56 protein-coding genes and 2 pseudogenes (1 of these 58 cut by a window edge) are annotated in these 53,958 nt (G+C 73.8%); 22 read left to right on the top strand and 36 right to left on the bottom strand.

Annotated elements, in window-relative coordinates:
- Positions 1-173: 173 nt before the first annotated feature.
- Together ABD979_RS20125 and ABD979_RS19065 are read left to right on the top strand one after the other, a co-directional pair.
- Positions 174-434, top strand: a pseudogene (locus ABD979_RS20125) (HNH endonuclease); the annotation flags it as partial.
- A gap of 183 nt (positions 435-617) precedes the next feature.
- Complete coding sequence (locus ABD979_RS19065; protein WP_345509104.1) at positions 618-797, top strand: hypothetical protein; 180 nt, start codon at positions 618-620, stop codon at positions 795-797.
- A 67-nt stretch (positions 798-864) separates the two neighbouring features.
- Here ABD979_RS19065 and ABD979_RS19060 read toward each other — a convergent pair whose 3' ends face one another.
- The 3 genes from ABD979_RS19060 to ABD979_RS19050 all read right to left on the bottom strand — a co-directional run bounded on the left by ABD979_RS19060 (position 865) and on the right by ABD979_RS19050 (position 5,265).
- A complete protein-coding gene (locus tag ABD979_RS19060) occupies positions 865-2,244 on the bottom strand; it encodes a hypothetical protein (RefSeq protein ID WP_345509103.1) in 1,380 nt (459 codons plus the stop codon).
- Between the two features lie 66 nt (positions 2,245-2,310).
- Entirely contained in the window at positions 2,311-3,948 is a 1,638-nt protein-coding gene (locus ABD979_RS19055) for an ABC-F family ATP-binding cassette domain-containing protein (protein ID WP_345509102.1), read from the bottom strand.
- Positions 3,949-4,035: 87 nt separating this feature from the next.
- Positions 4,036-5,265: a molybdopterin molybdotransferase MoeA gene (locus ABD979_RS19050; protein ID WP_345509101.1), complete on the bottom strand. Its 1,230-nt coding sequence runs from the start codon at positions 5,263-5,265 to the stop codon at positions 4,036-4,038.
- Between the two features lie 122 nt (positions 5,266-5,387).
- On the opposite strand from ABD979_RS19050, the gene ABD979_RS19045 reads away from it, so the two are divergent.
- Positions 5,388-5,804, top strand: coding sequence for a hypothetical protein (locus tag ABD979_RS19045; protein ID WP_345509100.1), 417 nt, complete (start codon positions 5,388-5,390; stop codon positions 5,802-5,804).
- On the opposite strand, the gene ABD979_RS19040 is transcribed toward ABD979_RS19045, so the two are convergent.
- The gene (locus ABD979_RS19040) at positions 5,791-7,164 is read right to left on the bottom strand and encodes an L-serine ammonia-lyase (RefSeq protein ID WP_345509099.1); all 1,374 of its coding nucleotides are present in this window, start codon (positions 7,162-7,164) and stop codon (positions 5,791-5,793) included. The genes ABD979_RS19045 and ABD979_RS19040 overlap by 14 nt on opposite strands.
- 153 nt (positions 7,165-7,317) lie before the next feature.
- Here ABD979_RS19040 and ABD979_RS19035 point away from each other — a divergent pair, with 153 nt between their 5' ends.
- Positions 7,318-8,274: an ornithine cyclodeaminase family protein gene (locus tag ABD979_RS19035; protein WP_345509098.1), complete on the top strand. Its 957-nt coding sequence runs from the start codon at positions 7,318-7,320 to the stop codon at positions 8,272-8,274.
- On the opposite strand, the gene ABD979_RS19030 is transcribed toward ABD979_RS19035, so the two are convergent.
- The 5 genes from ABD979_RS19030 to ABD979_RS19010 all read right to left on the bottom strand — a co-directional run bounded on the left by ABD979_RS19030 (position 8,264) and on the right by ABD979_RS19010 (position 13,662).
- Entirely contained in the window at positions 8,264-8,914 is a 651-nt protein-coding gene (locus ABD979_RS19030; RefSeq protein ID WP_345509097.1) for an NAD(P)H-binding protein, read from the bottom strand. The genes ABD979_RS19035 and ABD979_RS19030 overlap by 11 nt on opposite strands.
- 129 nt (positions 8,915-9,043) lie before the next feature.
- A complete protein-coding gene (locus tag ABD979_RS19025) occupies positions 9,044-9,829 on the bottom strand; it encodes an SRPBCC family protein (protein ID WP_345509096.1) in 786 nt (261 codons plus the stop codon).
- Between the two features lie 7 nt (positions 9,830-9,836).
- On the bottom strand, positions 9,837-10,694 hold the full coding sequence (locus ABD979_RS19020; protein WP_345509095.1) for an FAD binding domain-containing protein: 858 nt from the start codon (positions 10,692-10,694) through the stop codon (positions 9,837-9,839).
- Positions 10,691-13,174: a xanthine dehydrogenase family protein molybdopterin-binding subunit gene (locus ABD979_RS19015; RefSeq protein WP_345509094.1), complete on the bottom strand. Its 2,484-nt coding sequence runs from the start codon at positions 13,172-13,174 to the stop codon at positions 10,691-10,693. The genes ABD979_RS19020 and ABD979_RS19015 overlap by 4 nt, the downstream gene beginning before the upstream one ends.
- Positions 13,171-13,662, bottom strand: coding sequence for a (2Fe-2S)-binding protein (locus ABD979_RS19010; RefSeq protein WP_345509093.1), 492 nt, complete (start codon positions 13,660-13,662; stop codon positions 13,171-13,173). Before ABD979_RS19010 ends, ABD979_RS19015 begins: the two co-directional genes overlap by 4 nt.
- 166 nt (positions 13,663-13,828) lie before the next feature.
- Here ABD979_RS19010 and mgrA point away from each other — a divergent pair, with 166 nt between their 5' ends.
- The gene (gene mgrA / locus ABD979_RS19005) at positions 13,829-14,872 is read left to right on the top strand and encodes an L-glyceraldehyde 3-phosphate reductase (protein WP_345509092.1); all 1,044 of its coding nucleotides are present in this window, start codon (positions 13,829-13,831) and stop codon (positions 14,870-14,872) included.
- Between the two features lie 14 nt (positions 14,873-14,886).
- Here mgrA and ABD979_RS19000 read toward each other — a convergent pair whose 3' ends face one another.
- Positions 14,887-15,456, bottom strand: a complete 570-nt coding sequence (locus tag ABD979_RS19000) for an NADPH-dependent FMN reductase (protein ID WP_345509091.1) — start codon at positions 15,454-15,456, stop codon at positions 14,887-14,889.
- Between the two features lie 63 nt (positions 15,457-15,519).
- Here ABD979_RS19000 and ABD979_RS18995 point away from each other — a divergent pair, with 63 nt between their 5' ends.
- From ABD979_RS18995 to ABD979_RS18985, 3 genes are all read left to right on the top strand, one after another.
- Entirely contained in the window at positions 15,520-16,017 is a 498-nt protein-coding gene (locus ABD979_RS18995; RefSeq protein WP_345509090.1) for a PaaI family thioesterase, read from the top strand.
- A gap of 147 nt (positions 16,018-16,164) precedes the next feature.
- Positions 16,165-16,710, top strand: a complete 546-nt coding sequence (locus tag ABD979_RS18990) for an RNA polymerase sigma factor (RefSeq protein ID WP_345509089.1) — start codon at positions 16,165-16,167, stop codon at positions 16,708-16,710.
- Positions 16,711-16,766: 56 nt separating this feature from the next.
- A complete protein-coding gene (locus ABD979_RS18985; RefSeq protein ID WP_345509088.1) occupies positions 16,767-17,657 on the top strand; it encodes a hypothetical protein in 891 nt (296 codons plus the stop codon).
- A gap of 26 nt (positions 17,658-17,683) precedes the next feature.
- Here the strand turns inward: ABD979_RS18985 and ABD979_RS18980 are convergent, their stop codons facing one another.
- From ABD979_RS18980 to ABD979_RS18965, 4 genes are read right to left on the bottom strand one after another with little or no spacing between them, the layout of a single operon-like run.
- Positions 17,684-18,853, bottom strand: coding sequence for an XdhC family protein (locus tag ABD979_RS18980; RefSeq protein WP_345509087.1), 1,170 nt, complete (start codon positions 18,851-18,853; stop codon positions 17,684-17,686).
- Positions 18,846-19,955 (bottom strand): vWA domain-containing protein, encoded by a 1,110-nt coding sequence (locus ABD979_RS18975; RefSeq protein WP_345509086.1) that lies wholly within the window; start codon positions 19,953-19,955, stop codon positions 18,846-18,848. The genes ABD979_RS18980 and ABD979_RS18975 overlap by 8 nt, the downstream gene beginning before the upstream one ends.
- The gene (locus tag ABD979_RS18970; protein ID WP_345509085.1) at positions 19,952-20,854 is read right to left on the bottom strand and encodes an AAA family ATPase; all 903 of its coding nucleotides are present in this window, start codon (positions 20,852-20,854) and stop codon (positions 19,952-19,954) included. Before ABD979_RS18970 ends, ABD979_RS18975 begins: the two co-directional genes overlap by 4 nt.
- Positions 20,855-20,901: 47 nt before the next feature.
- A complete protein-coding gene (locus ABD979_RS18965; RefSeq protein ID WP_345509084.1) occupies positions 20,902-21,564 on the bottom strand; it encodes a nucleotidyltransferase family protein in 663 nt (220 codons plus the stop codon).
- A gap of 47 nt (positions 21,565-21,611) precedes the next feature.
- On the opposite strand from ABD979_RS18965, the gene ABD979_RS18960 reads away from it, so the two are divergent.
- Both ABD979_RS18960 and ABD979_RS18955 read left to right on the top strand, forming a co-directional pair.
- On the top strand, positions 21,612-22,886 hold the full coding sequence (locus ABD979_RS18960) for a threonine/serine exporter family protein (protein WP_345509083.1): 1,275 nt from the start codon (positions 21,612-21,614) through the stop codon (positions 22,884-22,886).
- Between the two features lie 143 nt (positions 22,887-23,029).
- Complete coding sequence (locus ABD979_RS18955; RefSeq protein WP_345509082.1) at positions 23,030-23,836, top strand: P-loop NTPase family protein; 807 nt, start codon at positions 23,030-23,032, stop codon at positions 23,834-23,836.
- A 48-nt stretch (positions 23,837-23,884) separates the two neighbouring features.
- Here the strand turns inward: ABD979_RS18955 and ABD979_RS18950 are convergent, their stop codons facing one another.
- The gene (locus ABD979_RS18950; protein ID WP_345509081.1) at positions 23,885-25,582 is read right to left on the bottom strand and encodes a ribonuclease J; all 1,698 of its coding nucleotides are present in this window, start codon (positions 25,580-25,582) and stop codon (positions 23,885-23,887) included.
- Between ABD979_RS18950 and ABD979_RS20120 the strand changes: the two are divergent.
- Positions 25,473-26,165, top strand: a pseudogene (locus ABD979_RS20120) (putative immunity protein); the annotation flags it as partial. The gene ABD979_RS18950 and the pseudogene ABD979_RS20120 overlap by 110 nt on opposite strands.
- Positions 26,166-26,279: 114 nt before the next feature.
- The gene (gene arr, locus ABD979_RS20115; RefSeq protein WP_425584011.1) at positions 26,280-26,732 is read left to right on the top strand and encodes an NAD(+)--rifampin ADP-ribosyltransferase; all 453 of its coding nucleotides are present in this window, start codon (positions 26,280-26,282) and stop codon (positions 26,730-26,732) included.
- A gap of 131 nt (positions 26,733-26,863) precedes the next feature.
- Here the strand turns inward: arr and ABD979_RS18940 are convergent, their stop codons facing one another.
- The 3 genes from ABD979_RS18940 to ABD979_RS18930 form a co-directional block, all read right to left on the bottom strand.
- Positions 26,864-28,078, bottom strand: coding sequence for an MbnB/TglH/ChrH family RiPP precursor modification enzyme (locus ABD979_RS18940; protein WP_345509079.1), 1,215 nt, complete (start codon positions 28,076-28,078; stop codon positions 26,864-26,866).
- Positions 28,079-28,089: 11 nt separating this feature from the next.
- Complete coding sequence (locus tag ABD979_RS18935) at positions 28,090-28,335, bottom strand: hypothetical protein (RefSeq protein WP_345509078.1); 246 nt, start codon at positions 28,333-28,335, stop codon at positions 28,090-28,092.
- Between the two features lie 108 nt (positions 28,336-28,443).
- The gene (locus ABD979_RS18930) at positions 28,444-28,788 is read right to left on the bottom strand and encodes a DUF2200 domain-containing protein (RefSeq protein ID WP_345509077.1); all 345 of its coding nucleotides are present in this window, start codon (positions 28,786-28,788) and stop codon (positions 28,444-28,446) included.
- Between the two features lie 75 nt (positions 28,789-28,863).
- On the opposite strand from ABD979_RS18930, the gene ABD979_RS18925 reads away from it, so the two are divergent.
- Together ABD979_RS18925 and ABD979_RS18920 are read left to right on the top strand one after the other, a co-directional pair.
- Positions 28,864-29,223 carry a VOC family protein gene (locus ABD979_RS18925; protein WP_345509076.1) on the top strand — a complete coding sequence of 120 codons (360 nt, stop codon included), beginning with the start codon at positions 28,864-28,866 and terminating at the stop codon, positions 29,221-29,223.
- Positions 29,224-29,250: 27 nt separating this feature from the next.
- Complete coding sequence (locus ABD979_RS18920) at positions 29,251-29,814, top strand: GNAT family N-acetyltransferase (RefSeq protein ID WP_345509075.1); 564 nt, start codon at positions 29,251-29,253, stop codon at positions 29,812-29,814.
- Between the two features lie 81 nt (positions 29,815-29,895).
- Here the strand turns inward: ABD979_RS18920 and ABD979_RS18915 are convergent, their stop codons facing one another.
- From ABD979_RS18915 to ABD979_RS18870, 10 genes are all read right to left on the bottom strand, one after another.
- The gene (locus ABD979_RS18915) at positions 29,896-30,324 is read right to left on the bottom strand and encodes a DUF1801 domain-containing protein (RefSeq protein WP_345509074.1); all 429 of its coding nucleotides are present in this window, start codon (positions 30,322-30,324) and stop codon (positions 29,896-29,898) included.
- Between the two features lie 12 nt (positions 30,325-30,336).
- Positions 30,337-30,510, bottom strand: a complete 174-nt coding sequence (locus tag ABD979_RS18910; RefSeq protein ID WP_345509073.1) for a hypothetical protein — start codon at positions 30,508-30,510, stop codon at positions 30,337-30,339.
- A 68-nt stretch (positions 30,511-30,578) separates the two neighbouring features.
- Positions 30,579-31,229 (bottom strand): hypothetical protein, encoded by a 651-nt coding sequence (locus ABD979_RS18905; protein WP_345509072.1) that lies wholly within the window; start codon positions 31,227-31,229, stop codon positions 30,579-30,581.
- 160 nt (positions 31,230-31,389) lie between these two features.
- Positions 31,390-32,622 (bottom strand): DUF2254 domain-containing protein, encoded by a 1,233-nt coding sequence (locus tag ABD979_RS18900; RefSeq protein ID WP_345509071.1) that lies wholly within the window; start codon positions 32,620-32,622, stop codon positions 31,390-31,392.
- Positions 32,623-32,651: 29 nt separating this feature from the next.
- Positions 32,652-34,490, bottom strand: coding sequence for an ABC transporter substrate-binding protein (locus ABD979_RS18895; RefSeq protein WP_345509070.1), 1,839 nt, complete (start codon positions 34,488-34,490; stop codon positions 32,652-32,654).
- Between the two features lie 59 nt (positions 34,491-34,549).
- A complete protein-coding gene (locus ABD979_RS18890) occupies positions 34,550-34,981 on the bottom strand; it encodes a hypothetical protein (RefSeq protein WP_345509069.1) in 432 nt (143 codons plus the stop codon).
- 84 nt (positions 34,982-35,065) lie between these two features.
- Positions 35,066-35,791, bottom strand: coding sequence for an esterase family protein (locus ABD979_RS18885; RefSeq protein WP_345509068.1), 726 nt, complete (start codon positions 35,789-35,791; stop codon positions 35,066-35,068).
- Between the two features lie 23 nt (positions 35,792-35,814).
- Entirely contained in the window at positions 35,815-36,966 is a 1,152-nt protein-coding gene (locus ABD979_RS18880) for an alpha/beta hydrolase (RefSeq protein WP_345509067.1), read from the bottom strand.
- Positions 36,963-37,922 carry a Type 1 glutamine amidotransferase-like domain-containing protein gene (locus ABD979_RS18875; RefSeq protein WP_345509066.1) on the bottom strand — a complete coding sequence of 320 codons (960 nt, stop codon included), beginning with the start codon at positions 37,920-37,922 and terminating at the stop codon, positions 36,963-36,965. The genes ABD979_RS18880 and ABD979_RS18875 overlap by 4 nt, the downstream gene beginning before the upstream one ends.
- A 10-nt stretch (positions 37,923-37,932) precedes the next feature.
- A complete protein-coding gene (locus ABD979_RS18870; RefSeq protein WP_345509065.1) occupies positions 37,933-39,162 on the bottom strand; it encodes an ATP-grasp domain-containing protein in 1,230 nt (409 codons plus the stop codon).
- A 134-nt stretch (positions 39,163-39,296) separates the two neighbouring features.
- Between ABD979_RS18870 and ABD979_RS18865 the strand changes: the two genes are divergently transcribed.
- The gene (locus ABD979_RS18865) at positions 39,297-39,884 is read left to right on the top strand and encodes an HdeD family acid-resistance protein (RefSeq protein WP_345509064.1); all 588 of its coding nucleotides are present in this window, start codon (positions 39,297-39,299) and stop codon (positions 39,882-39,884) included.
- Positions 39,885-39,973: 89 nt separating this feature from the next.
- On the opposite strand, the gene ABD979_RS18860 is transcribed toward ABD979_RS18865, so the two are convergent.
- The 4 genes from ABD979_RS18860 to ABD979_RS18845 are packed head-to-tail and all read right to left on the bottom strand — an operon-like array spanning position 39,974 to position 43,501.
- Positions 39,974-40,588, bottom strand: a complete 615-nt coding sequence (locus ABD979_RS18860) for a response regulator (RefSeq protein ID WP_345509063.1) — start codon at positions 40,586-40,588, stop codon at positions 39,974-39,976.
- On the bottom strand, positions 40,585-41,712 hold the full coding sequence (locus ABD979_RS18855; RefSeq protein WP_345509062.1) for a sensor histidine kinase: 1,128 nt from the start codon (positions 41,710-41,712) through the stop codon (positions 40,585-40,587). The genes ABD979_RS18860 and ABD979_RS18855 overlap by 4 nt, the downstream gene beginning before the upstream one ends.
- Positions 41,709-42,455: an ABC transporter permease gene (locus tag ABD979_RS18850; RefSeq protein WP_345509061.1), complete on the bottom strand. Its 747-nt coding sequence runs from the start codon at positions 42,453-42,455 to the stop codon at positions 41,709-41,711. Before ABD979_RS18850 ends, ABD979_RS18855 begins: the two co-directional genes overlap by 4 nt.
- Positions 42,452-43,501 carry an ABC transporter ATP-binding protein gene (locus tag ABD979_RS18845; protein ID WP_345509060.1) on the bottom strand — a complete coding sequence of 350 codons (1,050 nt, stop codon included), beginning with the start codon at positions 43,499-43,501 and terminating at the stop codon, positions 42,452-42,454. The genes ABD979_RS18850 and ABD979_RS18845 overlap by 4 nt, the downstream gene beginning before the upstream one ends.
- A 101-nt stretch (positions 43,502-43,602) precedes the next feature.
- On the opposite strand from ABD979_RS18845, the gene ABD979_RS18840 reads away from it, so the two are divergent.
- From ABD979_RS18840 to ABD979_RS18820, 5 genes are read left to right on the top strand one after another with little or no spacing between them, the layout of a single operon-like run.
- Positions 43,603-44,049 (top strand): hypothetical protein, encoded by a 447-nt coding sequence (locus ABD979_RS18840; RefSeq protein ID WP_345509059.1) that lies wholly within the window; start codon positions 43,603-43,605, stop codon positions 44,047-44,049.
- A gap of 45 nt (positions 44,050-44,094) precedes the next feature.
- The gene (locus ABD979_RS18835) at positions 44,095-44,487 is read left to right on the top strand and encodes a lycopene cyclase domain-containing protein (RefSeq protein ID WP_345509058.1); all 393 of its coding nucleotides are present in this window, start codon (positions 44,095-44,097) and stop codon (positions 44,485-44,487) included.
- Positions 44,480-44,845: a lycopene cyclase domain-containing protein gene (locus tag ABD979_RS18830; protein ID WP_345509057.1), complete on the top strand. Its 366-nt coding sequence runs from the start codon at positions 44,480-44,482 to the stop codon at positions 44,843-44,845. Before ABD979_RS18835 ends, ABD979_RS18830 begins: the two co-directional genes overlap by 8 nt.
- Positions 44,842-45,660, top strand: coding sequence for a class I SAM-dependent methyltransferase (locus tag ABD979_RS18825; protein WP_345509056.1), 819 nt, complete (start codon positions 44,842-44,844; stop codon positions 45,658-45,660). Before ABD979_RS18830 ends, ABD979_RS18825 begins: the two co-directional genes overlap by 4 nt.
- Complete coding sequence (locus ABD979_RS18820) at positions 45,657-47,267, top strand: FAD-dependent oxidoreductase (protein WP_345509055.1); 1,611 nt, start codon at positions 45,657-45,659, stop codon at positions 47,265-47,267. The genes ABD979_RS18825 and ABD979_RS18820 overlap by 4 nt, the downstream gene beginning before the upstream one ends.
- On the opposite strand, the gene ABD979_RS18815 is transcribed toward ABD979_RS18820, so the two are convergent.
- Genes ABD979_RS18815 through ABD979_RS18800 form a run of 4 tightly spaced genes read right to left on the bottom strand, consistent with a single transcriptional unit; the run spans position 47,261 to position 51,892 of the window.
- Positions 47,261-48,274 (bottom strand): Rieske (2Fe-2S) protein, encoded by a 1,014-nt coding sequence (locus ABD979_RS18815; RefSeq protein WP_345509054.1) that lies wholly within the window; start codon positions 48,272-48,274, stop codon positions 47,261-47,263. The genes ABD979_RS18820 and ABD979_RS18815 overlap by 7 nt on opposite strands.
- Positions 48,271-49,173, bottom strand: a complete 903-nt coding sequence (locus tag ABD979_RS18810) for a phytoene/squalene synthase family protein (protein ID WP_345509053.1) — start codon at positions 49,171-49,173, stop codon at positions 48,271-48,273. The genes ABD979_RS18815 and ABD979_RS18810 overlap by 4 nt, the downstream gene beginning before the upstream one ends.
- Positions 49,170-50,687 (bottom strand): phytoene desaturase family protein, encoded by a 1,518-nt coding sequence (crtI, locus tag ABD979_RS18805; protein WP_345509052.1) that lies wholly within the window; start codon positions 50,685-50,687, stop codon positions 49,170-49,172. The genes ABD979_RS18810 and crtI overlap by 4 nt, the downstream gene beginning before the upstream one ends.
- Positions 50,684-51,892 (bottom strand): polyprenyl synthetase family protein, encoded by a 1,209-nt coding sequence (locus ABD979_RS18800; protein WP_345509051.1) that lies wholly within the window; start codon positions 51,890-51,892, stop codon positions 50,684-50,686. Before ABD979_RS18800 ends, crtI begins: the two co-directional genes overlap by 4 nt.
- Before the next feature lie 144 nt (positions 51,893-52,036).
- On the opposite strand from ABD979_RS18800, the gene ABD979_RS18795 reads away from it, so the two are divergent.
- Together ABD979_RS18795 and ABD979_RS18790 are read left to right on the top strand one after the other, a co-directional pair.
- On the top strand, positions 52,037-53,578 hold the full coding sequence (locus ABD979_RS18795) for a molybdopterin-dependent oxidoreductase (protein ID WP_345509050.1): 1,542 nt from the start codon (positions 52,037-52,039) through the stop codon (positions 53,576-53,578).
- Positions 53,579-53,691: 113 nt separating this feature from the next.
- Positions 53,692-53,958 carry the 5' end (the start) of a fasciclin domain-containing protein gene (locus ABD979_RS18790; protein WP_345509049.1) on the top strand. It continues 411 nt past the right edge of the window, so only the first 267 of its 678 coding nucleotides appear in the window; the start codon lies at positions 53,692-53,694; its stop codon lies beyond the right edge, outside the window.

Raw genomic sequence — 53,958 nt, 5'->3', positions numbered from 1 at the left:
ATCGCCCGCGTCACGGGTCAGGAGACCGCCGACGGCGTGCCGGTCGAGGTGCAGCTCGTCATGACCGACAGCGCGCTCTTCCACCGTGCCGCCGCCGAGCAGGCTGCTGCGGCGGGCTCCGCGCCGTCGGCGAGACGCCGGCCCAGCTCGTCGGCTACGGCACGGTGCCCGCCATGTGGGCCCGAGCACTCCTCGACCCGGACCACGATCCGCCCGACGCCACGGCCGCGGCCCGGGTGTGGTTGCGGCGCCTCTACCTCGAACCCGACACCGGGTCGCTCGTCGCCATGGACTCACGCCGCCGCGTCTTCGACGGAGGGTTGCGCCGGTTCGTGCTCGCCCGGGACGCCGGCACGTGCCGCACCCCGTGGTGCGACGCACCGGCCCGGCACGTCGACCACGTGCACGACCACGCCGACGGCGGCCCGACGAGCGCCGCGAACGGACAGGGCCTGTGCGTGCGGTGCAACCACACCAAGCAGCTGCCCGGCTGGGCCGCGCGCACGCTCACCCCACCCGGCGACAGGGGCAGCGACAGGGACAGGGACAGCGGCAGGGACAGCGGTGGCGGTGCCGACGGGGACGGCGACCCACAGGTCCTGACGCGGGCCTCCGCGGTGCACGCCGTCGAGACGACGACGCCCACCGGGCACCGCTACGTCTCTCTGGCTCCGCCACTGCTGCCCGGCCTCACGATCGGCGCCGATGGGGTCGATGACGTCGACGGAGCCGATGCAGCCGGCGAGACGATGGCAATCGAGGAGCGCCTGCAGCACGCCCTCGCGCAGGCCGCCTGATGCACGCGCCACCCCACCGGAGGCACTGGTCCGGGTGGCTCGGGAGGGACCGCCCAGAAGGGACCGGTCAGAAAGGAGCCGGCAGCTGGTACTCGCGCTGTCGCCGACGCTCTGCGTGCCGGACGAAGAGGTACGCGACCTGCTGGGCTCCGCTGTCGCTGCCGGCCTCCGTCGTGGCTCGTCGGCCGAGGTGGCGGCGGACGAGTCGTCGCAGGTGGGCGACGTCCCGGGCGCCCACCTGAGCTGCCACCTCACCGGCCGCCGGCGCCCCAGCCGCCTCGAGCCGCTCCCGGGACAGCTGCCACGCGCCGGAGTCCGGATCGCGCCGGGCCACCCCGAGGGCCTCGAGGTCGGCGAGCGCGAGCTCGACGACGTTCGCGAACGGGTCGGTGCCGGCCACCGCGTCGAGCGCCGGGCCCAGCACGGTCGGTGTGCGGCCGAGCACCTCGCCCACCCGGTGGCGGCCGAGCACCAGGGCGGCGAGCCCGGCCGGCTGGCGGTCCGGCGGGAGGTGGGGCCGCAACCGGCACCGGGAGCGCTCGACCTCGATGTCGACCAGCCCGGCGGCCACGGCGTCGAGCAGCACCTGCACGACGAGCTCGGTGGCGAGGTCCTCGACGCCCGTCGCCGGGGACCCGTCCACCCACCAGGCCGACCGCTCCCGCGTCCGGCGACGCGACGGGCTCGGCGGCGCCGCGAGGACCCGGACCGCCGTCGACAGGCGCAGCTCGGGCAGTACCGGCCACTCCTGCTCGGCACGGGCCCGCCTCAGGTCGCGCTCGCGCTGCTCGGCCGTCGAGACGGTCGCCCTCGTGACGTCGAGCCCCGACGGCACGATCTGCAACAGCCAGAAGCCACCACGTCGTGCGGTCAGCCCGAAGAACCACGCCGCGCCCAGAGACAGCACGAGCACGAGCGGGAAGTAGGCCCAGTCCTCCGGCTGCGTGAGGAACCACCAGAGCGGCAGTGCGATCCCGGCCGCCGTGACGAGCCAGGGGTAGACCCGAGCGGCCGCCCGCGCCCACGAGGCCCAGGGTCCCGGCCACACCGCCCGCCCGCGCACGGTGGCGAGCATGTGGGCGCGGCCCGGTGGCAGGCCCCGCGCGGCCCAGTGCGTGCTGACGAGCAGCACCCCGACCCCCGCGACGAGCACGACGAGCCGGGCCAGCGGCCACGGCAGGGTGAGCTGGCTCTCCGCCGCGGCGTCCACGTCGTCACCGACCTCGCCCGTCGTCCACCACGCCAGGAACGGCACCTTGGCCACGAGCCACACGAGGATGCCGAGCAGGTCGACGACGAAGCTGGCCGTCGCGACCGCGACCACGGCGGCCAGCGTGCGCAGGCCGAGGTAGGCGGCCGGGCGCCGGGCGCAGATCACGGCGTAGCGGTCACCGACCGGGCCGTCGTCCTGGCCCGACCCCACCGCCGCGCCGGACGGAGCCGTCATGGCGTCATGATCCCGCGTGCGCCACCGCGGCGCAGTCACTTCACGAGAGTCCGCCCGCGCGACCCGTCAGCTGCGCGTGACCTGCCCGGCCTCGACGTGCCACCGCTCGTCGAGGCGCACGTTCTCGAGCAGCCGGCGGTCGTGCGAGACGAGCAGCAGCGCCCCGTCGTAGGCGTCGAGCGCCTGCTCGAGCTGCTCGATCGCCGGCAGGTCGAGGTGGTTCGTCGGTTCGTCGAGCACGAGCAGGTTGACGCCCCGCGCCTGCAGCAGCGCCATGGCCGCCCGGGTGCGCTCGCCCGGCGAGAGCCGCCCCACCGCACTGCCCACCTGGTCGGCCTTGAGGCCGAACTTCGCGAGCAGCGTGCGCCGCTCGGCCGGGTTGAGGTCGGGCACGGCCTCGCCGAACGCCTCACCGAGTGCCAGGTCGTCACGCAGCCCGGTGCGGGACTGGTCGATCTCGCCGACGGCCACGCTCGCCCCGAGCGAGGCCCGACCCTCGTCGGGCGCGACCCTCCCGAGCAGCAGCGACAGCAGGGTCGTCTTGCCGGCGCCGTTGGGCCCGGTGATGCCGATGCGCCGGCGGGCCTCCACCTGCGCCGTCGCCGGGCCGAACGTCCAGTCACCGCGTCGCACGACCGCACCGTCGAGCGTCGCGACCACCGAGCTCGACCGCGGGGCCGCCGCGATCGAGAACTGCAGCACCCACTCCTTGCGCGGCTCCGCGACCTCGTCGAGCCGGGCGATCCGCGACTCCATCTGGCGCACCTTGCGCGCCTGCTTCTCGGCCGAGTCCTGCTGCGCGGAGCGGCGGATCTTGTCGTTGTCCGGGCTCTTCTTCATGGCGTTGCGCACGCCCTTGGACGACCACTCCCGCTGCGTGCGGGCGCGCGCCTCGAGGTCGGACTTCGTGCCGGCATACGCCTCGTAGGCCTCGCGCGCGTGGCGCCGCGCGACCTCGCGCTCCTCGAGGAACGACTCGTAGCTGCCGTCGTGCACCGACACGGCGTTCTGCGCGAGGTCGAGCTCGACGATCCGCGTCACGCAGCGCGCGAGGAACTCGCGATCGTGCGACACGAGGACGACGCCCCCTCGCAGGCCGGTCACGAACGCCTCGAGCCGCTCGAGGCCCGCGAGGTCGAGGTCGTTCGTCGGCTCGTCGAGCAGCACGACGTCGAACCGGCTGAGCAGCAGCGCGGCGAGCGCCGCCCGCGCCGCCTGCCCACCCGAGAGCGAGGTCATCAGCGCGTCGGGCCCCACGTCGAGGCCGAGCTCTGCGAGCACGGCCGGGATGCGCTCGTCGAGGTCCGGGGCGCCGCTCGCCAGCCAGTGGTCGAGCGCGAGGGCGTATGCCTCGTCGGCCTTCGGGTCGTCGCCCCCGAGGGCTCCTGCCGCCGCCTCCATCGCCTCCGTCGCGGCCGTGGCGCCCGTGCGCCGCCCGATGTGGTCGGCCACCGTCTCGCCCGGCACGCGCTCGTGCTCCTGGGGCAGCCAGCCGACGAAGGCGTCGGACGGCGCGGTCGTGACGGTGCCGTCGAGCGGCTCGTCGACCCCCGCGAGCAGGCGCAGCAGCGTCGACTTGCCGGCCCCGTTGGCCCCCACGACGCCGACGACGTCACCCGGCGCGACCGTGAGGTCGAGGTGCTCGAAGAGGGTCCGGTGGGCGTGGCCCCCGGCGAGGTCCTTGGCCACCAGGGTCGCGCTCACGGCCCCCAGCCTAGGTGCGCGGCGCCGGGCCCCCGCACCAGCACGTTCCGGTGCGGCTCGGTGCGGCCCGGTGCGGCCCGGTGCGGCTCAGACCGGGTGCACGACCACGACATCGCCCGCCACGACCTCGTCGACGGCCTCGGGCACCTCGATGAGGCAGGTCGCGGCCGCGAGCGCGGTGAGGTGGCGCGCGTCGGGCGCCGTGACCGTGCCGTCGGCATGCAGCACGCTCGTGAGGAACTGCACGCGCCCCGCCCGCGTGTGACGGGTCCTACCGGCGTAGGCCGCCCGAACGGGCCCCGCTGCCGGCACCCCGTGACGCCGGTCGAGGGCCGGCCGCACGAGCACGTGGAAGGCCACGAAGGCCCCGACCGGGGTGCCCGGCAGGCACACGACGGGCGTCGAACCGTAACGCCCGAGCCCCTGCGGGCCGCCCGGCTGCATGGCGAGGTGCACGAAGGCGAACGTCGGCAGCGGCGAGCAGACCTGCCGCACGACCTCGTACGCCCCCGCGCTCACTCCTCCGGTCGTCACGACGACGTCGACCTGCGGGTCGGCGTCGAGCTCGTCGAGCAGCGCACGCAGCTGCGCCGGGTCGTCGGAGCACACCTCGACGCGGGTCACGACGCAGCCCGCGGCCTCGGCCAGGGCGGCCACCATGTCGGAGTTGGACTCGTGGATGCCGCCCGCACCGGGGTCGGTGGCGGCGGGCACGAGCTCGGCCCCGGTGGCGACGACGGCGAGCCGGGTGCGGCGCCGGACCTCGACGGTCGTGCACCCGGCCGACCGGCCCAGGGCGATGAGCGCGGGCGTCACCTCCGCCCCCGGGACGGCGACGACGGCGCCGGCCCGCACGTCCTCACCCCGCTCCCGCACGTGCCGGCGCGGTGGCACGCCAGCGGGCGCACCGGTCGACCCGGCCGTCCACCCGGCCGTGGTCACGGTCACCTCGACGGGTGCCGGCCCGGTGGGGCTCGCGTCGGTCAGCTCGACGGGCACGACGAAGGCGGTCCCGACGGGCAGGCGGGCGCCCGTCATGACGCGGGCGGCCTCACCGGGCGCGAGCGCGAAGTCGGGTGCCGCGCCCGCCGGCACGTCGCCGACCACGGGGTAGCGGCACTGCCCCGACGGGTCGGGGTGCACGGCGTAGCCGTCCATCGCGGAGGAGTCGAAGCGCGGCAGGTCGTCGGCCGCGACGAGGTCGGCCGCGAGACGACGACCGGCCGCACGGCGGTCGAGCGCCACCGTCTCGGTCGACCCGTCGGCGAGCAGCCGCTCGACGGCGGCCCGGTGCTCGGCGACCGACACGTGACCCATGCGCGCCAGTCTGTCGCATGCGGTCCCGTGCGTTGCGCCCGCCGTCACCCCAGATCGGGTCCCCCGGCCGAGCCACCGGAGTAGCGTCGAGAGGCCGGGACGTCTCCCCGAGGAGCGCTCTCATGCGACTCGAGCACCTGTGCGACGCGAGCTGGACCTACGACCTGATCCACGAGGTGGAGCCGTCACCCGGCCGCGACGGCCGGATCTACGGCCAGGGCACCGGCACCCTCACCGGCCGCCTGTCGGGCACGGCGACGTGGTCGAACTTCCCGCGCATCCGCGAGGGCTGGGCCTCACCGGACGCCCACGGCGTCATCGAGGTCGACGACGGCATCGTGCTCTTCACCCTGAAGGGGCTGTCGTCGCTGACCGACGGCCGCGGCGTCCACGTGCTCACCTTCCAGAGCGAGGCGCCGTCGCACCGGTGGCTCGACGACGTCATCGCCGTCGGCGAGGGCACCATCGACGTCGAGCACGCCAGACTGCAGATGCGCTACTACGAGTGCGAGGTCGAACTGCCGCTCAGCACTCGATGACGTTGACGGCGAGGCCGCCGCGCGCGGTCTCCTTGTACTTCACCTTCATGTCGCGACCGGTCTCGCGCATCGTCTTGATCACCTTGTCGAGGCTGACGACGTGCGAGCCGTCCCCCCGCAGCGCCGTGCGGGCGGCCGTGATGGCCTTGACCGAGGCGATGGCGTTGCGCTCGATGCACGGGATCTGCACGAGCCCGCCGACGGGGTCGCAGGTGAGCCCGAGGTTGTGCTCCATGCCGATCTCGGCGGCGTTCTCCACCTGCTCCGGCGTGCCACCCATGACGGCGGCCATCGCGCCAGCGGCCATCGAGCACGCCGAGCCGACCTCGCCCTGGCAGCCGACCTCGGCGCCCGAGATCGACGCGGTCTCCTTGTAGATGACGCCGATCGCGCCTGCCGTGAGCAGGAACCGGACGATGCCGTCGCGGTCGGCGCCGTTCACGAAGTTCGCGTAGTAGTGCAGCACCGCCGGGATGATGCCTGCCGCGCCGTTGGTCGGCGCCGTCACCACGCGACCGCCAGAGGCGTTCTCCTCGTTGACGGCGAGGGCGTAGAGCGTGATCCAGTCCATGCCGCGCAGCGGGTCGTCGCTCGTGCCCTCGAGCTGCAGCCGGCGCGCGAGCTCGGGCGCACGGCGCCGCACGCGCAGGCCGCCGGGCAGCACGCCCTCGGTCGCGATGCCGTTGCGCACGCACTCCTTCATGACGCGCCAGATCTCGAGCAGGCCGTCGCGCACCTCCTGCTCGGTGCGCCACGACAGCTCGTTCTCGAGCATGATCCGCGCGATCGACTTGCCGGTTTCCCGGCAGTGCGCGAGCAGCTCGTCGCCGGTGCGGAACGGGTGCGCGACGGGTGTCGAGTCCTCGACGATCCTCGTCGAGCCGTCGGCGTCCTCGCCGACGACGAAGCCGCCGCCGACGGAGTAGTAGGTGTGCTCGGCGACGACGCTTCCGTCGGCCGCGAGCGCCGTGAAGGTCATGCCGTTCGGGTGCACCGGCAGCGTCTTGCGCCGGTGCAGCACGAGGTCCTCGAGCTCGACGAAGTCGATCGGGTGCTCACCGAGCAGCACGACCCGCTTCGACGCGCGGATCTCGGCGAGCCGGCCCTCGACCTTGCGCGGGTCGCACAGCTCGGGCCGCTCCCCGGTCAGCCCGAGCAGCACGGCCTTGTCGCTGCCGTGCCCGTGCCCGGTCGCGCCCAGCGAGCCGAAGAGCTGCGAGCGCACCCGCGCCACCTGCGTCAGCGTGCCCTCGTCGCGCAGCCGCTCGGCGAAGAGCGCCGCGGCCCGCATGGGGCCGACGGTGTGCGAGCTCGACGGGCCGATGCCGATCGAGAAGAGATCGAAAACGCTGAGCGCCATGGTGTCCTGACTTCGTGTCGTCGTTGACGGCCGTCGTCCGGGGGTGGTGGGCGACCGACCGAGCCTACGTCCCGCCGGCGTCCGCACGCACCTGACGGGGTGTGCCGGCACACCCGCCGAGCGGCCGCGTGCCCTCTCGCCTAGGGTCGGGGCGTGCAGCAGCCGCGATGGGTCGACGCCGCCGGGGTGCGCCACGCCGTGTCGCCCGACCGCGCCCGCCGGCTCATCCGCCGCGAGCTCGCCGACGGTTTCGACCCCGCCACCGACCCGCCCCGCCTCGCAGCCACCATCGGCGAGGGGGACGGCTCCGGCCAGCTGCTCGTCATGCCGTCGGCGACCCGCACGGGCGCCGGGGTGAAGGTGCTCTCGGTCGCGCCGGGCAACCCCGAGCGCGGGCTCGACCGCATCCAGGCCGTCTACGTCCTGCTCGACCCCGACACGCTCGCGCCGTCGGTGCTCGTCGACGGCACGGCCATCACGTCGCTGCGCACCCCCGCCGTCTCGGCCGTGGCCATGGACGCCCTCGCTCCCGACGAGGTCGGGTCGGTGGTCGTCGTCGGCAGCGGGCCCCAGGCACTCGGGCACGCGGAGGCGCTGCTCGCCATCCGGCAGCCGACCTCGGTGACGGTCGTCGGTCGGCGGGCCGACGCGGCCCGGGCCACGGCGCAACGGATCTCGGGGCTCGCGTCGAGCCACCGGATGGCCACGCGCGGCCTCACCGTCGACGACCCGGCGTTCGAGACGGCCGTGCGCGACGCGCAGGTCGTCGTCACCGCCACCTCCGCCGCCACCCCGGTCATCGACGACGACTGGGTGGCCGACGGCGCCTGCGTCGTCGCCATCGGCTCGCACGAGCCGCACCGGCGCGAGCTCGGCTCAGGCCTGCTCGGCCGCTCGCTCGTCGTCGTCGAGGACCTGCAGACCGCCCACCGCGAGGCGGGAGACGTCATCCTCGCCGCGGCCCAGGGGCCGCTGGCCTGGGACGACGTGCACACCCTCGCCGAGGTCGTGCTCGGGAGCGTGACGAGGGCCACCGACCGGCCGAACGTCTTCAAGAGCGTCGGCATGGCCTGGCAGGACCTCGTCATCGCCGAGCACGTCAGGAGCTGACGACCTCGTCGATGGCCTGCAGGCCGTCGTTGAAGGCGAGGATCCGGCGGGCCGTCGTGTCGGGGTGCGCGACGACCGAGCGGATGACGTGGGCGACGTTGTCGCGCGAGACCTGGCCGGCCTCGACGCCCTCACCGGTCTCGATGTGGCCGGTCGCCGCCTCGAGGGTGAGGCCGCTCGGGCGCAGGATCGTCCACGCGAGGTCGGTCGTCTTCAGGTGCTCGTCGGCGGCCGCCTTGGCCTCGGCATACGCGTAGAAGCCGTTGTCCTCGGGCACCCCGTGGTCGGGCCCGGCGCCGAAGTAGCTGACCATGACGTAGCGCCCGACTCCGGCCTGCGCGGCCGCGTCCATCGAGCGGATCGCGGCGTCGCGGTCGACGGCGTACGTCCGCTCGGGGCTGCCACCGCCTGCTCCGGCCGACCACACGACGACGTCGCTGCCGCGCACGAGGTCGGCGATCGCGTCGGTGCCGGCGCTCTCGACGTCGAGCACGCTCGCACTCGCGCCGGTGGCCTCGACCTCGGCCACGTGGTCGGGGTTGCGCACGACGGAGACGACCTCGTGGCCGTCGGCGACGAGCAGCGGGGCGGCGAGCAGCGCGACCTTGCCGTGGCCGCCGATGAGGATGACGCGGGACATGACTCTCCTAGGGTTTTCGGGGGCGGGTCCTCCCGGTGCAACAGCCGGGAGCGAGCAGGTATGCCGCAGGCCCGGTCGCGTGCGCGTCCGGGCCTGCGGGGTGGTCGGGTGGCTGCAGCCGGTCGGGGCTCAGGCGTCGCGGTCGTGACCGATGAGCCAGCCGACGACGATGCCGACGAGCGCCGCGAGGCCGTAGCCGGCATACCGCTTGATGAGCACCGGCATGACGGCGGAGCCGAGGTCGAGCGCGGCGTCCTCCTCGACGTCCGAACCGACGCGCCGCGGGGGCGGCGGCCGGTGCGCCGGCTGGGCCGGCTGCGACGACGCGGTCGACGCCGGCGCCGCCGACGTGGGAGCACCGGCCGACGAGGCTGCCGTGTCGGCCGCGAGGGCGTCGGAGGCCGAGTCGACGAAGCCACCGGCGGGCGCGGCCGGTGCGGCCTCCGTCACGCCCCCCTCCGGCGCGGCCTCGGGACCCGTCAGCTGCTTCTCGATGCAGGCGACGAACGCCTGGAGCAGCTTGTCGGAGACGTCCTGCATGACGCCCCGGCCGAACTGCGCCGGCTTGCCCGTGACCGCGAGGTCGGTGACGACGTCGGCGCGGGTGCCGCTGCCGTCCGGGGTCAGCGTCAACGTCACCGTCGCGCCGGCCGTGCCGTTGCCGCGCTTGTCCTTGCCCTTGGCCGAGATGACGGCGTGCCTGGCCGCGTCGTCGCGCTCCTCGAACGAGCCGGAGCCGGAGTAGACGAGCGCGATGGGGCCGAGCTTGACCTTGACCGTGCCGCTGAAGCCGTCGTCGGTCACCTCCGTCACCGTCGCGCCCGGGAAGCAGCTCCCGACACGCTCGAGGTCCATGAACAGGGCCCACGCGTCGTCGACCGAGGTCGGCACCGTGAACGAGTGGGTCAGCTCCATCCGGGCTTCACGCTCCCGCCGCGGCGAGCACCGCGCGCCGCGTCAGCACCGTGGCGAGGTGCCGGCGGTAGTCGGAGTCGCCGTTGAGGTCGGCAGGCGGGTTCGTGCCGTCGTTGACCGTGGCGACGGCCGCGCGCACGGCCTCGTCGGTCGCGGGCTGCCCGACGAGGGCCTCCTCGACCGATCGCGCCCGCAGGGGCGTCGAGCCCATGTTCGTCAGGCCGACCCGCGCCTCGGCGATGGTGCCACCCTCGCTGCGCACCGTCGCGGCGATGCCGACGATCGACCACTGGTGGCTGACCCGCACGAACTTCTCGTAGTGCGAGCCCCACCCGGTGTGCTTGGGCACTCGGATCTGGGTCAGCAGCTCGCCCTCGCCGACGGCCGTCGTGAAGAGGTCCTCGAAGAACTCGTCGGCCGCGACGGTGCGCGTCGACCCGCCCGCCCCGGCGATGACGAGCTCGGCGCCGAGCGCGAGCGCCGGGGCCCCGACGTCACCGGCCGGGTCGGCGTGCACGAGCGCGCCGCCGATCGTGCCCCGGTGGCGGATCTGCGGGTCGGCCACCGTGGCGATGGCCTTGGACAGCAGGCCCGCGTGCGTCGACACCGCCTCGGAGGCCAGCACGTCGGCATACGTCGTCATGGCCCCGATGACGAGGTGGTCGCCGTCCTCGGTGACGCCCTGCAGCTCGGCGATGCGGCCGAGGTCGATGACGACGCCCGGCGCGTTGAGGCGCATCCGGAGGATCGGCAGGAGCGACTGGCCGCCGGCGAGCACCTTGGCCTCGTCACCGTGCTCGGCGAGCGCCGCCACGGCGTCGGCCACCGAGGTCGGGGCGAGGTAGTCGAACTGGGCGGGGATCATGGCTGGCTCCCATCGTTCGCAGCGCCGGGATCCTGGTTGGGCGCGCCCTCGTCGAAGTGCGGCTGCGCGTCGCGCTCGCCCTCGCCGGGCACCGAGCGGCCCTTCTGGATCGCCTTCCACACCCGTTCGGGCGTGCACGGCATGAGGATGTCGTTGACGCCCATCGGGCGCACGGCGTCGACGATCGCGTTGACGACCGCCGGCGTGGAGGCGATGCAGCCCGCCTCGCCGACTCCCTTGGTGCCCAAGGTGTTGTAGGTCGAGGGCGACACCGTGTGGTCGGTGACGAAGCTGATCGTGTCGGCCGACGTCGGCAGCGTGTAGTCGACGAACGAGCCGGTCACGAGGGTGCCCTGCTCGTCGTACTCCGCGCCCTCCCAGAGGGCCTGCGCGATGCCCTGGACGAGACCGCCGTGCACCTGGCCCTCGACGATGAGCGGGTTGATGATCGTGCCGATGTCGTCGACGCAGACGTACTTGCGCATCGTCGTCGCCCCGGTCTCGGTGTCGACCTCCATGGCGCACAGGTGCGTGCCGTGGGGGAAGGAGAAGTTCTCGGGGTCGAACGTCGCGTCGGCGTCGATCGAGGGCTCCATGCCGTCGGGCAGGTTGTGGCCCGTCCACGCGGCGATGGCGACCTCGGGCATCGAGATGCCCTTGTCCGTGCCCTTGACGCCGAACTTCCCGGCCGAGAACTCGATGTCGTCGACGCTCGCCTCGAGCAGGTGGGCCGCGACGACCTTGGCCTTCTCGATGACCTTGTCGGCGGCCCGGACGACGGCCTCGGCGCCCACGACGAGCGAGCGCGAGCCGTAGGTGTCCATGCCCTTGGGCGAGATCTGCGTGTCGCCGTGCAGCACCTCGACGTTCTCGAAGGGGACGCCGAGCTTGTCGGCGACGATCTGGCTCCACGCCGTCTCGTGGCCCTGGCCGTGCGGCGAGACGCCGGTGACGACCTCGACCGTGCCGGTGGCGAGCATGCGGATGCTGGCGCTCTCCCAGCCGCCGGCGCCGTAGTTGAGCGCGCCGAGGATGCGCGACGGGGCGAGGCCACACATCTCGGTGAACGTCGAGATGCCGATGCCGAGCTGGACCGGGTCGTTGCTCTCGCGGCGGCGCTGCTGCTCGGCGCGCAGCTCGTCGTAGCCGAAGAGGCCCTTCGCCTTCTCGGTGGCGGCCTCGTAGTTGCCGGAGTCGTAGGTCATGCCGGCGACCGTCGTGAACGGGAACTCGTCGTGCGTGATCCAGTTCTTCTCGCGGATCTCCATCGGGTCGACCCCGACCTCGGCCGCGAGCTCGTCCATGAGCCGCTCGATGGCGTAGGTCGCCTCGGGCCGGCCGGCACCGCGGTAGGCGTCGACCCACGTCTTGTTCGTGTAGTAGTTCGTGAGGTTGAACTGGTAGGCGTCGAACTTGTAGATGGAGTTGAACATCCACGCGCCGAGCACGGGCACGCCGCCGCCGACGAGCGCGGCATACGCCCCGAGGTCGGCCATCAGGTCGACCTTGAGCGCGGTGACGCGGCCGTCCTTCTCGGCGGCGAGCGTCAGCTTCTGCCACTGGTCGCGGCCGTGGTGGCCGCTCACCATCGTCTCGGAGCGGGTCTCGGTGTACTTGACCGGCTTGCCGAGCTTGCGGGCCACGGCGAGGGTCGCGAACTCCTCGGGGGTCGTCTGCAGCTTGCCGCCGAAGCCGCCGCCCACGTCGGGGGCGATGACGCGGATCTTCGACTCCGGCAGGCCGGTCGTCGCGGCGATGCAGAAGCGCAGCACGTGCGGCACCTGCGTGGCCGACCACATCGTCACCTGCTCGCCGGTCGGGTCGACGACGGTCGAGCGCGGCTCCATGAAGGCCGGGATGAGGCGCTGCTGGCGGTACTCGCGCTCGATGACGATGCCGCTCTCGCGGGCCTTGGCGATCGCCTCCTCGACGTCGCCGCCGCTGCCCTGACCGGCCGAGTCGAGCTGCCACGTGGCGCTCGTGTTCGTGCCGAGGCTCGGGTGCGCGAGCACCTCGTCCTTGGCGGCCTCCTTGAGGTCGAGCACCGCGGGCAGCTCGTCGTAGTCGACGTCGACGAGCTCGGCGGCGTCACGGGCCGCCGCGGACGACCGGGCCGCGACGACGGCGACGATCTCACCGGCGTGCGCCACGTGCGAGACGGCGACGGGGAGGTGGTCGGGCGTCTTCTGCTCGGCCGAGACCGGCCACGCGGTGATGTTGACGCCCTGGATGTCCTTGAGGTCCTCGCCGGTGAAGACGCCGATGACGCCGGGGGCCGACTTCGCCTCGGAGACGTCGATGGCGCTGATGGTCGCGTGCGCGAACGGGCTGCGCACCATGGCGAGGTGCAGCATGCCGGGCAGCTGGATGTTGTCGGTCCAGCGCGTGCGGCCGGTGATGAGGCGCTGGTCCTCCTTGCGGCGGCGCGCCTTGCCGATCTCGGGCGTGGCCTCGGCGGGCCGGTCGTCGGTGACGGTCATGACGACACCGCCTGCGAGCTCGCGCCGCTCATCGTGCCCGCCGCCTGCTGCACGGCCTTGACGATGTTGTGGTAGCCGGTGCAGCGGCAGAGGTTGCCCTCGAGGCCCTCGCGGATCTCCTGCTCGCTCGGGTCCGGGTTGTTCTTCAGCACGTCGCAGGCCTGCATGATCATGCCCGGCGTGCAGTAGCCGCACTGGAGGGCATGGCACTCGTGGAACGCCTGCTGGACCGGGTGGAGCTCGCCGTTCTCGGCGAGCCCCTCGATCGTCGTCACCTCGTGGCCGTCCGCCTGGACGGCGAGGACGTTGCACGACTTGACGCTCGTGCCGTCGAGATGGACGGTGCAGGCGCCGCAGTTGCTCGTGTCGCACCCGATCACCGTCCCCGTCTTGCCGAGGTTCTCGCGAAGGTACTGGACCAGAAGGGTCCTGGGCTCGACCTCGTCGGAGTAGCTCACTCCGTCGACGGTCACGGAAATGCGGGTCATGCGCTCGTCCTCCCTGCCACGCTGCAGTTGACTTGCCGGTTGACTTCTCAGGCGACTTCCCCGAGGCGAGTCTTACTCGGGTTCAACTACTTCACAAGGGGAACGCCGGAACCGCGGGCGAGACCCGCCTTTCGCGGTGCACGCAATGCAGACGAGACTGGGGCACATGACTCTTCACGCCGACGACTACCAGGCCGACCGCAGCCGCTACGACTCGATGACCTACCGCCGCACGGGCCGCTCCGGGCTCGACCTGCCCGCCGTGTCGCTCGGGCTGTGGCACAACTTCGGCGACGACGTGCCCCTCGAGCGCCAGCGCGCCACGCTGCGCCGCGCCTTCGACCTCGGCGTCACGCACTTCGACCTCGCCAACAACTACGGCCCGCCCTACGGCAGCGCCGAGCGCAACTTCGGCGCCATCTACGCCCAGGACTTCAAGCGCTACCGCGACGAGCTGATCCTCTCGACGAAGGCCGGCTACGACATGTGGCCGGGCCCGTACGGCCAGGGCGGCGGCAGCCGGAAGTACGTGCTCGCCTCTCTCGACCAGTCGCTCGCGCGGATGGGCGTCGACTACGTCGACATCTTCTACTCCCACCGCTTCGACGAGACGACGCCGCTCGAGGAGACGATGGGTGCGCTCGACACCGCGGTCCGCTCGGGCAAGGCCCTGTATGCCGGCATCTCGAGCTACTCGGGCCCGCGCACGGCCGAGGCGGTGGCGATCCTGCGCGACCTCGGCACGCCGCTGCTCATCCACCAGCCGAGCTACTCGATGCTGAACCGCTGGGTCGAGGAGGACCTGCTCGACGTGCTCGGCGAGGAGGGCGTCGGCTGCATCGCGTTCAGCCCGCTCGCGCAGGGCATGCTGACCGACAAGTACCTGGACGGCGTGCCGGAGGGCTCGCGCGCCTCGCAGGACAAGTCGCTCTCGACCGACCTGCTGACCGAGCAGAACCTCACGCACATCCGCGCGCTCAACGAGATGGCGAAGCAGCGCGGGCAGTCGCTCGCGCAGATGGCGCTGGCCTGGATCCTGCGCGACGAGCGGGTGACGTCGGTGCTCATCGGCGCGTCGTCGGTGGGGCAGCTCGAGAACAGCCTCGGCTCGCTCGACAACCTCGAGTTCAGCCAGGACGAGCTCGACACCATCGACCAGCACGCCGTCGAGGGCGGCATCAACCTCTGGAGGACCTCCAGCGCCCACTGACGCCGGCAGCCCCGTCAGTCACGGGGGAGGACCGTGAGCACGCGCTCGACGTGGTCGCGGAACTCCTGCATGAAGTCGGTGAGGAACTCGCGCATCGACTCGTCGGTGACGCTGCCGTCGTCGGCGATGGCGCCGGGCTCGAGTCGGATGTAGGCCTCGGGCGAGGTCATCTGGCGCGCGTTGCAGAAGCTGAGCACGGCGCGGAGGCTCTGCTGCGCGAGGGCAGTGCCGATCTGGCCGGGCGAGGCGCCGATGACGGCGGCCGGCACGTGGTTGAAGGAGTTCTCGCCCCACGGGCGCGAGGCCCAGTCGATGGCGTTCTTCAGGGCGCCGGGGATCGAGCGGTTGTACTCCGGCGTCACGAAGAGCACCGCCGACGAGGCCGCGATGGCCTCCTTGAGGGCGCGCGCCTCGGCGGGGTAGTCGCTGTCGAAGTCGGGGCTGTAGAGCGGCAGGTTGCCGATCGGGATCTCGGTGAACTCGAGGTCGTCGGGCGCGAGCGCGATGAGCGCCTGCGCGAGCGTCCGGTTGAGCGAGGTCGATGACAGGCTGCCGACGAAGTAGCCGACCTGGTACGTGCTCATGAGCGTCCTCCTCGGTGCGGGAGCCGTGTCGGGTGCCCTACCCGTCCCGCGTAGGTTGAGCGTATGCCGGATGCACCCGTCGACGTCGACCGTGACCTCCCGCTCAGCATCCAGGAGCGGCTCTACCCGAACCTGCCGTGCTTCGGCTGCGGGCCGGGCAACGCCAAGGGCCTGCAGCTGCGGAGCCACCCGCTGGGCTCGGGCGGAGCCGACGGCGTGGTCGCGTCGTTCACGCCGTGGCCCGAGCACGACAACGGCCTCGGCTTCCTCAACGGCGGCATCATCGGCACGGTGCTCGACTGCCACAGCGCGGCCGCGGTCATGCTCGAGGCCGAGCGGCAGGGCTGGCCGCCGCTGCCCGGGGCCGACCTGTCCTACGTGACGGCCGGGCTCGACGTGCGCTACCTGCGGCCGGCCCCGCTGCACGACACGGTCGAGCTGCACGCCGTCGTCACCGAGGCGGACGAGCCGCAGATGACGGTGCGGGTCGAGCTCCGCTTCGACGGCAAGGTGCGCGCCGAGGCGACGGCCCTCTGGAAGCGCTGGCGCCCCCGCGCCTGACGCGGCGGCTGCGGTCACCCCCAGGCGCTCGCGTCCTGCTCCGGAAGACGGAGCAGCTTCCGACCTGTCGACGGGTCAGCAGGATGTGTCAACCTTTGGGGAGCGCGAGCGACTTCACCTCTGACACACGGTTGCTCGGAGGTGGGCATGGCCACGGAACAGGTCCGCGCGGGCCAGAGGACGCCAGGAGCCAGGGAGCAGGCCCTGACCGGCCTCTTCCGGTCCCACTGCGTCGAGCTCGTGCGGCTGGCCTACGTCCTCCTCGGCGATCGTGGCCGCGCCGAGGAGGCGGTCCAGGAGGTCTACCTCTCGCTGTTCCGCGCGTGGCCGCCGCGCAACGAGGGCTCGGCTCTCGCCTACCTGCGCGCCGGTGTCATCAACCAGTGCCGGTCCGACCAGCGACGTGCCGTCCGTGCACGGCGCGGTGACCCGCTCCTGCGCGCCAGTCTCACGTGGGGGCAGCCGACGTCCGACGCCGCCGCCGAGGCGGTGGCGCACGACGAGGCCGGACGACTCGCGGAGCAGGTGCGTCAGCTGCCCCGACGTCAGCGGGAGGTCATCACCTGCCGCTACTACCTCCAGCTGAGCGAGAAGGAGACCGCGGCCCTGCTCGAGATCGGCGTCGGCTCGGTGAAACGGCATGCGCACCGTGGTCTGGCCACGCTGCAGGCACGACTGGAGGGATCCCGATGAGCACGACCGAGCGCCGTGTCAGCGAGCTGCTGCACGCGTATGGGGAGGAACTCCAGATGACCGACCACGACATCGAGCGGCTCGAGCAGGACATCGAGCGGCAGCACGCCCACGACCGAACCGTGCGCACGCGCACCGCGCGCACCACTCCCATCGTGCAGGCAGCCGTCGCCGCCTGCGCGGTGGCCGGCGTCGTGCTCGGCATCCTCGCCCTGCGCGACCGTCCGGCGCCGGCGCCGTCAGGTCCACCACCGGTGCCGACGAGCCAGCTGGCCGGCATCTGGCGCCTCGACGACGGCTCGGGCTGGCTGTGGAGGTTCACCCCCGACGGCAAGCTCCTCCAGTCGCGCTCGCCCGACCTGCTCACGGCCACCGTGCCGTCCGACGCGTCGGCGGTGCGGCCGGCACCGGGCGGCTTCGTCGTGCAGGACCCCGCTGACGACCCTGCGTGCGTCGGCAGCTGGACCGCGACCATCTCGACCGAGGGCCGCCTCGTGGCGCGGGAACCGGACGAGACGGGGGCGTGCCCGGGCGACAACGGGGTCGTCGACCCTCCGGCCGCCCCGTGGCTGCTGACCCGGGTGTCGCCGGTGTCGGCCGCGGGAGCGGCCATCGTGCCGGGCAAGACCGTGTGGCAGCCACGGGCGGTGCGGGACCCGGCCTTCCTCACGGGGACGTGGCTCCTCCGTGGCACCGGCACCCTGCTGACGGTGGACGCCTCCGCCGCATACGCGGTGCAGGACCTCGGCACCGGCGGCGGCGCCGTGACGGGGACCGTCGCCGTCGGCACCGACGGCACCGTGACGTTCACGCCGAAGGGCTCCACCTCGTGCCCAGCCACCTACGCATCAGCGACCTACAGCGAGACCCAGCTCGACATCGCCCTCGCCACGGGCAGCTGCGGGCGCCTGGGCGGCTCGACCGACAGCTGGGTCCGCCTCAACTGACGGGCAGGGGGCCGGCGGCCGACTCCTCAGTGCCCGAGCGGGTTGTCGTGCGCGGGGTGGTGGTGGTGGATCGGGCCGTCGGTCGCGGCGAGCCGGTCTCCGGCGCCGCCCCAGCGCAGCGCGATGATCTCGGCGGCGATCGAGACGGCGGTCTCCTCGGGGGTGCGGGCGCCGAGGTCGAGGCCGATGGGCGAGCTCATCCGGGCCAGCTCGTCGTCGGTGAGGCCCGCCTCGCGGAGGCGCTCAAGCCGGTCCTCGTGGGTGCGGCGCGAGCCCATGGCGCCGATGTAGGCGACGTCGGGCAGGCGCAGCGCCACCTCGAGGAGCGGCACGTCGAACTTCGGGTCGTGGGTGAGCACCGCGATGACGGTGCGGCCGTCGACGCGGCCCTCGTCGACCTCGGTCTGGAGGTAGTCGTGCGGCCACTTGACGACGACCTCGTCGGCGCCGGGGAAGCGCGTCTTCGTCGCGAAGACCGGGCGGGCGTCGCAGACGGTGACGTGGTAGCCGAGGAAGCTGCCGACCCGGGCGACGGCGGCCGCGAAGTCGATGGCGCCGAAGACGAGCATCCGCGGCTTCGGGGCGTGCGCCGCGACGAAGACGCGCATGCCCTCACCGCGCCGCTCGCCGTCGGGACCGTACGTCAAGATCGCCGAACGCCCTTGTGCGAGAAGGCCCCTCGCGTCATCGCGCACGGCGTCGTCAGCACGGCCACTGCCGAGCGAGCCGAGGATCGACTCGTCCTCGTCGCCCTCGGCCTCGGGGTGCACGACGACCCGCCGGCCCACCCACGTCGGCTCCGGGTGCTCGATGACGGTGACGACGGCGACGGGGCGGCCGGCCGCGACGTCGGCGGCGACCTCGCCGAGCTCGGGGAAGGTTTCCCGTGAAACCTTCTCGACGAAGACGTCGAGGATGCCGCCGCAGGTGAGCCCGACGGCATACGCGTCGTCGTCGCTGACGCCGTAGCGCTGGAGCACGGGGTCGCCCGACGCGACGACCTCCTGGGCCAGCTCGTAGACGGCGCCCTCGACGCAGCCTCCGGAGACGGAGCCGACGGCCTCGCCGCCGGGGCCGACGAGCATCGAGGCGCCGGCCTGGCGCGGCGCCGAGCGCCACGTGCCGACGACGGTGCCGACGCCGACGGTCTCGCCGGCCGACCACCACTGCATCAGCTCGTCCATCACCTCACGCACGGGCCACCACCTCGATCAGCTCCTCGAACGCCGCGAGCGAGTGCCCCGCGACGAAGTCGTCGATGTGCGGCAGGGCCGCGACGATCCCCTGCTGCACCGGCTCGTAGCCGAGCTTGCCGCGGTGCGGGTTGGCCCACACGACGCGGTGCGAGAGCGCGGCGAGCCGGCGCATCTGCTCGCCGAGCGCCTCGGGGCCCTCGCGCTCCCAGCCGTCGGAGAAGACGACGACGACCGACCCGCGTGCCATGCCGCGCCGACCCCAGCGGTCGAGGAACGCACCGATGGCCTCGCCGAGGCGGGTGCCGCCCGACCAGTCGGGCACGACGCGGCCGGCGGCGGCGAGCGCCCGGTCGGGGTCGCGCTCGGTGAGGGCCCGGGTCACGTGGGTCAGGCGGGTACCCATGGTGAAGACCTCGACGTGCGGCACCGTGCGCACGAAGACGTGCGCGAGACGCAGGAGGCTGTCGGCATACGGGCTCATCGACCCGGAGACGTCGACGAGCAGCACGATGCGGCGCGGGCGGGTGCCGCGGCGACGGTGGTGGATGCGGCCGGGCTCGCCCATGCGGCGCAGCTGCTCGCGCAGGGTGGCGGGGCCGTCGACGGTGCCGCTGCTCGCACGGACGTGCCGGCGGGCGCGGCGCATCGGCGAGCGCGGGTCGAGGCCGGCGAAGAGGCGTGCGGCGGCAGCGCGGTCGGCCGCGCTCAGGGTCGCGACGTCGCGGTGGCGCAGCACCTCCTGCGCGCTCGACTGCGCCTCGAGGGTGTCGTCCTCGGCGTCGCCGCCATCGCCCTCGCCGTCGTCGAGGGGCGCCTGGCGCACGGGCGGGCGCTGCACGTCGACGGGGCGGCCCTTGGGGATGTCCTCGCCGCCGAACCAGCGCTCGAAGAGCTCGTCGTAGGCCGGGAAGTCCGCGGGCGTGCTCGTCAGGGTCGAGCGCCCGGCCCAGTAGACGCCGGCGCGCTCACCCATGCCGACGGTCGCGGCGGCGACGAGGAAGGTGCGCTCGCGGTCGGCCGTGACGTGCACGCCTGCCGCGCGCAGGGCCCGGGCGAAGCCGAGGAGCAGCTCGTCGGGCTGGGGGTCGGCAGCACGGATCATGCGGTGAGGAGCTTGTCGAGCGAGGCCCGGATGCGTTCGGAGTCCTCGCGGTACTTGAGGGCCGCACCGAGGGTCGCGGCGGCGACCTCGGGGTCGAGGCGCGTGGCGCCGACGGTCTCGAGCGCACGCGCCCAGTCGAGCGTCTCGGCGACGCCTGGGGGCTTGATGAGCTCGCCGCTCGTGCGCAGGCGCTGGACGAGGGTGACGACCTGCTTGGCGAGCGTCGCGCTCACCTCGGGCAGGCGCGTGCGCACGATCTCGAGCTCGCGGGCGAGGCCGGGGTGGTCGATCCAGTGGTAGAGGCAGCGCCGCTTGAGCGCGTCGTGCAGCTCGCGGGTGCGGTTGGAGGTCAGCACGACGATCGGCGGGGTCGTGGCGGCGACGGTGCCGAGCTCGGGGATCGTCACCTGCCAGGTGGAGAGCACCTCGAGGAGGAAGGCCTCGAACTCGTCGTCGGCGCGGTCGATCTCGTCGATGAGCAGCACGCAGGGGGCTTCGCGCAGGGCCTGGAGCACCGGGCGGGCGAGCAGGAAGCGCTCGTCGAAGAGCTCTGCCTCGAGCGCGGCCGTGTCGGTGGGGCCCGCGTCGTGCTGCGCGTCACGGCTCAGGGCCTCGACGGTGCGCAGGTGCAGGATCTGGCGCGGGAAGTCCCAGTCGTAGAGGGCCTGCGTCGCGTCGATGCCCTCGTAGCACTGGAGGCGGATGAGCCTGAGGTCGAGGGCCTGGGCGAGCCCCTCGGCGAGGGCCGTCTTGCCGGTGCCGGGCTCGCCCTCGAGCAGGATCGGCCGGTTCAGCCGGGTCGCGAGGAAGGTGATCGTCGCGAGCGCCTCGTCGGCGAGATAGCCCGTGCCGCCCAGGGCGGTCGTGACGTCGTCGGCACTGGCGAACAGGTGATCCATGACCGCAGCATTGCTGATGAACCCGCCATGCGGAAGCGCGGGGCGTCCTAACGGGACGCGTCGAGCTCGTCGGGGGTGTCGACGTCGCGCCCCGTGGCGAGGTCGCCGCACTCGACCAGCTCGTGCGGCGTGGCCCGGAAGTGGTGCCGGGCGCCGTGGTCACCCGTGGCCGAGGCGACGACGGCCTCCCAGTGGTCGCGGCCGATGAGGGCCGGGTGGCCGGGCACGCCGCCGTATGCCGCCCGGCGCAGGGCCGCTCGCAGCCCGCCGTCCGCGGGACGGGCGTCGAGCACGCGGGCGACGACCTCGGGCGTCAGGTCGGGGAGGTCGACGAGGGTGACGAGCACGGCGTCGACGCAGCCTTCGCCCTCGTGGGTCGAACGGGTGAGGGCGGTGAGGCCGGCGCGGAGGGAGGCGCCCATGCCCTGGTCCCAGTCGTGGCAGGCGACGACGTCGATGTCCCGACCGAGCGCGGTGACGATGGCGGTGACCTCCTCGGCGGCCGCTCCGACGACGACGGTCGTGCCGGAGCAGCCGCCCGCGTGCAGGAGCGAGACGGCGCGCTCGACGAGGGTGGGCTCGTCCGGGTGTCGCCGGACGAGCGCCTTGGGCCCACCCATCCGCCGCCCGGCACCCGCGGCGAGCACCAGGCCGCGCACGTGGGGAGCACGCCCGTGCACGGCGGCAGGGTTCCCGTTGGACTCGGTCACGGTGGGAACCTACCGGTCGGATCGCCGGCGCCGGGCATGATGACGCCATGCAGCCCCACGCGGAACTCGATCCGTACACCGAGGCGCGCGCGCTGCTCTCCGAGCTCGGGACGGCGATGATCGCGACCGGCCAGCCGGTGCAGGAGATCGAGGAGGAGCTCGCCGAGGTGGGCGCCCGGCTCGGCTACCCGGACGTGCAGACCGCCGTCGGGCCCACCGGGCTCATGGTCACGCTCACGCCCGGCGGCGCGAGCACCTATCGAGCCGCCGTGGCCGGCCTGCGCCTCCACCAGGCGGCGAGCGTCCGCCTCATCCGCCACCAGCTGCTCCACCGCGAGCTGACGGTCCAGCAGGCGCGTGACGAGCTCGCCGCCACCGCGAAGCGCCCCGTCCAGCAGCCGACGTGGCTCGTCGCCCTCGCCTGGCCGGTCCTCGCCGTCGGCATCGCGCTCATCCTCCAGCCCGGCTGGGCCAACGTCGCCGCCGCCGCGGCCTGCGCCCTCATCGTGCTCGTCCTCGTCCAGCTGGCCGAGCGCTACGAGGTGGTCAAGGCCCTGCTGCCGACCCTGGCGGCGTTCGCCGTGTCGCTGGCCGTCTTCGGTGCCGCCGACGCGGGCCTGCTCGAGGGCCCGCTCCGCACCGTGCTCCCACCGCTCGCCGTCCTCCTGCCCGGCGCGCTCGTCGTCAACGGGATGTCCGAGCTCGCGGCCGGTCACATGCAGGCCGGCTCGGCCCGCCTCGCCTACGGCCTGAGCCAGCTCGGCCTCTTCGCCCTCGGCCTGCTGATGGCCACGACCCTGCTCCGGGTCCCGACGACGACCCTCGCCAACGTGCGCGTCGACGAGATCGGCTGGGCCGGCGCCCCGGTCGGGCTGGTCCTCATCGGCGCGAGCATCTGCCTCATGGAGGGCGTGCCGCTGCGCCTGCAGGGCTGGGTGCTGCTCGTGCTCGGCCTCGCCTTCGCGGCGCAGGTGGCGGGCCAGGAGCTCGGCTCCATCGCCCTCGGCGGCTTCGTCGGCGCCATCGCGGCCAGCCTCGGCGCGAGCGTCGTCGAGCTGCGCCGCCCCCTGCTGCCGCGCCTCGTGCTCTTCCTCCCCGCCTTCTGGCTGCTCGTGCCGGGCAGCCTCGGCCTCGTCGGGGTCACCGAGCTCGCCGCGGGGCGCGAGTCGGTCACCGACGTCGCGCTCGGCCTGCTCGGGGTCGCCATCGCCATCTCGCTCGGCCTGCTCGTCGGGTCGTCGGTCGGCCGCGCCCTGCGCGGCCGGCTCGCGGCTCCCGTCCCGGACGAGGCCACCTCGCCACCCGTGGCCACGGCGGACTAGAGTCGCACCTGCAACACCCTGTCCTCTCGCCAGGACGGGGTGTTGTTCGTTGCCCCCGGGTGCGGGCACCGCCGTCATGGGTACGGACCGTAGGCTCTAGGGGCCACCTGGCACCTGTGACCAGCCACGCCGAGGAGCCACCCGTGTCTCAGACCTCATCCCGGATCAGGACGATCCTGCCGACGTCGAGTCGCACCGCCCTCGGCGCCACCGTCGCCACCGGCCTGCTGACGGCCCTCGCGCAGGCCCCCGAGCGCCTGGGACGGCTGCTCCGCGACCGCTACCCGATGGTCGCCGTCACCGGCATGACCGGCGTCGGCAAGAGCCAGCTCGTCGACCGCCTGACCCGCCGCTCGACCGACGACGCCGTCGCCGAGGTGGGCTCGGCCGTCATGGAGCGGCGCACCCGCAAGGGCGCCCGGCTGCACGGCTTCCGCTTCCTCGTCGTGCCCGGCGACAACGCCGCCACCCGCCTGGGCGCCCTCGACGAGGTCTTCCACGACGAGCCCGTCGACGGCGTCATCCACGTCGTCGCCAACGGTCACGCCACCCCGCGCCGCGCGGGCGGCACCACGGGCACCGCGAGCGCCACCCGCGAGGAGCAGCTCGCCGCCGAGCTCGAGGACTGGTCGATCACCGCGCACCGCATCGCCTCGATGGCCGTGCGCCGCTCCAAGCCGATCTTCCTCATCATCGCGGTGACGAAGACCGACCTCTACCCGCACGACATCGACGAGGTCGTGCGCTACTACTCCCCGGGCAGCGGTTCGCCCTTCGGCGACCGGATCGACGCCCTGCGCGCGCTCGCCGGCGGCGCGAAGCTCTCGGTCGACGTGCTCCCGGTGTCGAGCCAGGGCGGCGACAAGAAGGCCCCGCTGCCCGACAAGCAGGCCGGCGCCATGGTCGACAAGCTCGCCGACCGGCTCGGTCAGCTCAGCGGCCACGCCTGACCGAGCCCTCCGGAGAGGGCCCGGCCGGGCGGCGGCTCAGGCGTCGGCTCAGGCGTCGACGATGACCGGGATGATGAGCGGGCTGCGACGGTGCTGGCGCTGCGCCCAGCTCGCCGCGGCCCGGCGCACCAGCTCCTCGACCTGCTCGAGGTCCTCGATGCCGTCCTGGCTCGCCTTCGTCAGCGCCTTCTGGATCGCCGGCGTGGCGGCCGAAAAGTCCATGACGTCCGGCGTGAAACCGTGCGCGAGGTAGTCCGGCTTCTCCGTGAGCTTGCCCGTGTCGGGGTCGACGATGCAGACGATCGTGACGACGCCCTCCTCGGCGAGCGTGCGCCGCACGTGCAGCGTCTCCTCGGTCGTGCCGCCGACGTTCATCGAGTCGACGTAGACGAGCCCGGCCGGCACGGTGCCCACGACGCGGGCCCGGCCGCCGACGAGGTCGATGACGCTGCCGTCCTGGGCGATGAGCGCCCGCTCCGGGTCGAGGCCGGTGCGGATCGCGATCTCGGCGTTCGCCTTGAGGTGGCGCCACTCGCCGTGGACCGGCAGGGCGTTCGTCGGCCGGATGATGTTGTAGCAGTAGGCGAGCTCGCCGGCGCTGGCGTGGCCCGAGACGTGCACCTTGGCGTTGCCCTTGTGCACGACGTTGGCCCCGAGCCGGGTCAGCTCGTTGATGACGCGGTAGATCGCGTTCTCGTTGCCCGGGATGAGCGAGCTCGCCATGAGCACGGTGTCGCCCTCGACGATGCTCACCGGGTGGTCGCGGTTCGCCATCCGGGCGAGAGCGGCCATCGGCTCGCCCTGCGAGCCCGTCGCGATGATCGTCATCTGGTCGGCGCGCAGCCGGTCGAGCGCCTTGAGGTCCTTGACGACGAGGCCGTCGGGGATGGTGAGGTAGCCGAGCTCGCGGGCGATGCCCATGTTGCGCACCATCGACCGGCCGACGAAGGCCACCTTGCGGCCGTGGCGCTGGGCGGCGTCCAGCACCTGCTGGATGCGGTGCACGTGACTCGCGAAGCTCGACACGATGACGCGGCCCGTCGTCGTGCGGAAGACGGCGTCGATGGCCGGGGAGAGCTCGCCCTCGGAGACGGTGAAGCCAGGCACCTCGGCGTTCGTCGAGTCGGCGAGGAAGAGGTCGACGCCCTCCTCGCCGAGGCGGGCGAAGGCACGCAGGTCGGTGACCCGGCGGTCGAGCGGGAACTGGTCCATCTTGAAGTCGCCCGTGCACAGCACGAGGCCCGCCGCCGTGCGGATCGCCACGGCGAGCCCGTCCGGGATGGAGTGGTTGACGGCCACGAACTCGCAGTCGAAGGTGCCGAACGTGCGCCGGTCGCCCTCCTTGACCTCCACCGTCACCGGCGTGATGCGGTGCTCGACGAGCTTGGCCTCGATGAGCGCGAGGGTGAGGCGTGAGCCGACGAGCGGGATGTCGGGCCGCTCGCGCAGCAGGTAGGGCACGCCGCCGATGTGGTCCTCGTGGCCGTGCGTCAGCACGATCGCGTCGATCTTGTCGAGGCGGTCCCGGATCCACGTGAAGTCGGGGATGATGACGTCGACGCCCGGCTGGGACTCGTCGGGGAAGAGCACCCCGCAGTCGACGACGAGCAGCCGGCCGGCGTGCTCGAACACCGTCATGTTGCGGCCGATCTCGCCCAGACCGCCCAGCGGGACGACCCGCAGCCCGTCCTTCGGCAGGGCCGGCAGCGCGTCACCGCTCCGGCGACGCGGCCCCCGCCGGCTCATCGCCGGACCTCGGTCGCGGACCCCGCGTTCGGCAGGGGACTGGGGTGGTGCGACGGGATGTTCACGGGGTTCTCCGAGCTTGGGTCTGGCGACGGGCGCGTCGGCCCCGGTGGGACCCACGCCCTCATCGTGGCAGGAATGGCGCGCGCGAGCACAAACGCCCCTCCGGACGAGGCTGGTTGGCATACTCGGTGGGATGCCGAACGCCACCGGTGAGCTCGAGCTGACCACCGACGAGCTGCGGGCCGTCGTCGCGTATGCCGTCGCCTGCGCCGAGCCCACCCTCGTCCTCTTCGAGCGGGCCGAGCCTGACGACCCGCGCCCCGCGGCCGCGCTCGACGCGGCCCGCGCCTTCGCCCGCGGAGGCAGGCGCACGCGCCTGCAGCGCACCGCCGCCACCGACGCGCACCGGGCCGGGAGGGAGGCGCCGACCGACCCGGCCCGGCACGCGGCGACTGCTGCGGGCGACGCGTGCGCGGCGGCATACCTGCACCCACTGGCACGAGCGACGCAGGTGCGCCACATCCTGGGTGCGGCGGCCCACGCCGCCCGCGCGGCCGAGCTCGCGCGCGGCGACGACCCCGTGGTGGCGGAGTACATGCTCGACGCTGCGGCGAAGCGGGCCACGCCGGAGCTGCTCGACGTGCTCGACCGCTACCCGCGGGCACCGCACGGGCGCACCCGGGTGGCCGAGCTCATGACCCGGCTCGACTGCCTGCTCCGCGACCCGCGCCCGACGCCGCGCGTCGTCGAGGACCCCGGACCCTTCTTCCACGGGACGCGCGCCGACGTCGCCGTGGGCGACCTGCTGACCCCGGGCTGGCTCACCAACTACGGCTCGGGCCGGGTCTCGAAACACGTCTACATCACCGCCAGCGAGAACGGCGCCCCGCTCGCGGCCGAGCTGGCGCGGGGCGACGGACCGCCGCGCGTCTACCGCGTCGAGCCGCTGGGCACGATCGAGGACGACCCGAACGTCACCGACAAGCGCTTCCCCGGCAACCCGACCCGCTCCTATCGCACGACCGAGCCGCTGCGCGTCGTCGAGGAGGTGCTCGGCTGGGAGCCCCCGTCGCCGGAGGTCGTCGAGCGCATCCGGGCCCACACGGGCGAGCTGGCCGAGCTCGGCATCGAGGCCATGGACGACTGAGCCGCTCCCTCGTCGTCCGCGGGAGGGCCGGTCGGGGACGGATGACGCACCTTCGGGGGTGGACGGCCCACCTGGAGCACAGGCCCAGCGGTCACCGCACCGGAAGGTGCGTCACTCGTCCCCGGGAGCCGTCAGACGGGGCGCCGGGCGAGCCAGTCGGAGAAGGCGTCGCCCTGGGTCTCGGTCCACAGGCTCGCGGGTGACTCGGCGAGGAAGTCCTGCAGCAGCGCCTCGGTGCGCTCGCGCCCGAGGGTCGTCAGCAGCCCGCCCAGCGTCTCGGGGTGGGTGCGCACGAGCAGCGAGAGCCGCGCCTCGTCGGTCAGGGCCCGCATCAGCGTCGCGCCGGGGTCGGGCGAGGTGAGCCGGTCGGAGGCCCGCGTCGTGTAGGCGACGAGCTCGGCCTCCCGCTCCGCCGTCGTGCCGGACGGCGCCGGGGCGTCGCCCGGGGCCCACGTGGCCACCTGCCCGGTCCGCGGCGGCGCACCCGACGCGGCCTGTGGCATACGGACGAGGTCGTGCATGCCGGCGAGCACGTCGCGCAGCCCGGCGACGCCCTGCGCGGCGAGGGACGCGGGCACGGCCTCGTAGATGACGGCACGCACGCGCGGCAGCATCGGCACGACACGGGCCGCGAGCGCCAGCAGCTCGGGGTCGATGGGGCCGACGTGCGCGTCGAGGTAGTAGCCGTCGGTCTCGAATCCCCCGGCGAGGTGCACCTCCCACACGCGGTCGAGTGGGATGAGCGAGAGGAACTCGGCCACGCCCTGGCGGCCGTTGCGCTCGTTGGTCCAGATGTTGTGCAGGTCGAGCAGGATGCCGCAGTCGGCGCCCTCGGCGATCGCCGCGACGTACTCGCCGTCGCTCAGGTCGCCGGGCACGGGCCGGAGGTAGTTCGTCGGGGTCTCGACGAGGAAGGGGCGGTCGTATGCCGCCTGGTAGTCCGCGATGTGGCGCACCGCAGCCTCGACGGCCTCGGGCGTCTGCACCGGCGGCAGGAGGAAGCCGGCGTGCGCGTCACCGGCGACGTTGAAGGCGAGGTGCTCGCTCCAGTGCACGGCGTCGAGGTCCCGTGCGGAGGCCGCGGAGGCCAGCACACCCGCGTGGCTGGGGGCCGTCATGCCGCCCACCGGGTAGCCGACCCCGTGCGCGAGCAGCGGCCGTCCGCACCCGCGCAGCCAGGCGAGCGGCTCGGGTGAGATGACCATGCCGCCGGCGGTGCGGGTCTCCCAGAGGGTCTGCGGTTCGACCTCGACGACGTCGACGAGGTCCTCGACGCCGCCCCACAGCTGGTCGAGCGCACCGAGGGCGATGACTCCGACGCCGAGGTCGAACCGCGTCCAGCTCACGACAGCTCGCCTCAGCCCACGCGCAGCTGCGGCGCGGTGAAGACCGGCTGCAGCTCGAGGTCGGGGCTGACGACGAACTCCTCGAACCGGCGCCAGTCGATCTGGATGCCGGAGTTGCAGTTGCCGCACCCGAAGCGGTCGAAGATGCTGGCCTGCACCTTCTGGAACGTCTCAAGGTTGCCGAGGATGTCGCCGGGCACGTGCACGGTCACCGCCACCTCGCGCGGCGGCAGCGGCTGCGGGTTGAGCTCGCCCATGGTCGTGGTCCTTTCACTCTGGAACGGCGACGGCTCGCTGCCACCGCCTGCCATCCAGAGCCCCCAGCCTCGCCCGCTGATACCGCAGCCGGATGCCGTCAGGTCCCGTCAGCTGCGCAGCACCTTCTCCATCGCCTTGCCCTTCGCGAGCTCGTCGACGAGCTTGTCGAGGTAGCGGATCTTCTGCATGAGCGGGTCCTCGACCTCCTCGACGCGCACCCCGCACACCGTGCCGGTGATCGCCGAGACCTTCGGGTTGAGGTGGGCCGCGGCGAAGAAGTCCTCGAACGTCGTGCCGCCCGCGAGGTGGCGGCCGAGCGCCTCCTCGTCGTAGCCGGTCAGCCACGCGATGACCTCGTCGAGCTCGGCCTGCGTGCGGCCCTTGCGCTCGACCTTGTTGACGTAGGCCGGGTAGACCGACGCGAACGGTGTCGTGAAGATGCGGTGCGCCATCCTCCGAGGGTAGCGACGGCTGACCCTGCCGCACACGGACGCGGAACGTCCGCAACCGGTCCTAGCGTGCTGCGCATGGCCATCGCCCGATACCCCAGCTTCGTCCTCGACTGCCCCGACGCGGAGGCACTCGCCACCTTCTACGGCTCGCTGCTCGGCTGGAGCGTCAAGAGCTCCGACGGGTGGGGCGAGATCCGCGACGAGGGTGGCAGGCAGTGCATCTGCTTCCAGCAGGTGGAGCACTTCACCGCCCCGCAGTGGCCGGGGCAGGACGTGCCCCAGCAGGTGCACCTCGACGTCATGGTCGAGGACCTCGACGCCGCCGAGCCCGAGGTGATCGCCCTCGGCGCGACGAAGCACGAGCACCAGCCCGGCACGTCGTTCCGCGTCTTCCTCGACCCGGCCGGGCACCCTTTCTGCCTCTGCGTCGACTGACGGCTGCGGCAGCGCGAGGATGGGTCGATGACGGACTACGAGGTCGGGGCGCTGACGCCGCGGACCTGGGCGGCCTACGCGGCGATGATCGAGCGGCACCGCGGCGTCTTCGGTGGCTGCTGGTGCACGTGGTTCCACACGCTGAGCGCCGACAAGGAGCGCACCTACGAGGGCAACCGCGCGCTCAAGCAGCGGCTCGTCGAGGAGGGCCGCGCGCACGCCGCGCTCGTGCTGCACGGTGACGACGTCGTCGCGTGGGCCCAGTTCGGCTCTCCCGCAGAGCTGCCCAACATCCACCACCGCAAGCAGTACGACGCCGAGGCCGACCTCGCGCCCGACTGGCGCATCACGTGCATCTTCGTCGACAAGGCGCACCGCAGGAACCACCTCTCGGCCCTCGCGCTGGGAGGTGCGCTCGACCTCGTCGCCGAGGCGGGCGGCGGTGTCGTCGAGGGCTACCCGCACGACAAGGGCGGCAAGCGCGAGGCCGTGCTCTACAACGGCACGCGCGCTCTCTACGAGGCGGCCGGCTTCGACTACGTGCGCCCCAAGGGGCAGTTCAACTGCGTCATGCGCCGGAGCGTGCCGTGAGCGGCCGTATGCCGTCCGCCGGGTCGGCGCCCGACGCTCGCGCAGGGTCGGCAGCAGGGAGCGGGCGCCCGCTGGGCGGGCTCAGGCGTCGGGTTCGGGGTCGTCGGGACGGGCCCAGGCGATGGCGATGAGCCGGCGCAGCACGTCGAGGTCCACGTCGTCGAGCCGCTTGACGTAGACGCAGCCGGCGCCCTCCGTGTGACCACCCAGCGAGGGCAGCAGGGCGGCGCCCTCGGGGAGGTCCTTGAGGCCGTAGACGACGAGCTGGGCCTTGCGCGGTGAGAAGCCGACCCGGGGCCAGGAGCCGCGGTTGCGCGAGTTGGTCGGCGAGACGTAGCGGTAGCTGCCGTAGCCGACGATCGAGGGGCCCCAGAGCACCGGCTCCGCCCCCGTCACCTCGGCGAAGATCTCCGCGAGGCGCAGTCCGTCGTCGCGGCGGCGGGCAGGCGTGACCGCCTCGAGGAACGCGGTCACGTCGGCATCGGTCGGGACCGTCTTCGGCTCAGCCATGCGGCCAGTCTGTCAGCCGCGGGCGACACCCGGGCCGGCATCGGGCCCGCCGTCCGTGGCGCCGGGGTCGCCCGCCGGAGCCGCCCCCTCGTCGGGCTGCCCGGGAGCTCGAGGGGCGTCCGGGGCCGGTGCGTCGTCGTCCGCGGGCACGGGCGGGACACTGCCGGGGATGCGGTCGTCGGTCATGGCGCGATCCTCTCGTGATCGGTCTCGTGTCGTACCCAGTCCGCGGCGGGCGCGCACCCTGCTGGTCGTCAGACCGCCGCGGCCGTCGCCCGGTCGATCTTGCGGTGGTAGTGCATGCCCGCGCGGCCACCGACGAGGGCGCCGAGCAGGCTCGCCACGGCCACCACGAGCAGGGCGACGATGCCGCCGGTCGTGAGCGTGCCGCCGTCCATGGGGATGCGCGGGAAGCTGTTGACCCGGCTCAGCACGTCGTACTTGCTGCCCGCCACGGCCGCGACGATCGCCACGACGACGGAGATGGCGACGGCCCAGACCCACACCGCGAAGCCCTGCTTCGTGCCGTCGAAGCGCGCCATCCGGCCGGCGACGTAGCCGCCGCAGTAGTAGGCGACGAAGAGCACGACGAAGAGGGCGACGACCCCGATCGTGCCGACGCTCTGCGGGTCGACGGCAGCACTGTCGGCGGCCTCGCTCGCTGCCCGGGCGACGTCGGTGCCGGTCGCGACCCCCACGGCCGTGCCGGCCGCGGCCACGAGGGCGGTGAGCAGCACCGCCATTCCGGTCGCCGTGAGCCAGCCGAAGAAGGCCGAGCCGACCTTGACGCCGCCGAAGCGCTCCTTGACCGTGGGCCGCTCGTCGGTGAGGGCGGTCGGCCGCCCGCCGCCGTCGGTGCGCTCGATACGATCCGTGCGCTCAGAAGATCCTGGTGCGGTGCTCATGGGGCGCCTCCTCGAACGGTGGGTGCAGTCGGCCTGCGGGAGAGACATACCCGGCCGGCACGGTCCCCGCTGCACCGGACGCCGGCCGTGGCTGGATCGTGGTGGGCGCAGCCGGCATCCGGCCGCGACGATCCGCGCCACGGCGGCGGTCTCGCGGGCGCTACCGACCTGCGTCGGCGGACGGCGTCGCCACCGCGTCCCGCAGCCGTTCGAGCGCTGCGCGGTGGTCGGGCAGCGACACCGACAGCAGGTCGTCGGCCATCGCGGCGAGCCGGCGGGGCACCTGGAGCGACTCGCGGCCGTAGTGCACGATCTCCTCGGTCGCGAGGTCGACGAGGTCGCCGACCACCTGGGGCCGCACGACGAGGCGCACCCGGCCGTCGGCGTCGCGCACGTAGCGGGTGTGGGTGCGGCGCGTGACGAGCAGGCGCAGGATGCGGTGCAGCTCGTCGACCGCCTGCACGGCCGTCGTCGGGTCGTTGATGCCGGGCGAGAGCGCGCGCTCGGCGATGTCGACGAGCTGGCGGATGCCGAAGGCGAGGTCCTGGCGCATCGTGCGCTCGGTCTCGAGGAGGAACCCGTCGCGCACACGCCCCACGGCGGCGTCGTCGAGGACGTCCGCGCCCCAAGCCGTGGCGAGCGGCATGTGCTCGGTGAGGAAGTCGCCGACCCCGACCTCGGCCACGACCACGACACCGAGCTCGCGCGCCAGGTCGGCAAGGTGCTCGACGTCGATCTCGGTGACGACGCCGTGGTGGCCGCCCGAGCTCACCGGCACGCTCGGGGTGCCGACCTCCGGCGACCACGTGCCACCCGGCTCGGGAGCGCCGGCGGGGTAGAGGTCGTCGGCGAGCGCCACCGCGCGGTCACCGATGCCCGAGATGACGTTCGAGACCTGGATCGAGACCGTGATGTGGTGGATGAACGCGATGAAGCAGCCCATCGAGGCGATGACGAGCAGGAAGGCCGTCGTCACCGACAGCTGCGGCACGAAGCTGTCGATGTCACCACCGCCGCGCACCGACCGCAGCACGGTCAGGGAGAAGACGAACGAGGCGATGAAGACGCCGAGCGTCACCTGCGTCGTGCGCTGGGCGAGGAAGTCGCCGAGGATGCGCGGCGTGAACTGGCTGCTCGCCAGCTGCAGCACGACCATGGTGATCGAGAAGACGAGACCCGTCACCGAGATCATCGCCGTCGCGATGGTGCTCAGCAGCCCTCGCGCGCTGTCGCTTCCCCCCTGGAACAGGTAGGGGACGTGCTCGGAGAGGCCTCGGTCGAGGAGCGGGAGCACGATCCCGGCGGCGATGGCCAGACCCCCGATCGCGAGCGGGACCGACCAGAACGGCCGCCAGACCCGCTGCCAGGCCGTCAGGTGGTGGGAGGAGGCCATGCCCCATCCTCACACCCGGGGCGACCGTGTCAGCGGATGCGGGCGAGGTCGAGGGTCCAGACCGGGTTGCCCGGCACCTGCGCGACCCGCGGGCCGGACGCGAAGCGCGTCGACGGCTGGATGAGCGGGACGAAGGGGCTGCGCGCGTTCATCGCGACCTGCCAGGCCGCGTAGGCCGCCGCCCGGTCGTCGCCGACGGAGTCGCGCGCCCCCTCGGTGAGGTCGTCGACGAGCGGGTCGGAGCCACGCGTCCACCCCGAGCGCAGGCCGACGAGCTCGCCCGGCGCGAAGGCCAGGTAGTTCTCGGGGTCCGGGTAGTCGGGGCTCCAGCCCCAGAGGCTGAACGCCGACCGGCCCGAGCGGTAGGCGGCGAGCGCCTCGCGCGCCGGGGCGGGGTTGAGCACGACCGTGATGCCGACCTGGGCCAGCTGCGCGCGCACGAGGCCCGCGAGCGCGCTCGTCGGCACGCCCTGGACGGGCAGGTCGGCGGCATACGTCAGCGGGATCGCCTGCCCCGCGTAGCCCGAGCGTGCGAGCGCCGCCTTCGCCCTGACGAGGTCGCGCTCGGGCACGACGGGCATCGTCACCACCGGACTGGGTATGCCGTCCGGCACGGTCGGCACGTCGGTGGCGGTCGCCGTCGGGGCGGCGGAGGTCGCGCCCGGGGTCGCGCCGGGCGTCGGCGTGCCCGTGGGGGTGGTGCCCGGGGCGGCTGACGAGCCCGAGGTGGCCGGGGTCGACGGCAGGCCCGCCGTCGGGGAGAGGTCGTCGAGCGCGCCGACGATGCCCGCGGGCACGAGGCCGGCGGCGGGCGTCGCCCCGGGGACGGCGAGGCCCAGCGCGCCGCGGTCGATGCCGAGGCGCACGGCCTGGGCGAAGTCGGGGTCGGCCGTCCAGCGGTTGAGGCCCTTGGTGCGGTTGAGCGCGAGGTAGGCGAGCGAGCTCGAGCGCACCGTCGTCACGGTGACGGCCGGGCCCGGGGCCTTCGTGGCGGTCGCGTTCGCCTGGCTCGCGGAGAGGTCGAGCACGAGGTCGGCCGCACCCGAGGTGACGTCGGCGAGCTGCTCGCGCGGCGTCCGGTTGCGCAGCACGACCTCGGGGAAGGCGGGCTCGGTGCCCACCCGGCTGGGGTTGGCGGTGAGGCGCACCTCGCGGGTGCCGGTGACCCCGTCGAGCACGTAGGGGCCCGAGCCGGCCGAGTGCGTCGACAGCCAGGCGGCCGCGGTGTCACCGGGGCCGATGGTGCCCCCGTGCGACTTGACCGCCGCCGAGTTGAGGATGCCGAAGGCGGGGTTGGCGAGGATCGCCGGCAGGGCGAAGTTCGACCCCGGCGAGCTGAGCGTGACGGTGCGGTCGTCGACCTTGAGCGCCGTCACCGAGCCGAGGATCGAGGAGGCCGGCCCGCGCAGGCCCTTCGCGCGCTCGAGGGTGAAGAGCACGTCGTCGGTCGTCATCGGGCTGCCGTCGGAGAAGACGACACCCTCGCGCAGGCGCAGCGTGAGCCAGCGCCCCTCCGGCGCGATCGTGTAGTCGGCGAGGCCCGGCACGACCTTCGTCGGGTCGTCGGGGTCGAGCGTCGTCAGCGTCTCGTAGAGGGCGTGCGAGAGCATCGAACCGGTGCGGTCGAACTGCCGGGTGGGGTCGAGCGTCGTGTGGTCGAAGACGGCGTCGACGACGAGGGGCCGGGCGCTGGCCGGCGTCGTGGCGGTGCCCGTCGGTGTGCTCGTCGGGTCGGCCGACGTGGCCGGTGTCGACCGGGTCGCGCTCACCTGCCCGGCAGGCGCCTCGCTCGTGCAGGCCGATGCCGTCGCGAGCGCGAGCACGCCGAGCGCCGCCACCACGGAGGGGCGGACGAGACGAGCTGGCATGGGCTTCCTTCGACACCGACGAGGGCACGGGTCACCGGCCCCGTCCCGGAGGCCCGAGTCTAGCCGCGGTCGGCCACGAGGCCCGGCGGGCTCTGCTCCGTGGACGTGCCCGGCACGCCCGGCGCGAGCACGAGGTAGCCCTGCGCGACGAGCACGAGGGCGATGGCGACCCACTTGCCGGGCGGCAGCTCGACGCCGTAGCGCCACCGGTCGATGAGCACGAGGCCGACCTGCAGGATGACGACCCAGCCCATCGTCACGAGGGCGAGCTCGGCGTACTGCAGCGACGACGCGTAGACCCAGAAGAGGACGAGGAAGGCACCCAGGCCGAGCACGAGGGCGCGGACGCTGCCGTGCTCGGCCCACTCCTTGGCGAGCACGGCGCCGGCGAGGTCGAGCCCGGCGAGGCAGGCCATGGCGACCGTCGCGACGACGGGGACGGGCCAGCTGTCCGGGGCCTTGATGAGGGGGAAGACATTGGTGACGTTCATGGAGGGGTCCTTCGTCAGGCAGGCCCGACGGGGCACGGGCCATGACCGTCAGTGCCGCCCCACCTCACCCGTGATACGGCTCCCTCACGGCAGCAGGTCGTCGAGGTAGGTCGGCAGCATCTCCCACCACGTCGGCCAGTCGTGGTCGTAGCGCGGGCCCCAGTCGTCGACCCGGTTGGGGATGCCTTTCTCGCCGAGCACCTTCGCGACGTCCCAGGCCTCGCCCGGGTCCTCCCACCGGCCGCTGCCGGTCGCGAGCACGATCATCCGCGAGCGCAGGGCGTCGAGGTCGTGGCCCTGCAGGTCGGGCAGGAAGTGGAGCGGCGAGCTGAAGTACATGTCGTCGGTGAAGGGGCCGCCGATGAACTTGTCGACGGCATACGTGCCGCTCATGCACACGGCGCTGCGCACGAGGTGCGGGTAGCGGCACGCGACGGCGAGGGAGTTGAAGGCGCCGATCGAGGCGCCGGCCGTGACGACGGGCAGCGGGCCGCCGACGTCGGAGTGGATCGCCGGGATGACCTCGCTGGCGATGGCGTCGTGGAAGCGGTTGAAGAGCGCCATCCGGTACTGCGTCGACCCGCGGTGCTGGGCCATGGCGCGGCCCGCCACGCTGTCGACGGAGTAGACCTTGGCCCGGCCGGCGTCGATGAGCGGCCGGAGGTGGTCGATCATCTTGTGCCGCTCCACCTCCTCGGCGTCACCGCCCGCGGTGGGGAAGAGCAGCACCGGGGCGCCGTAGGTGCCCCAGCGGGCCACCGTGATGTCCTGCTCGAGCCGCTCGGAGTACCACCGGTCGGTCACCTTCATGCGGATCACCCTTCTGGACAGGCTTATTCGTAGACGAACTTCTGGGGGCCGGGGAACAGCCACGACAGGCCGTCACCGAGGCCGTCGCGCCAGTTCTCCCAGTTGTGGCCGTCGCGCGACTCCGTGTAGCGCACGGTCGTGCCGGTGTGGCGGAAGACGGGCACCATCGAGCGGTTCGGGGTGATGAGCGGCTCGTAGACGCCGCACGTCATGTAGAGCCGGTCGACGACCTGCGACGGCTTCTCGCGGAACCGGTTGACGAACTTGACGACCGGGTCGAAGGCCGGGCCGCCGCCGTGCTCGAAGCCGATGTCGGTGAAGACGAGCGAGGCCGACTGGAGCAGCATCGAGCCGAAGAAGCCCGGGTAGCGCACGGCCGTCGAGAACGCCGCGATGCCACCGAACGAGCTGCCCATGAGGCAGCGCTCCTCGGGCGCGTCGATGAGCGGCAGCCGCTCGGTGAGCAGCGGCACGAGCTCGCGCGCGATGAACCGGGCGTGCGGCGCGTGGTTGGGGTACTCCTTGAGCCGGTCGCGCGGCGGCACGAAGACCGCGACGAGCGGGTCGACGTCGAGCCGGTGGATGAGGTTGTCGAGCACCGTCTTCATCGCCGCGAACTCGAGGTAGTCGGTGCCGTCGTGCACGACGAGGAGGGGGTAGCGCTGGGCGCTGTTGAACCGCGCCGGCAGGTAGATCTGGACCGGCTGGTCGCGCCGCAGCGCCTTGCTGCGGATCTGCTCCTCGACGAGCGTGCCGGGTCGGGCCTCGGGATCGTGCGCCACCCAGTCGGGCACCCGGTAGCCGATGGCCGCGCACACCGACGACGAGCCCATCGGGCTGTGCGCGAGGCGCCCGTTGAGCGGGTCGTTGAACCGCTCGTAGTGCTCGCCCTTGCGGATCTCGATCTGGTACTCCACCCGCGAGCCCTCGGGCAGCACGGTCGTCACGGCCCAGAGGTCCGAGTCACCGATACGCTTGAGCGGCAACGGGTCCGGCAGACCGACGACGCGGTGGCGCACCCACACCTCGTCGACGTCGCCGCGGTAGAGGAACGTGGCGCGCTCGCCCTCGATGATCGGGGCGCCGTAGCGCTCGAGGAAGCGGTCGATGGTCGGCCCGTCGAGCGGGAGTCGGTCGCGCAGCGTGTTGACGGCCAGGCGCTCGGTGGGGCTCATGCGGCAGCCACCACGGCCACGCGCCCGTCGGGCTCGACGACCCGCGCGCCGGCCGGCACCCGGGCGCGTCCGACGCCGTCCCCGCCGTCCTCGCCGCCCTCCCCGCCGTCCGGGAAGCGCACGACCGCGCCGTCGTCGAGGAGCACGAGCCGGTGCTCGGCGAAGCGCCGCGCGAGCAGCGACATCCGCTCGCGGTCCTCGAGGCGCAGCCGCCGCTTGGCGTGCGGCAGCACGAGCACCCCCGGCACGCGGCCGAGCCCGGTGTCGTGCACCTCGTCGGCCGTCACCCCCTGCGCGGTGAAGTCGTGGAAGAGCACGACCTGGTCGGTCAGGGCCATGGCCCCCGCCGACCAGGCCACGACGGTCTGCCCGGGCCGGAAGGCGACGTCGAAGACCCGCAACGTGCGCACCAGGGTGCGCACGTTGCCGCCCGCGACGACGACGGTGTCGCACTCGTCGAGCACGGCGTTGATCTCGCCGCGGTGCCAGCCGAAGAGCCCGCTCTCGTCGGGGCGGGTCACCTCGCGCACCGAGCGGTAGAGCTCGGCGAGCTGGGCGGCATACCAGCGGTCGACGTCGCGGACGGCCTCGATCGCGGCCTCGACGGCCGCCGGGCCGACGTCGTGGAGCGAGGTTCGGTGCCCCACGTCGCGCACCGCGTCGACGGCGCCCTGCAGCCGGATGCCGTAGAAGGCGCGCAGCTCGTCCTGCCGGTCGCGGAAGTCGACCGCGGCCGCGGCGAACTGCTCGTCCTTGGCGAGCACGTCCATCATCCGGTGGTGGAGGCGCAGGTTGACGCCGCGCCCCTCGAGGTGGCCGGTGAGCTCGCCGTCGTCGGACTCGCGCTCCTCCCAGCCGGAGTTGACGACGGCGATGCGGCCGTCGACGTCGAGCGAGCGGATCGTCGAGCCGACCGTCGTCGTGAAGCGTTGCGGGCCGAGCAGGATCGTCGTCATCAGGAGGCGATCAGCCCGCGTGGACGCGGATCGTGCGGCCGACGTCGTCGAGCATGGCCCGGGCCGTGTCGAAGTCGGGGTGGCGCAGGCGCACCCAGGCGTTGGCCATGTAGCCGGCCTCGACCCCCTGCGTGCCGTGCCCCACGGGCGGGAAGTGCCCGTCGATGACCCACTCGCCGTAGCGCGCCTGGATCTCGTCGATGCCGCTGTAGCCCGTGATCGACCCGTCCTGGTCGGGGCGCAGCGCGACGATGCCGGCGGCATACGTCCGCTGCATCCGCTGCTCCGGAGCGCGGTGCGTGATGACGTGCGCCCACTCGCGGTAGACGTCGACGTCGTTCGCGGCGGAGTAGACGTCCCAGGCGCCGACGCCGGGCGGTCGCGCGCCGATCTCGCTGAACTTGAGGCCCTTCGGGCCGTAGAACCACTCCATGTGGGTGGCCGACGTCTCGATGCCGAGCGCCTCGATGACGCGGCGGCCGAGCTCGCGCACCTCGGCGTAGAAGGCGTTGCCCGGCTCGTCGATGCGGTTCGTCGTGATGAACTGCGGCGAGATCCAGCGGTGGCGCATCGCCTCGAGCACGTTCGGGTAGTAGTGCGTGGCCCAGTCGTGCACGACCCGGCCGTCGAGCGTGATGGTGTCGTAGAAGCCCTCGTGGCCCTCGACGAACTCCTCGATGGCGATCGAGCTCTGTCCCTCGCGGCCGTATGCCGCCAGCGCGGCCTCGAGGTCCGCGTCACTGTCGACGCGCACCGTGCCCTGCGCGCCGGCGCCCGCACGGGGCTTGAGGATGAGCGGGTAGCCCTCGCGCTCGGCGAACGCGCGGGCCTCGGCGGCCGAGTCGACGGCGGCGCTCGCGGCGGTCGGCACCCCGGCCTGGCGCAGCGCCTCCTTCATCGACGGCTTGTCACGGCAGAGCCACGTCGTGCGCACGCTCGTGCCGGGGATGCCGCAGGCCTCGCGCACGTGGGCGGCGGGCATCGTGTGCGCCTCGACCGTGGCCTCGAGCGCGTCGACCCACACACGGTCCTGGAAGTGGCGCACGGCCCCGATCATCTGGTCGACGTCCGTCACCGAGCCGACCCGGTAGTAGCCGCGGAGCGCGCCACGCAGCTCGTCGCCGAGGTGCGACTCGTCGGACTCGCCGATGCCGTAGACGTTCGCGCCCACCGAGGCGAGGGCGTGCACGAAGCGCCGCTGGTTCGCCGGGAACGACGGCTCCACGAAGATGATGTTCACGGCAGCGACGCTATCGGTGATGCGGTGACCTCGCCACGGACGCCGGGCCGTCTCGCCGAAAGCCCGGCGCGGGCGCACGCCGCGCAGCAGACTGGTCACGTCGCCGTGGGGCCCGCGCATCGTCAGGAGGAGCCATGTCCAGCACCGTCTCCCGTCCGCCCGCCGCCGACCACGCCTGGACCGGCCCGCTCGTCGGCCTCGGCGTGCTCTCCGTCGTGCTCGGCGTGCTCGTGCTCGCCTGGCCCAAGGCGACCCTGCTCGTCGTCGCGGTCGTCTTCGGCCTGCAGCTCATCGTCGTCGGCGCCGTCCGCAGCGCGACGAGCCGCCTGCTGCCGAGCGACCCGGGCTGGCTGCGACCCGTCTCGATCGTGCTCGGCGCGCTGACGATCGTGGCCGGCGTCATCTGCCTCTTCCGCCCGGGCACCTCGCTCGTCGTCATCGCCATCTTCATCGCGGCCGGCTGGATCGCCGAGGGAGTGGCGGCCATCGCGCAGGGCACCGGGTCGGAGCGGACGACCGGCGCGCGGGTCTTCCTGCTCGTCAGCGGCGTCGTCGCCGTGCTCGCCGGGCTCGTCGTCGCGATCTTCCCCGGCTCGTCGCTCGTGCTGCTGACCCGCCTCTCGGGCATCATGCTCATCCTCATCGGAGCGGCCGAGCTCGTCGCGGCGTTCATGGCCCGCCGGGCGGTCGCCGCCGCCACCCCGCCCGGCCGCCACCGCTGAGGCGGGCCCACCGAGGAGGCCCACCGGCACCCGGCTGCGTGGAAGGTCGCACCCCCTAGAGGGGGACCGACCTTCCACGAACCGACGGCTCAGAGCCAGCCGCGCTCCTGGGCCACCCGCGCGGCCTCGGCCCGCGTCGACGTGCCGGTCTTGCCGATCGCCGAGCTGAGGTGGTTGCGCACCGTGCCGGGCGAGAGGTGCACGACGCCCGCGATGGTGGCGACCGTGCCGCCGCGCAGGGCCACGCCGAGCACCTCGCGCTCGCGGTCGGTGAGCGGGTTCGCGCCGTCGACGAGCGACTCCGTGGCGAGCGACGGGTCGACGACCCGCAGCCCGGCGTGCACGCGGCGCACCGCCTCGGCCAGCTGCCGCGCCGGCGTGTCCTTGACGACGAAGCCCGAGGCGCCCGCCTCGAGGGCCCGGCGCAGGTAGCCCGGCCGCCCGAACGTCGTCACGACGAGCACGCGCACCCCCGGCAGCGAGGAGCGCACGGCGGCCGCGGCAGCGATGCCGTCCATGCCGGGCATCTCGATGTCGAGCAGGCACACGTCGGCGCCCGACGTCAGCGCCGCGTCGACCACCTCGTCGCCCCGCCCCACCTCGGCCACGACCTCTAGGTCGGGCTCGAGCGCGAGCAGCGCCGCGAGCGCCCCGCGCACGAGGGCCTGGTCGTCGGCGAGCAGCACCTTGATCGTCTCGCTCACAGCGTGACCTCCAGCACGGTTCCGTGTCCCTCGGGGCCCGTGGCGATCGCGATCCGGCCGCCTGCGGCCTCGACCCTCTCACGCAGACCCCGGATGCCGTTCCCCTCCGGCCGCTCGCCGAGCCCCCGCCCGTCGTCGCGCACCACGAGGCGGTTCGACGCGAGCTCGACCCAGCAGGCATCGGCGTCGCTGTGGCGCACGACGTTCGTCGTCGCCTCGCGCAGCACCCACGCGAGCACGGTGCGGTGGCGCGGGTCGACGGCGCTCGGGTCGTCGGGCACGTGGCCCTCGATGCCGGCACCCGAGAGCGCCGTGCGCGCCGAGGCGAGCTCGTCACCGAGGCGCGCCACGCGCAGGCCGCCGACGGTGGCCCGGATCTCGGCGAGCGCCTGGCGGCTGAGGGCCTGGATCTCGGCGAGCTCGGCCTTGGCACGCTCGGGGTCGAGGTCGACGAGCCGCTCGGCGAGCTCGGCCTTGACGGTGACGACGGTGAGGGAGTGGCCGAGCACGTCGTGCACGTCGCGGGCCACGCGCTCGCGCTCCTCGACGATGGCGAGGTCGCGCGACAGCCGCTCGTACTCCTCGCCCCGGTCGGAGACGACGCGGACGCCGCCGGTCATGACCCCGACGGCGAAGACGATGATCGCCACGCTCCACGTGCCCTCGCCCGGGTCGGTGACGACGGCGGCCGCGCCGGCCACGAAGGTCGCCACGACGCCCACGCCGATCGCCGCGGGGATCGGCAGGGCGAACATCGCGAACGCGACGACGAACGGCAGGAAGCCGAGGCTGTTCGCGCCGATGATGAGGGCCGACCCGACGGTGCACGCGAGCAGCAGGGCGAGGATCCCGACCGCGCGCCGCGTCGTCGCGGGCTGCCGGCCGAGGCGCTCGAGGTGCGTGGAGCCGACGACGTAGGTCACCGCGAAGACGACGACGAGCGCCAGGCCGACGACGACCTGCCAGACGGGGCGCGGGGTGCCGACGAGGGCGATGACCGGGAAGACGAGGAAGACGAGCCAGACCCCGCGCACGACCCAGCCGTAGCGCTCCCAGGGGTTGCGCCCTGCGCCCTCGGGCGCCCGGTCGGCGCTCGGGGCATCCGGGGCGGAGGTCTGCGTCACTGGCGCTCCCGACCGCGGCGCACGAGGAGGACGGCGAGCGTGCCGAAGATCGTCAGCCACGCGACGACGTTGAGCACCGGCACCCAGAGCGGGTCGTGCGAGCCGTCGGCGAGGTAGCCCTCCGTCAGCGGGTAGCGCGCCAGGGCGGCGTAGCCGTAGAGGGGCGTGAACTTCGCGAACGTCAGGATCGCGCCCGAGAGCGGGATGAAGAGGTTGCCGAGGAAGGCGAAGATCACCATCGAGCCGCTCGCCGCGCCGACGGCGGCCTCGGAGCGGAACGCGGTGCCGACGAGCAGGCCGTAGACGGCGAAGACGGAGGAGCCGACGAGGCAGAGCAGCGCGCTCAGCGCCCAGGCCTGCCCGGAGCCCCGCGCGCCGGTGGCGGCGCCGAGGGTGAAGGTGAGCAGGATCGGCACGGCGGCGACCGTCATGGCGATGAGCGCCTTCATCGCGATGTACGACGAGTCGGCGAGCGGCGTCAGGCCGAGCTGGCGCCCCCATCCCTGCTGCCGTTCCACCGCCGCGTTGCCCCCGATGCTCGTCGTGGCCGTCACCGCCCCGTAGGCGGCCATGCTGATCATGACGTACATGGCGACGTTGCCGTTGCCGATGCTCTCGCCCTTGGCGTCGACCGTCGCGCCGAAGACGAGGAAGAAGAAGGCGGGCAGCACGGCGGTGAAGAACATGCCGGTCCAGTCCCGGGTGATCCGTCGCATCTCGAGCAGCGTGAAGGTGGCGTTCATCGGACGAGCTCCTTGGCATCGGTGCCAGCAGTGGCGTCAGTGGGGTGGGTGGAGCCGGCGGACCCGGCTGAACCAGGGCCTGCGGCGTCGCGGTCGTCGCCGGTCAGGGCCATGAAGGCCTGCTCGAGACCGGCCGTGACGATCTCGAGGTCGGTGCCGCCGAGCTCGAGGAGCAGCAGGCGCGCGACGGCGTCGGAGTCCGTGGCCGAGAGGACGACGCGGGCGCCGCGCTCCTCGACGTCGCGCACGCCCTCGAGCGTGCGCAGCAGGCGCACCGACTCGGCGACCGAGCCGGCCGGCAGCGTCGCCGACACGGTGCGGCCGCTCGCCCGGGAGCGGATCTCGGCCGTCGTGCCGTCGGCGACGACGCGGCCGCCCGCGACGAGCACGATGCGGTCGGCGAAGGCGTCGGCCTCCTCGAGGTAGTGCGTGGCGAAGACGACGGTGCGGCGGCCGGCCGCGGCGTCCTCGTGCATGGTGTCCCAGAAGGCGCGGCGGGCGGTGACGTCCATGCCGGCGGTCGGCTCGTCGAGCACGAGCAGCCGCGGGTCGGGCAGCAGGGCGAGCGCGAAGCGGAGCCGCTGCTGCTCACCGCCGGAGCACTTCGACACGCGGCGGTCGGCGAGCGACCTCAGCCCCGCGCGGTCGATGACCTCCTCGACGGGGGCCGTCGACGCATACGTCGAGGCGATCATCCGCACCGTCTCGCGCACCGTGAGGTCACGCAGCAGGCCACCGGTCTGCAGCACCGCGCTGACGTCGCCGGCGACGACGGCCTCGCGCGGGGGCCGGCCGAAGACCCGGGCGCTGCCCGACGTCGGCTCGGTGAGGCCGAGCACCATGTCGAGGGTGGTCGTCTTGCCCGCGCCGTTCGGCCCGAGGAAGGCGACGACCTCGCCGGGCTCGATGCGCAGGTCCATGCCGGCGACCGCGCGGACGGTGACGTCCTGCGAGCCGCGGCGCGGGGCGAAGGTCTTGACGAGGGAGCTCAGCTCGATCGCCGGCGCCCCCGAGGCGGCGGCGGTCGGGGCGGGTGTCGTGGTCATGGCCCCTACTGTGCCGCCGGAGGGCCGCGCGCAGCAGCGGCAGGCGTCACGAACCGCGGGTGACAGGTGTCACGGGTGCCGCGACACGACAGACTTGGCCCATGGCGACCTTCACGATCCGGCTCGACCCGCCCCTGACCGCGCCCGAGGCGTGGCGCCGCATCCTCGACCTGCACGGGCACACAGCGGTCATCCCGCTCACGACGGTCACCGGCGCGGCCATGACGGCCGACGCACTTGTCGAGGGTTCGCGCTTCGTCGCCCGCACGGGTGTCGGGCCGCTCGCCTTCGACGACGTCATGGTCGTCGACGAGATCACGCAGCCCTCGGTCGACGGCCCGGGGCGTGCGCGGATCCGCAAGGAGGGCAAGGTGGTCCGCGGTTCGATCGACGTCGCCGTGATGCCGCAGGCATCGGGCTCACGGGTCGAGTGGTCGCAGCAGATCGGGGTGCGCGGGGTGCCGCGCGTGCTCGACCCGGTCGTCGCGCAGGTTGCCCGGCTGGCGTACGGCACCGCGCTCAAGCGGCTGCTCGCCCGGCGAGGTTAGGCTGGCGACAGGCCCGGCCCCGGTGACCAGCGGAGGACCAACGCGGTGGATCGCTTCCAGTACCTGCTCCTCATGCTGGCCTGCCTCGCCGTGACCCTGCCGCTCGAGTTCGTGCTCGGTGCTCGCGTCTACCGCCGTCCCGGGCTGCTGCTGACCGCCCTGCTGCCCGTCGTCGTGCTCTTCTCGGCGTGGGACCTGCTCGGCATCCACCGTGGGCACTGGAGCTACAACCCGGCCTACGTCACCGGCCTGCAGCTGCCGGGCTCGATGCCGGTCGAGGAGCTCGTCTTCTTCGTCGTCGTGCCGATCTGCGGGCTGCTCACCTACGGCGCGGTCGGGCAGGTGCTCGCCCGGGTGCGCCGCCTGCGCCACCGGTCCGGCGTCCCCCGCGCCGACTCCGGCGGCGCCGCGACGCACGAGCGGGTCGGCGATGCCTGAGTACACCGTGCTCGCGGTGCTCGCCGTGCTCGCCACCGTCGGGCTCGAGCGGTGGTCGGGCACGGGGGTCTTCCGCACCCTGCAGTTCTGGCTCAGCATGACGATCGTCTTCGCCTTCCAGGTGCTCGTCGACGGCTGGCTGACCAAGCTCTCCGCCCCGATCGTGCTCTACGCGCCCGAGCACTTCCTCGGCGTGCGCTGGCCGTGGGACGTGCCGATCGAGGACTACCTCTTCGGCTTCGCCATGGTGGCGAGCGTCATCGTCCTCTTCGAGCGCGCGCGCCGGCGGCGCGCGGCGCGCCAGACGGGCCACGGCGACGCGGACCGCCCCGAACCCCTGCCCCAGGAGCACCCGTGACCGACACCCAGCCGGCCAGGGAGGCCGTGCCCGAGGCCTTCGACGACGTCGCGGACCGCTACGACCTCATGGTGGGACTGAGCCCCGGCTACCACCGCCAGCTGCGCTCCTCGGCGACGCTGCTCGTCGACGCCGTCCGCGCGTCGACCGCCGGCACCGACCCGCCCGAACCCCCCGGACCCACCGACCCCGCAGGGCCCGAGCTGCCCCGGCACTACCTCGACCTCGGTTGCGGCTCCGGCGCGTCGACCGCCGCGCTCGTGCGGGCCGCCCTCGCCGGCGACGAGGACGGCGCAGCCCGTCCCCTCGTGCTGGGCGTCGACGGCTCGGCGGGCATGCTCGCGAGCGCCCGCACCAAGCGCTGGCCCGACGGCGTCTCGTTCGCGCAGGGCCGGGCCGAGGCGCTCGCCGACCAGCCGGAGCTCGGGCCCGCTCGGCGAGCCGGCGGCCTCGACGGCGTGCTCGCGGCCTACCTCGTGCGCAACGTGCCCGACCGCGACGCGGTGCTGCGCTCGATCCGCCAGGAGCTGCGCCCCGGTGGGGTGCTCGTCGTGCACGACTACTCGGTGCGCGGCCGGCCGGTCTCCACGCTCGTGTGGACCCTCGTCTGCTGGGGCGTCATCATCCCGCTCGGCTGGCTCACCTCGCGCCGCACCGGCCTCTACCGCTACCTCTGGCGCAGCGTGCTGCGGATGGACTCCACCGCCGAGCTCGAGCAGCGCCTGCGCCGGGCCGGCTTCGAGCAGGTGCGCACCGTGCCGGTGGGCGGCTGGCAGCGCGGCCAGGTGCACCGGGTCGTCGGGCGCGCCCCGTGAGCTGGCGGCCGGGGCTCGACCCCCGCGCCGTGCGCCACCCCGCCACCCCGGCACCCGGACCCGAGGCCCGCCCCGGCGAGTCCGGCCGGGCGCTCGTCGTGGGCGGCGGCATCGCGGGCCTCACCGCCGCGACCGGCCTCGCGGAGCGCGGCGTCGACGTCGTGCTCGTCGAGCGCGAGGCGACCCTCGGTGGGCGCGTGCGTTCGTGGCCGGTCACGCCCACGGGTCCGGACCCCACCGAGCCCGCCGCTCCGTCCGGCGTGACGATGAGCCGCGGCTTCCACGCCTTCTTCCGCCAGTACTACAACCTGCGCGCGCTGCTGCGCCGCGCCGACCCCGGGCTCGAGCGGCTGGTGGCGGTGCCCGACTACCCGCTCACGCTCGCCGGCGGCCCGACCGACTCGTTCGCCGGCATCCCGCGCACCCCGCCGCTCTCGATCGCCGCCTTCGTCGCGCGCAGCCCGAGCTTCCCGCTCTCGGCCCTGCGGCGGGTCGACGTCGGCGCGGCCCTCGGCCTGCTCGACGTGCGCTTCCCCGACATCTGGTCGGAGCTCGACGGCGTGAGCGCCGCCGAGGTGCTCGACCGGCTGCGCTTCCCCGAGCAGGCGCGTCACCTCGCCCTCGAGGTCTTCGCCCGCAGCTTCTTCGCCGACCCGCGCGACTTCTCCGGCGCCGAGCTCGTCGCGATGTTCCACACCTACTTCACCGGCTCCGCCGAGGGGCTGCTCTTCGACGTGCCCGACGACGACTACGACACCGCCCTGTGGCGCCCGCTCGCGGCCCACCTCGGCCGGCTCGGCGTCGAGCTGCGCACCGGCACGTCGGTGACGGGGCTCGAGAGCACGCCGGACGGCATCCGGGCCGGGCTCGACGACGGCGGCTCGCTCGTCGTCGACGACGTCGTGCTCGCCACCGACCGCGCGACGCTCCAGCGCCTCGTCGCCGACGCACCCTGGCTCGGCGAGCCGGCGTGGCGCGCGTCGGTCGCCGCCCAGCGCACCGCCCCACCCTTCGCGGTGTGGCGCCTCTGGCTGGACCGCCCTGCCGCAGCGGGCAGTCCGCTCTTCCTCGGCACGAGCGGCCACGGCCCGCTCGACAATGTCACGTTCGTCGACCGGATGGAGGCCGGGGCCGCCGCGTGGTCGCGGTCCTCGGGCGGTTGCGTCGTCGAGCTGCACGCGTATGCCGTCACCCCCGGCACCGACGAGCGCTCGCTCCGTGACGAGCTGCGCCACCAGCTCCACGTCCTGCACCCCGAGCTGGCCGGCGCCGGCGTGCTCCACGAGGAGTGGCTGCTCTCGCAGGACTGCCCGCTCGCGGGCACCGACCCGTGGGCCGGGCGCCCGGGCGTCACGACCCCCGACCCCCGGGTCGTGCTCGCCGGCGACGGCATCCGCTGCGCGCTGCCCGTCGCCCTCATGGAGCGCGCCGCGACCACCGGCTGGCTCGCCGCGAACGCCCTGCTCGCGCGCCGCGGGCTGCCGGGCCACGACCTCTGGACCGTGCCCCTGGAGGGTCGCGGACGGGCCGTCGCCCACGCGCTGCGCGGCCTGCTCGGTGCGGGCACGCCTGGGACCCCCGCGACTCCCGTCGGGGCGCGTCAGTAGCCGACGGTCTCGCCACGGTCGCGCAGCAGCCAGCGCCGCTCGGCGTAGGCGAGGTCGTCGACCCAGAGCCGGCGCGCCGTCGACGCGACGGCCGGCCGCAGCAGCGGCGAGAGGGCGCGCGCCACCGCGAAGCCGCGCCGGTCCGAGTGCGCGATCGTCGCCTCGGTGACGACGGTCGTCGGCCGGCCGTGCCGGTCGTGGCCGACGAGCGTGGCGTGCGTCTCGACGACGCTGCCGGTCCCCTCGCCCTCGACGATCGTCATGACGATGGTGCGGGAGTCGGGGCAGCTGAACGTGGCCCGCACCGGCACGGCATACCTGCGCGTCACCCGGAAGGCGACGTCGACGACGAGCCGGTCGTCGGTGGACGCGGCGTCGTCGACGGTGAGGTGGCTGAAGGCGTAGGGGTGGTACCACGTGCCGTGCCAGGGGTCGAGGCGGTTCGCGACGACGTCGCTCGGCTCGCACGTGCCGCGCAGGGTCACGACCGTGGCGAACGACGCCGCGCCCGGCGGCCGCACCGGGAGCGCGGGCGCGTCGGTGGGCTCCTCGCCCTCGGTGGGCAGCCGGACCCAGAGCAGCACGCCGTCGTCGAGGGCGGGGAAGGTGAGCCAGTCGCGGCGCGCGCCCGGCTCGAGCGCGAGCCCGTGCCAGCGGCAGAACACCGCGCCGTGCATGACCTCGCAGTCGTCGAGCAGCGCGCCGAGGTGCGGGCACGTGCCCGGCCCCGCGAGCAGGTCGCCGTCGGCGCCGCGCCACAGCACGACCTCGCGGCCCCCGACGGTGCGCACGACCGAGCGGTCCGCGCCGACGTCGGTCGAGGCGCCCACGACGTGCCAGCCGCCGGCGTCTCGCCCCCGGGCGTCGTCGAACGACCGCCGGATGCGGCCCGGCCGTGCCTCGCGCCACGTGCCGGCGAGCCGGTCGCGGGGCACCTCCGGCAGCCGGCGCAGCGGGTTGGGGCTGCGGCGGCGCGGCGGCTGCGGACCGGAGTGGAGGTACGTCATGCGGTCGCCTCCCCGGGGTGGCCGGGGCCGAGCACGAGCACGCGCGCCGAGAGGGCCGCCTTGCGCCACGTCGGCACCCGCGCCCGGCCGCTCCACACGTCGTAGTCGCGGGCCTCGATGCGCTCGAGGATGCGGGAGTAGAGCGTGCGCGCCGCCCCGACGCACCGCGCCGACGCCCCCGGGAGCAGCGGTATGCCGGCGTCCGCCTCGTCGTAGAGGGCGCGGTTGCGCTCGAGCTCGAAGCGCATCAGCTCGCGCCACTGCGGGGTCACGGTGCGCGCGTGCGGGTCGGCGCCGTAGCGGCGGAGGTCCGCCTGCGGCACGTAGACGCGGCCGCGGTCGAGGTCCTCGCCGACGTCGCGCAGGAAGTTCGTCAGCTGGAATGCAAGCCCGAGCGAGCGGGCCGGGGCGAGCGCCTCGGCCGAGCGCGGCCGCAGGACGGGCAGCATCATCTCGCCGATGACGGCCGCCGACCCGTCCATGTAGGCCAGCAGGTCGTCCCACGTCTCGTAGGTCGACTGGGTGAGGTCGAGGGCCATGGCACCGAAGAAGCGTTCGAAGCACTCGTCGGGGATCGCGCACGCGCGCACGCTGTGCCCGATCGCGGCGAGCACGGGGTCGGCCGTCGGGGCACCGGCCACCACCTCGCCGAAGTCGTCCTGGAGCCCGCGGAGCCGCTGCGCCGTCGCCGCCGCCCGGTCGGGGGTGGTGGCGCCGGCGTCGTCGACGATGTCGTCGGCGAGGCGGCAGAGGGCGTAGACGGCATACACGTGCCGGCGGCGCTCGGGGGGCAGCAGGAGCGTGCCCCAGTAGTAGGTGGTGCCGTGCTCGCGGGTGATCCGGGCGCAGCGCCGGTAGCCCTCGGTGAGCAGCGCGTCGGCGGTCGCGGCGGCCGTCATCGCCGGCCCCCGCGCGCCCGGCCCGCCGCACCTGCCGCGCCCCCACGTCCCGGCAGGTAGGCGTCGACCCGGTCGGCCGCGAGCTTGCCGCTGACGAGCACCATCGGCACCCCGACCCCCGGCACGGTGCCCGAGCCCGCGAAGACGAGGCCCGGCACGCGGCGGTCGAGGTTGCCGGGGCGAAACGGGCCGGTCTGGCGGAAGGTGTGGGCGAGGGCGAAGGGCGTGCCGCGGTGCATGCCGAGGCGCTCCCACTCCAGGGGCGTCACGAGCTCCTCGGCCACGACGTCGGTCGGGTAGCCGTTCGCCCCGAGGAAGGCGTGCAGCCGCTCGCGCATCGGCCCCCGCTCGCGCGCCCAGTCGACGCGGCCGTCGAGGTTGGGCACGGGCTCGAGCACGTAGAGCACCGAGCTGCCCGCGGGGGCGAGCGTCGGGTCGCTCAGGGTCGGCACCGTGACGAGCCGCGAAGGGTCGGGCATGAGCCGCTGGTCGTCGATGAGCGCGCGGAAGGCGCCGTCCCAGTCGGAGCCGAAGTGGATGTTGTGGTGGCTCGTGCCCGGCTCGGGCGTGCCCGTCGCGCCGACGTGCCAGACCACGGCCGAGGGCGAGTACGTGCCGGTGCGCACGACGCGCGGCGCCGTGAGCTGCGGCAGCAGGTGCTCGTACGCGGTGGGCAGGTCGAGCGTGCAGACGACGGCGTCGGCCCGCAGCCGCTCACCCGACTCGAGCTCGACGCCGGCCACGGCCCCGCGCCGGTCGAGCACGAGCCGGGTCACCGTCTCGCCGAACCGCAGGTCCGCGCCGGCCTTGGCGGCCGCGGTCGCGAGCGCGGCCGGCACGGCGTCCATGCCGCCCTCGGGCCACCAGACGCCCTCGATGCTGTCCATGTAGGTGATGACGGCGTAGAGGGCGAGCGCGCTCTCGGGCGACAGGCCGGCATACAGGGCCTGGAAGGAGAAGAGCCGGTGCAGGCGCTCGTCGCGGAACCACTCGCGGATGACCGGCCCGAGGCGCCGGAAGCCGCCGAGGCGCACGAGCCGGGCGGCCGCGCGCGGCGAGCGCGCGAGGTCGAGCGGGCTGTCGAAGTTGGCGTCGATGAAGTGCGGCATCTCGACGCGGTAGAGGCGCCGCAGCCAGTCGACGAAGTCGACGAAGGCCGCGGCGTCGACGCTGCCGCACGTGTCGGCGATCTCCTGGCGCATGGCCTCGACGCCGTGGCGCACCATGATCTGGCTGCCGTCGTCGAAGCGCGCGCGGTAGGCGGGGTCGAGCAGGCGCATCGGGAGCGCGTCGTGGAGCGAGGTGCCCGCGGCCGCGAGCGCCTCGCCGACGAGGTCGGGCATCGTCATGACGGTCGGACCGGTGTCGAAGGTGAAGCCGTCCCGCTGCAGGCGCAGGCCGCGCCCGCCGGGGGCGTCGTGGCGCTCGACGAGGGTGACGTCGTGACCCCGGCCGACGAGGTGGCACGCGGCCGCGAGGCCCGAGAGGCCCGCCCCGATGACGACGACACTCATGAGTCGCGCCAGCCGATCGCCCGCGCGAGCGCGACGAGCTCGTCGACGGCGCCCGGGTCGAGGTCGGCGCGCGCGAGGGCCGCGCACGCGAGGTCGACCTCCGAGGCGATGCGCCGCTCGGTGCGCTCGAGCACCCCGGCCTCACGCATCGCCTCCTGGAGCAGGGGCACGGCCTCGGGGGTCACGGTGGCGTGCGGGCCGAGGTGGCGCGCGACGAGGTCGGCGGGCAGGGCGCGCTGCGCCTCGGCGAGCAGCACCGTCGGCTTGCCGGAGAGCAGGTCGTCGCCGACGGGCTTGCCCGTGCGCGCGGGGTCGCCCCAGATGCCGAGGATGTCGTCGCGCAGGGCGAAGGCCTCGCCGACGTGGCGGCCGTAGTCGTCGAGGGCCTCGAGCGCGCCCGGGGGCGCGGGCTCGGGGTCACGCCCGGGCTCGCGCTCGGGCGAGGGGACGGAGGTGGAGCCGGCTCCGGCGGCGAGCGCGCCGAGGCACAGCGGTCGCTGCACGGTGTAGGCGCCCGACTTGAGCATCGCCACGAGGCGGGCCCGCTCGAGGTCGCGGCGGCGGGCCGCGGCGCCGGTCACGTCGAGCAGCTGGCCCTGCACCAGCTCGCGCAGCATGTCGGCCCAGGCGCGGCGCAGGGGTGGGCTGCACGAGGCGGCGAGGTGCCACGCCTCCGTCAGCGCGAGGTCCCCGTAGAGGATGGCGACGCTGTCGCCGAACAGCTCCGGGTCGCCGAGCGCGTCGGCCCGCACGTGCGCCCGGGCCGCCTCGACGTGGGTCGTCGGGCGGCCGCGCCGTGAGTCCGACCGGTCCATGACGTCGTCGTGCACGAGCGCGAAGAGGTGCACGAGCTCGAGCGCCGCGCAGAGCGCGACGAGCTCGTCGCGGCCGCCGCTCCCGCCGCGCTCAGGGCCCCGCGCGGCCACCCAGCCCCAGTGGCACATGACCGGCCGGAGCCGCTTGCCCGTGGCCGGCAGCAGCCAGTCGCGCAGCAGCTCCGGCAGGTCGGGGGCGATGACGTCGGCGGGCTCGGGCGAGCGGGCCCGCCAGTCCTCGACGAGCCGGTCGCACACCTCACCGAGGAGGGCGTCGGTGTCGGCGAGGGTGCGGGCGAGGTGTCGCGGGTCGTCGGCGCCCGGCCGCGGGACGTCGGCCCGCGCAGGGCTGCGCCGACCGGTCGGGCGCGTGGAGACGTCGGACGTCATGCCACCGACAGGTGGGCAGCGGGGCAGGGGCTCGGCGACACACGACCACTGTCGGGGGCGCACCCCCCGTTGGCAAGGGTCGTGTCCAGCGTTGCCGATCCGCCGGCACACATCCGGAACGGGTCCGGCGACGAACCACCGGGCATGATCCGCCTCCGACACGCCCTCAGCGGGATCCTCGCCGCCGTGGCCGGCATCGCCGCCGGCCACCTCATCGCCGGCTTCCTCGACCCCGCCTCCTCTCCGGTGCTCGCCATCGGGTCGACGGTCATCGACCTCACCCCGACACCGGTCAAGGAGTGGGCGATCGCGCGCTTCGGCACCAACGACAAGCTCATCCTGCAGGGGTCCGTGCTCGTCGTGACCCTCGCACTGTCCGCCCTGGCCGGGCTGCTCGCGCGCCGCCGGCTCGCCCTCGGCATCGGCTTCATCGTGCTGCTGACCGGGCTCGCCGGGGCGGCCGCCCTCAGCCGCCCCACGGCCGGCGTGCGCGAAGCGGTGCCGGCGCTCGCCGCGATGGCGGTCGGCGTCGCGGTGCTCGTGCTGCTGGTGCGGCGCGTGGCCGTGCCGTCGCGCCCGGCCGACGCCCCCGACGAGGTGGACACGGCGGACGGTGCGCCCCGGACGACCGGCACGAGCCGCCGCGGCTTCGTCGGCGCCGCCCTGGGCGTCACGGCGCTCTCCGCGCTCGCCGCCGCCGGTGGCCAGCTGCGTGCGGGCGCCCGGTCGCTCAAGAGGATCGTGCTGCCGAAGCCCGCGGACGCCGCCAAGGCACTGCCCACGGACCTGGCCGGCCAGGTGCCCGGCATCTCGCCGCTGCGCACCCCGACCGCGAAGTTCTACCGCGTCGACACCAACCTCGTCGTGCCCCAGGTCGACGCCGACAGCTGGACGCTCGAGATCGACGGCATGGTCGAGAAGCCCTTCTCGATGACCCTGCAGGAGCTGCTCGCGATGCCGATGATCGAGCGCGACATCACGATGACGTGCGTCTCGAACGAGGTCGGCGGCGGCTACGTCGGCGCGGCCCGCTGGCTCGGCGTGCGCCTGACCGACGTGCTCGACCGTGCCGGCGTCAAGGGGTCGCCCGACCAGCTGCTCAGCACCGCGGTCGACGGCTTCACCATCAGCACCCCGCTCGAGGTCGTCCGCGACGGTCGCGACGCGATGATCGCCGTCGGCATGAACGGGGCGCAGCTGACCGACACCCACGGCTTCCCGGCGCGCCTCATCACGCCCGGCCTCTACGGCTTCGTCGGTGCCACGAAGTGGCTGACCAAGCTGACCCTGACGACGTATGCCGCCGAGCAGGCCTACTGGACCAAGCGCCAGTGGGCGACCGACGCCCCCATCAAGACGAGCGCCCGCATCGACACCCCCGCACCGCTCTCGACCGTCAAGGCCGGCTCCATCGCCATCGGTGGGGTGGCGTGGGCGCAGCACCGGGGCGTCGGCAAGGTCGAGGTCAAGATCGACGACGGCCCCTGGCAGGAGACGAAGCTCGGCCCCGCCGTCAACGTCGACTACTGGCGCCAGTGGTACCTGCCGTGGGACGCGAAGCCCGGCCTGCACCGCCTCGCCGTGCGCGCCTTCGACAACGAAGGACGCGCGCAGCTCACCGAGCGCGCGACGCCGTTCCCGAGCGGCTCGAGCGGCATCCAGGAGGTCGTCGTGACCGTCGAGTGAGCCCTGCCCCGAAACTCGCCCGAAAAAAGTTCTCCGACAAGCCAATCCGGTTCCGCACAGGCACCGAATCCCACATGACCGTGCACCACCCAGCCACCCAAGGAGTGACTGACATGAAGACCCTGAAGACCCGCACCGGCCTCGTTGCCCTCGCGATCGCCCTCCCGCTGAGCCTCGCCGCCTGTGGCAGCTCGAACGACACCGCCTCCGCCGGCGCCGGCAACACCCCGGCCGCCACGTCGTCCGACTCGATGACGAGCTCCGCCCCGATGGACACCCCCTCCGACACGATGACCTCCTCGGAGTCGATGGACGCCTCATCGGCCGTCTTCGGCGCCGGCTGCGCGGCCGTGCCGAAGGATGGCGCCGGCTCGTTCAAC

Origin of the sequence: Terrabacter aeriphilus (assembly GCF_039542985.1) — a bacterium.
GTDB classification, from domain to species: domain Bacteria; phylum Actinomycetota; class Actinomycetes; order Actinomycetales; family Dermatophilaceae; genus Terrabacter; species Terrabacter aeriphilus.
This window is presented reverse-complemented; position numbering and strand designations above follow the sequence as displayed.

What these genes read in the sequence shown, in the direction of transcription:
- ABD979_RS19050 (WP_345509101.1), bottom strand. Translation starts at nt 5,265, where the DNA reads ATGGGTCACGTGTCGGTCGCCGAGCACCGGGCCGCCGTCGAGCGGCTG.
- ABD979_RS18800 (WP_345509051.1), bottom strand. Translation starts at nt 51,892, where the DNA reads ATGACGTCCGACGTCTCCACGCGCCCGACCGGTCGGCGCAGCCCTGCG.
- ABD979_RS19015 (WP_345509094.1), bottom strand. Translation starts at nt 13,174, where the DNA reads ATGACCGTCACCGACGACCGGCCCGCCGAGGCCACGCCCGAGATCGGC.
- ABD979_RS18990 (WP_345509089.1), top strand. Translation starts at nt 16,165, where the DNA reads ATGGCCACGGAACAGGTCCGCGCGGGCCAGAGGACGCCAGGAGCCAGG.
- ABD979_RS18850 (WP_345509061.1), bottom strand. Translation starts at nt 42,455, where the DNA reads ATGAACGCCACCTTCACGCTGCTCGAGATGCGACGGATCACCCGGGAC.
- ABD979_RS18960 (WP_345509083.1), top strand. Translation starts at nt 21,612, where the DNA reads ATGCAGCCCCACGCGGAACTCGATCCGTACACCGAGGCGCGCGCGCTG.
- ABD979_RS18815 (WP_345509054.1), bottom strand. Translation starts at nt 48,274, where the DNA reads ATGACGTACCTCCACTCCGGTCCGCAGCCGCCGCGCCGCCGCAGCCCC.
- ABD979_RS19045 (WP_345509100.1), top strand. Translation starts at nt 5,388, where the DNA reads ATGCGACTCGAGCACCTGTGCGACGCGAGCTGGACCTACGACCTGATC.
- ABD979_RS18885 (WP_345509068.1), bottom strand. Translation starts at nt 35,791, where the DNA reads ATGAAGGTGACCGACCGGTGGTACTCCGAGCGGCTCGAGCAGGACATC.
- ABD979_RS18845 (WP_345509060.1), bottom strand. Translation starts at nt 43,501, where the DNA reads ATGACCACGACACCCGCCCCGACCGCCGCCGCCTCGGGGGCGCCGGCG.
- ABD979_RS18875 (WP_345509066.1), bottom strand. Translation starts at nt 37,922, where the DNA reads ATGACGACGATCCTGCTCGGCCCGCAACGCTTCACGACGACGGTCGGC.
- ABD979_RS18795 (WP_345509050.1), top strand. Translation starts at nt 52,037, where the DNA reads ATGATCCGCCTCCGACACGCCCTCAGCGGGATCCTCGCCGCCGTGGCC.
- ABD979_RS18910 (WP_345509073.1), bottom strand. Translation starts at nt 30,510, where the DNA reads ATGACCGACGACCGCATCCCCGGCAGTGTCCCGCCCGTGCCCGCGGAC.
- ABD979_RS18890 (WP_345509069.1), bottom strand. Translation starts at nt 34,981, where the DNA reads ATGAACGTCACCAATGTCTTCCCCCTCATCAAGGCCCCGGACAGCTGG.
- ABD979_RS18920 (WP_345509075.1), top strand. Translation starts at nt 29,251, where the DNA reads ATGACGGACTACGAGGTCGGGGCGCTGACGCCGCGGACCTGGGCGGCC.
- ABD979_RS19025 (WP_345509096.1), bottom strand. Translation starts at nt 9,829, where the DNA reads ATGGAGCTGACCCACTCGTTCACGGTGCCGACCTCGGTCGACGACGCG.
- ABD979_RS18970 (WP_345509085.1), bottom strand. Translation starts at nt 20,854, where the DNA reads ATGGATCACCTGTTCGCCAGTGCCGACGACGTCACGACCGCCCTGGGC.
- ABD979_RS18830 (WP_345509057.1), top strand. Translation starts at nt 44,480, where the DNA reads ATGCCTGAGTACACCGTGCTCGCGGTGCTCGCCGTGCTCGCCACCGTC.
- ABD979_RS19020 (WP_345509095.1), bottom strand. Translation starts at nt 10,694, where the DNA reads ATGATCCCCGCCCAGTTCGACTACCTCGCCCCGACCTCGGTGGCCGAC.
- ABD979_RS18895 (WP_345509070.1), bottom strand. Translation starts at nt 34,490, where the DNA reads ATGCCAGCTCGTCTCGTCCGCCCCTCCGTGGTGGCGGCGCTCGGCGTG.
- arr (WP_425584011.1), top strand. Translation starts at nt 26,280, where the DNA reads ATGACCCGGCTCGACTGCCTGCTCCGCGACCCGCGCCCGACGCCGCGC.
- ABD979_RS18880 (WP_345509067.1), bottom strand. Translation starts at nt 36,966, where the DNA reads ATGAGCCCCACCGAGCGCCTGGCCGTCAACACGCTGCGCGACCGACTC.
- ABD979_RS19030 (WP_345509097.1), bottom strand. Translation starts at nt 8,914, where the DNA reads ATGTCCCGCGTCATCCTCATCGGCGGCCACGGCAAGGTCGCGCTGCTC.
- ABD979_RS18995 (WP_345509090.1), top strand. Translation starts at nt 15,520, where the DNA reads ATGCCGGATGCACCCGTCGACGTCGACCGTGACCTCCCGCTCAGCATC.
- ABD979_RS19040 (WP_345509099.1), bottom strand. Translation starts at nt 7,164, where the DNA reads ATGGCGCTCAGCGTTTTCGATCTCTTCTCGATCGGCATCGGCCCGTCG.
- ABD979_RS18865 (WP_345509064.1), top strand. Translation starts at nt 39,297, where the DNA reads ATGTCCAGCACCGTCTCCCGTCCGCCCGCCGCCGACCACGCCTGGACC.
- crtI (WP_345509052.1), bottom strand. Translation starts at nt 50,687, where the DNA reads ATGAGTGTCGTCGTCATCGGGGCGGGCCTCTCGGGCCTCGCGGCCGCG.
- ABD979_RS18975 (WP_345509086.1), bottom strand. Translation starts at nt 19,955, where the DNA reads ATGATCCGTGCTGCCGACCCCCAGCCCGACGAGCTGCTCCTCGGCTTC.
- ABD979_RS18985 (WP_345509088.1), top strand. Translation starts at nt 16,767, where the DNA reads ATGACCGACCACGACATCGAGCGGCTCGAGCAGGACATCGAGCGGCAG.
- ABD979_RS18905 (WP_345509072.1), bottom strand. Translation starts at nt 31,229, where the DNA reads ATGAGCACCGCACCAGGATCTTCTGAGCGCACGGATCGTATCGAGCGC.
- ABD979_RS18900 (WP_345509071.1), bottom strand. Translation starts at nt 32,622, where the DNA reads ATGGCCTCCTCCCACCACCTGACGGCCTGGCAGCGGGTCTGGCGGCCG.
- ABD979_RS18840 (WP_345509059.1), top strand. Translation starts at nt 43,603, where the DNA reads ATGGCGACCTTCACGATCCGGCTCGACCCGCCCCTGACCGCGCCCGAG.
- ABD979_RS19000 (WP_345509091.1), bottom strand. Translation starts at nt 15,456, where the DNA reads ATGAGCACGTACCAGGTCGGCTACTTCGTCGGCAGCCTGTCATCGACC.
- ABD979_RS18915 (WP_345509074.1), bottom strand. Translation starts at nt 30,324, where the DNA reads ATGGCTGAGCCGAAGACGGTCCCGACCGATGCCGACGTGACCGCGTTC.
- ABD979_RS18810 (WP_345509053.1), bottom strand. Translation starts at nt 49,173, where the DNA reads ATGACGGCCGCCGCGACCGCCGACGCGCTGCTCACCGAGGGCTACCGG.
- ABD979_RS19010 (WP_345509093.1), bottom strand. Translation starts at nt 13,662, where the DNA reads ATGACCCGCATTTCCGTGACCGTCGACGGAGTGAGCTACTCCGACGAG.
- ABD979_RS18950 (WP_345509081.1), bottom strand. Translation starts at nt 25,582, where the DNA reads ATGAGCCGGCGGGGGCCGCGTCGCCGGAGCGGTGACGCGCTGCCGGCC.
- ABD979_RS18935 (WP_345509078.1), bottom strand. Translation starts at nt 28,335, where the DNA reads ATGGGCGAGCTCAACCCGCAGCCGCTGCCGCCGCGCGAGGTGGCGGTG.
- ABD979_RS18925 (WP_345509076.1), top strand. Translation starts at nt 28,864, where the DNA reads ATGGCCATCGCCCGATACCCCAGCTTCGTCCTCGACTGCCCCGACGCG.
- mgrA (WP_345509092.1), top strand. Translation starts at nt 13,829, where the DNA reads ATGACTCTTCACGCCGACGACTACCAGGCCGACCGCAGCCGCTACGAC.
- ABD979_RS19060 (WP_345509103.1), bottom strand. Translation starts at nt 2,244, where the DNA reads ATGACGGCTCCGTCCGGCGCGGCGGTGGGGTCGGGCCAGGACGACGGC.
- ABD979_RS18930 (WP_345509077.1), bottom strand. Translation starts at nt 28,788, where the DNA reads ATGGCGCACCGCATCTTCACGACACCGTTCGCGTCGGTCTACCCGGCC.